60 protein-coding genes, 1 tRNA gene and 1 rRNA gene are annotated in these 51107 nt (G+C 51.1%); 15 read left to right on the forward strand and 47 right to left on the reverse strand.

Annotated elements, in window-relative coordinates; translation table 11 throughout:
- Window positions 1-283: 283 nt before the first annotated feature.
- Window positions 284-1093: a hypothetical protein gene (locus tag J6J28_RS12385; RefSeq protein ID WP_301722162.1), complete on the forward strand. Its 810-nt coding sequence runs from the start codon at window positions 284-286 to the stop codon at window positions 1091-1093.
- Window positions 1094-1169: 76 nt separating this feature from the next.
- On the opposite strand, the gene rplQ is transcribed toward J6J28_RS12385, so the two are convergent.
- The 17 genes from rplQ to rplN all read right to left on the reverse strand — a co-directional run bounded on the left by rplQ (window position 1170) and on the right by rplN (window position 9686).
- Complete coding sequence (gene rplQ / locus J6J28_RS12390; RefSeq protein ID WP_301722163.1) at window positions 1170-1571, reverse strand: 50S ribosomal protein L17; 402 nt, start codon at window positions 1569-1571, stop codon at window positions 1170-1172.
- A gap of 38 nt (window positions 1572-1609) precedes the next feature.
- A complete protein-coding gene (locus J6J28_RS12395; RefSeq protein WP_301722164.1) occupies window positions 1610-2599 on the reverse strand; it encodes a DNA-directed RNA polymerase subunit alpha in 990 nt (329 codons plus the stop codon).
- A 25-nt stretch (window positions 2600-2624) separates the two neighbouring features.
- Entirely contained in the window at window positions 2625-3245 is a 621-nt protein-coding gene (gene rpsD, locus J6J28_RS12400) for a 30S ribosomal protein S4 (RefSeq protein WP_301722165.1), read from the reverse strand.
- Window positions 3246-3275: 30 nt separating this feature from the next.
- Window positions 3276-3665: a 30S ribosomal protein S11 gene (rpsK, locus tag J6J28_RS12405; protein WP_034734070.1), complete on the reverse strand. Its 390-nt coding sequence runs from the start codon at window positions 3663-3665 to the stop codon at window positions 3276-3278.
- A gap of 11 nt (window positions 3666-3676) precedes the next feature.
- Window positions 3677-4033: a 30S ribosomal protein S13 gene (rpsM, locus tag J6J28_RS12410; protein WP_173921348.1), complete on the reverse strand. Its 357-nt coding sequence runs from the start codon at window positions 4031-4033 to the stop codon at window positions 3677-3679.
- Window positions 4034-4167: 134 nt separating this feature from the next.
- A complete protein-coding gene (gene rpmJ, locus J6J28_RS12415; protein WP_055439830.1) occupies window positions 4168-4281 on the reverse strand; it encodes a 50S ribosomal protein L36 in 114 nt (37 codons plus the stop codon).
- A gap of 25 nt (window positions 4282-4306) precedes the next feature.
- The gene (secY, locus tag J6J28_RS12420; RefSeq protein WP_301722166.1) at window positions 4307-5635 is read right to left on the reverse strand and encodes a preprotein translocase subunit SecY; all 1329 of its coding nucleotides are present in this window, start codon (window positions 5633-5635) and stop codon (window positions 4307-4309) included.
- A gap of 5 nt (window positions 5636-5640) precedes the next feature.
- Entirely contained in the window at window positions 5641-6075 is a 435-nt protein-coding gene (gene rplO, locus J6J28_RS12425; protein WP_301722167.1) for a 50S ribosomal protein L15, read from the reverse strand.
- A 4-nt stretch (window positions 6076-6079) separates the two neighbouring features.
- On the reverse strand, window positions 6080-6262 hold the full coding sequence (rpmD, locus tag J6J28_RS12430; protein WP_126755500.1) for a 50S ribosomal protein L30: 183 nt from the start codon (window positions 6260-6262) through the stop codon (window positions 6080-6082).
- 6 nt (window positions 6263-6268) lie between these two features.
- Complete coding sequence (gene rpsE, locus J6J28_RS12435) at window positions 6269-6775, reverse strand: 30S ribosomal protein S5 (protein ID WP_301722168.1); 507 nt, start codon at window positions 6773-6775, stop codon at window positions 6269-6271.
- 9 nt (window positions 6776-6784) lie between these two features.
- Window positions 6785-7138, reverse strand: coding sequence for a 50S ribosomal protein L18 (gene rplR, locus J6J28_RS12440; protein ID WP_301722169.1), 354 nt, complete (start codon window positions 7136-7138; stop codon window positions 6785-6787).
- 9 nt (window positions 7139-7147) lie between these two features.
- Window positions 7148-7681, reverse strand: coding sequence for a 50S ribosomal protein L6 (gene rplF / locus J6J28_RS12445; RefSeq protein ID WP_301722170.1), 534 nt, complete (start codon window positions 7679-7681; stop codon window positions 7148-7150).
- A 14-nt stretch (window positions 7682-7695) separates the two neighbouring features.
- On the reverse strand, window positions 7696-8088 hold the full coding sequence (rpsH, locus tag J6J28_RS12450; protein ID WP_301722171.1) for a 30S ribosomal protein S8: 393 nt from the start codon (window positions 8086-8088) through the stop codon (window positions 7696-7698).
- A gap of 26 nt (window positions 8089-8114) precedes the next feature.
- On the reverse strand, window positions 8115-8420 hold the full coding sequence (rpsN, locus tag J6J28_RS12455; protein WP_301722172.1) for a 30S ribosomal protein S14: 306 nt from the start codon (window positions 8418-8420) through the stop codon (window positions 8115-8117).
- Window positions 8421-8431: 11 nt separating this feature from the next.
- Window positions 8432-8971: a 50S ribosomal protein L5 gene (gene rplE / locus J6J28_RS12460; protein ID WP_126764558.1), complete on the reverse strand. Its 540-nt coding sequence runs from the start codon at window positions 8969-8971 to the stop codon at window positions 8432-8434.
- 21 nt (window positions 8972-8992) lie between these two features.
- Complete coding sequence (gene rplX, locus J6J28_RS12465) at window positions 8993-9307, reverse strand: 50S ribosomal protein L24 (RefSeq protein ID WP_301722173.1); 315 nt, start codon at window positions 9305-9307, stop codon at window positions 8993-8995.
- Window positions 9308-9317: 10 nt separating this feature from the next.
- Entirely contained in the window at window positions 9318-9686 is a 369-nt protein-coding gene (gene rplN / locus J6J28_RS12470; protein WP_126764556.1) for a 50S ribosomal protein L14, read from the reverse strand.
- Window positions 9687-10125: 439 nt separating this feature from the next.
- Between rplN and J6J28_RS12475 the strand changes: the two genes are divergently transcribed.
- The 6 genes from J6J28_RS12475 to J6J28_RS12500 are packed head-to-tail and all read left to right on the forward strand — an operon-like array spanning window position 10126 to window position 15896.
- The gene (locus J6J28_RS12475) at window positions 10126-12915 is read left to right on the forward strand and encodes a monovalent cation/H+ antiporter subunit A (protein WP_301722174.1); all 2790 of its coding nucleotides are present in this window, start codon (window positions 10126-10128) and stop codon (window positions 12913-12915) included.
- Window positions 12915-13259, forward strand: a complete 345-nt coding sequence (locus J6J28_RS12480) for a Na+/H+ antiporter subunit C (protein ID WP_301722175.1) — start codon at window positions 12915-12917, stop codon at window positions 13257-13259. The genes J6J28_RS12475 and J6J28_RS12480 overlap by 1 nt, the downstream gene beginning before the upstream one ends.
- Window positions 13259-14776 (forward strand): monovalent cation/H+ antiporter subunit D, encoded by a 1518-nt coding sequence (locus J6J28_RS12485; protein WP_301722176.1) that lies wholly within the window; start codon window positions 13259-13261, stop codon window positions 14774-14776. The genes J6J28_RS12480 and J6J28_RS12485 overlap by 1 nt, the downstream gene beginning before the upstream one ends.
- A complete protein-coding gene (locus tag J6J28_RS12490) occupies window positions 14769-15257 on the forward strand; it encodes a Na+/H+ antiporter subunit E (protein ID WP_301722177.1) in 489 nt (162 codons plus the stop codon). Before J6J28_RS12485 ends, J6J28_RS12490 begins: the two co-directional genes overlap by 8 nt.
- Window positions 15251-15520: a K+/H+ antiporter subunit F gene (locus tag J6J28_RS12495; RefSeq protein WP_301722178.1), complete on the forward strand. Its 270-nt coding sequence runs from the start codon at window positions 15251-15253 to the stop codon at window positions 15518-15520. Before J6J28_RS12490 ends, J6J28_RS12495 begins: the two co-directional genes overlap by 7 nt.
- A gap of 13 nt (window positions 15521-15533) precedes the next feature.
- The gene (locus tag J6J28_RS12500; RefSeq protein ID WP_301722179.1) at window positions 15534-15896 is read left to right on the forward strand and encodes a Na+/H+ antiporter subunit G; all 363 of its coding nucleotides are present in this window, start codon (window positions 15534-15536) and stop codon (window positions 15894-15896) included.
- On the opposite strand, the gene J6J28_RS12505 is transcribed toward J6J28_RS12500, so the two are convergent.
- The 13 genes from J6J28_RS12505 to queE all read right to left on the reverse strand — a co-directional run bounded on the left by J6J28_RS12505 (window position 15893) and on the right by queE (window position 25687).
- The gene (locus J6J28_RS12505; RefSeq protein WP_301722180.1) at window positions 15893-16636 is read right to left on the reverse strand and encodes a hypothetical protein; all 744 of its coding nucleotides are present in this window, start codon (window positions 16634-16636) and stop codon (window positions 15893-15895) included. The genes J6J28_RS12500 and J6J28_RS12505 overlap by 4 nt on opposite strands.
- Window positions 16633-17115: a hypothetical protein gene (locus J6J28_RS12510; RefSeq protein WP_301722181.1), complete on the reverse strand. Its 483-nt coding sequence runs from the start codon at window positions 17113-17115 to the stop codon at window positions 16633-16635. Before J6J28_RS12510 ends, J6J28_RS12505 begins: the two co-directional genes overlap by 4 nt.
- Complete coding sequence (locus J6J28_RS12515) at window positions 17102-17476, reverse strand: DUF192 domain-containing protein (RefSeq protein ID WP_301722182.1); 375 nt, start codon at window positions 17474-17476, stop codon at window positions 17102-17104. The genes J6J28_RS12510 and J6J28_RS12515 overlap by 14 nt, the downstream gene beginning before the upstream one ends.
- A gap of 9 nt (window positions 17477-17485) precedes the next feature.
- Window positions 17486-18277, reverse strand: coding sequence for a type II secretion system F family protein (locus tag J6J28_RS12520; RefSeq protein WP_301722183.1), 792 nt, complete (start codon window positions 18275-18277; stop codon window positions 17486-17488).
- Window positions 18264-19127, reverse strand: coding sequence for a type II secretion system F family protein (locus J6J28_RS12525; RefSeq protein ID WP_301722184.1), 864 nt, complete (start codon window positions 19125-19127; stop codon window positions 18264-18266). The genes J6J28_RS12520 and J6J28_RS12525 overlap by 14 nt, the downstream gene beginning before the upstream one ends.
- Window positions 19117-20304: a TadA family conjugal transfer-associated ATPase gene (locus J6J28_RS12530; protein WP_301722185.1), complete on the reverse strand. Its 1188-nt coding sequence runs from the start codon at window positions 20302-20304 to the stop codon at window positions 19117-19119. The genes J6J28_RS12525 and J6J28_RS12530 overlap by 11 nt, the downstream gene beginning before the upstream one ends.
- Window positions 20297-21511: a type II and III secretion system protein family protein gene (locus J6J28_RS12535; protein WP_301722186.1), complete on the reverse strand. Its 1215-nt coding sequence runs from the start codon at window positions 21509-21511 to the stop codon at window positions 20297-20299. Before J6J28_RS12535 ends, J6J28_RS12530 begins: the two co-directional genes overlap by 8 nt.
- Window positions 21508-22245: a CpaB family protein gene (locus J6J28_RS12540; RefSeq protein ID WP_301722187.1), complete on the reverse strand. Its 738-nt coding sequence runs from the start codon at window positions 22243-22245 to the stop codon at window positions 21508-21510. Before J6J28_RS12540 ends, J6J28_RS12535 begins: the two co-directional genes overlap by 4 nt.
- A gap of 163 nt (window positions 22246-22408) precedes the next feature.
- Window positions 22409-22930, reverse strand: coding sequence for a hypothetical protein (locus J6J28_RS12545; RefSeq protein WP_301722188.1), 522 nt, complete (start codon window positions 22928-22930; stop codon window positions 22409-22411).
- Window positions 22903-23439 carry a hypothetical protein gene (locus tag J6J28_RS12550; protein ID WP_301722189.1) on the reverse strand — a complete coding sequence of 179 codons (537 nt, stop codon included), beginning with the start codon at window positions 23437-23439 and terminating at the stop codon, window positions 22903-22905. Before J6J28_RS12550 ends, J6J28_RS12545 begins: the two co-directional genes overlap by 28 nt.
- Entirely contained in the window at window positions 23429-24628 is a 1200-nt protein-coding gene (locus J6J28_RS12555) for a hypothetical protein (RefSeq protein ID WP_301722190.1), read from the reverse strand. The genes J6J28_RS12550 and J6J28_RS12555 overlap by 11 nt, the downstream gene beginning before the upstream one ends.
- Window positions 24628-24906, reverse strand: a complete 279-nt coding sequence (locus tag J6J28_RS12560; protein ID WP_301722191.1) for a Flp family type IVb pilin — start codon at window positions 24904-24906, stop codon at window positions 24628-24630. Before J6J28_RS12560 ends, J6J28_RS12555 begins: the two co-directional genes overlap by 1 nt.
- Window positions 24907-25000: 94 nt before the next feature.
- Window positions 25001-25687, reverse strand: a complete 687-nt coding sequence (queE, locus tag J6J28_RS12565) for a 7-carboxy-7-deazaguanine synthase QueE (protein WP_301722192.1) — start codon at window positions 25685-25687, stop codon at window positions 25001-25003.
- Window positions 25688-25764: 77 nt separating this feature from the next.
- Here queE and queC point away from each other — a divergent pair, with 77 nt between their 5' ends.
- A complete protein-coding gene (gene queC / locus J6J28_RS12570; RefSeq protein WP_301722193.1) occupies window positions 25765-26424 on the forward strand; it encodes a 7-cyano-7-deazaguanine synthase QueC in 660 nt (219 codons plus the stop codon).
- On the opposite strand, the gene nagZ is transcribed toward queC, so the two are convergent.
- Window positions 26421-27443, reverse strand: coding sequence for a beta-N-acetylhexosaminidase (nagZ, locus tag J6J28_RS12575; protein WP_301722194.1), 1023 nt, complete (start codon window positions 27441-27443; stop codon window positions 26421-26423). The two genes, queC and nagZ, sit on opposite strands and share 4 nt — an antisense overlap.
- Before the next feature lie 191 nt (window positions 27444-27634).
- Between nagZ and J6J28_RS12580 the strand changes: the two genes are divergently transcribed.
- Window positions 27635-28918, forward strand: a complete 1284-nt coding sequence (locus J6J28_RS12580) for a S41 family peptidase (protein WP_301722195.1) — start codon at window positions 27635-27637, stop codon at window positions 28916-28918.
- Between the two features lie 36 nt (window positions 28919-28954).
- Here J6J28_RS12580 and J6J28_RS12585 read toward each other — a convergent pair whose 3' ends face one another.
- From J6J28_RS12585 to serB, 5 genes are read right to left on the reverse strand one after another with little or no spacing between them, the layout of a single operon-like run.
- Window positions 28955-29695, reverse strand: coding sequence for an ABC transporter ATP-binding protein (locus J6J28_RS12585; RefSeq protein ID WP_301722196.1), 741 nt, complete (start codon window positions 29693-29695; stop codon window positions 28955-28957).
- Window positions 29692-30645, reverse strand: a complete 954-nt coding sequence (locus J6J28_RS12590) for a FecCD family ABC transporter permease (protein ID WP_301722197.1) — start codon at window positions 30643-30645, stop codon at window positions 29692-29694. Before J6J28_RS12590 ends, J6J28_RS12585 begins: the two co-directional genes overlap by 4 nt.
- The gene (locus tag J6J28_RS12595) at window positions 30632-31414 is read right to left on the reverse strand and encodes a substrate-binding domain-containing protein (RefSeq protein WP_301722198.1); all 783 of its coding nucleotides are present in this window, start codon (window positions 31412-31414) and stop codon (window positions 30632-30634) included. The genes J6J28_RS12590 and J6J28_RS12595 overlap by 14 nt, the downstream gene beginning before the upstream one ends.
- A complete protein-coding gene (gene radA / locus J6J28_RS12600; protein WP_301722199.1) occupies window positions 31414-32775 on the reverse strand; it encodes a DNA repair protein RadA in 1362 nt (453 codons plus the stop codon). Before radA ends, J6J28_RS12595 begins: the two co-directional genes overlap by 1 nt.
- A 1-nt stretch (window position 32776) precedes the next feature.
- The gene (serB, locus tag J6J28_RS12605) at window positions 32777-33448 is read right to left on the reverse strand and encodes a phosphoserine phosphatase SerB (protein ID WP_301722200.1); all 672 of its coding nucleotides are present in this window, start codon (window positions 33446-33448) and stop codon (window positions 32777-32779) included.
- A 41-nt stretch (window positions 33449-33489) separates the two neighbouring features.
- Here serB and J6J28_RS12610 point away from each other — a divergent pair, with 41 nt between their 5' ends.
- Complete coding sequence (locus tag J6J28_RS12610; protein ID WP_301722201.1) at window positions 33490-34065, forward strand: hypothetical protein; 576 nt, start codon at window positions 33490-33492, stop codon at window positions 34063-34065.
- Here J6J28_RS12610 and J6J28_RS12615 read toward each other — a convergent pair.
- Window positions 34025-34822 (reverse strand): TatD family hydrolase, encoded by a 798-nt coding sequence (locus tag J6J28_RS12615; protein ID WP_301722202.1) that lies wholly within the window; start codon window positions 34820-34822, stop codon window positions 34025-34027. The two genes, J6J28_RS12610 and J6J28_RS12615, sit on opposite strands and share 41 nt — an antisense overlap.
- A 15-nt stretch (window positions 34823-34837) precedes the next feature.
- Entirely contained in the window at window positions 34838-36427 is a 1590-nt protein-coding gene (gene prfC / locus J6J28_RS12620; RefSeq protein ID WP_301722203.1) for a peptide chain release factor 3, read from the reverse strand.
- Window positions 36428-36598: 171 nt separating this feature from the next.
- Here prfC and J6J28_RS12625 point away from each other — a divergent pair, with 171 nt between their 5' ends.
- Window positions 36599-39061 (forward strand): S8 family serine peptidase, encoded by a 2463-nt coding sequence (locus J6J28_RS12625; RefSeq protein WP_301722204.1) that lies wholly within the window; start codon window positions 36599-36601, stop codon window positions 39059-39061.
- 20 nt (window positions 39062-39081) lie between these two features.
- Here J6J28_RS12625 and deoD read toward each other — a convergent pair whose 3' ends face one another.
- Genes deoD through J6J28_RS12650 form a run of 5 tightly spaced genes read right to left on the reverse strand, consistent with a single transcriptional unit; the run spans window position 39082 to window position 43578 of the window.
- Window positions 39082-39789 carry a purine-nucleoside phosphorylase gene (gene deoD / locus J6J28_RS12630; RefSeq protein ID WP_301722205.1) on the reverse strand — a complete coding sequence of 236 codons (708 nt, stop codon included), beginning with the start codon at window positions 39787-39789 and terminating at the stop codon, window positions 39082-39084.
- A gap of 16 nt (window positions 39790-39805) precedes the next feature.
- A complete protein-coding gene (locus J6J28_RS12635) occupies window positions 39806-41032 on the reverse strand; it encodes a phosphopentomutase (RefSeq protein ID WP_301722206.1) in 1227 nt (408 codons plus the stop codon).
- 1 nt (window position 41033) lies between these two features.
- Complete coding sequence (gene deoA, locus J6J28_RS12640) at window positions 41034-42374, reverse strand: thymidine phosphorylase (RefSeq protein ID WP_301722207.1); 1341 nt, start codon at window positions 42372-42374, stop codon at window positions 41034-41036.
- Window positions 42374-43150 carry a deoxyribose-phosphate aldolase gene (gene deoC / locus J6J28_RS12645; RefSeq protein WP_301722208.1) on the reverse strand — a complete coding sequence of 259 codons (777 nt, stop codon included), beginning with the start codon at window positions 43148-43150 and terminating at the stop codon, window positions 42374-42376. Before deoC ends, deoA begins: the two co-directional genes overlap by 1 nt.
- Window positions 43150-43578 carry a cytidine deaminase gene (locus J6J28_RS12650; protein WP_301722210.1) on the reverse strand — a complete coding sequence of 143 codons (429 nt, stop codon included), beginning with the start codon at window positions 43576-43578 and terminating at the stop codon, window positions 43150-43152. The genes deoC and J6J28_RS12650 overlap by 1 nt, the downstream gene beginning before the upstream one ends.
- 179 nt (window positions 43579-43757) lie before the next feature.
- On the opposite strand from J6J28_RS12650, the gene J6J28_RS12655 reads away from it, so the two are divergent.
- Window positions 43758-43967: a YgaP family membrane protein gene (locus J6J28_RS12655; protein ID WP_301722211.1), complete on the forward strand. Its 210-nt coding sequence runs from the start codon at window positions 43758-43760 to the stop codon at window positions 43965-43967.
- A gap of 16 nt (window positions 43968-43983) precedes the next feature.
- The gene (locus tag J6J28_RS12660; RefSeq protein ID WP_301722212.1) at window positions 43984-44295 is read left to right on the forward strand and encodes an ArsR/SmtB family transcription factor; all 312 of its coding nucleotides are present in this window, start codon (window positions 43984-43986) and stop codon (window positions 44293-44295) included.
- A gap of 6 nt (window positions 44296-44301) precedes the next feature.
- On the opposite strand, the gene rimI is transcribed toward J6J28_RS12660, so the two are convergent.
- The 3 genes from rimI to J6J28_RS12675 all read right to left on the reverse strand — a co-directional run bounded on the left by rimI (window position 44302) and on the right by J6J28_RS12675 (window position 45238).
- Window positions 44302-44739: a ribosomal protein S18-alanine N-acetyltransferase gene (rimI, locus tag J6J28_RS12665; protein ID WP_301722213.1), complete on the reverse strand. Its 438-nt coding sequence runs from the start codon at window positions 44737-44739 to the stop codon at window positions 44302-44304.
- Window positions 44732-45124, reverse strand: a complete 393-nt coding sequence (locus tag J6J28_RS12670; RefSeq protein WP_301722214.1) for a hypothetical protein — start codon at window positions 45122-45124, stop codon at window positions 44732-44734. The genes rimI and J6J28_RS12670 overlap by 8 nt, the downstream gene beginning before the upstream one ends.
- Window positions 45125-45161: 37 nt before the next feature.
- Window positions 45162-45238: transfer RNA gene (locus J6J28_RS12675), tRNA-Trp, on the reverse strand.
- 156 nt (window positions 45239-45394) lie between these two features.
- Between J6J28_RS12675 and J6J28_RS12680 the strand changes: the two genes are divergently transcribed.
- Entirely contained in the window at window positions 45395-47170 is a 1776-nt protein-coding gene (locus J6J28_RS12680; protein WP_301722215.1) for an autotransporter assembly complex protein TamA, read from the forward strand.
- Window positions 47167-50661: a translocation/assembly module TamB domain-containing protein gene (locus J6J28_RS12685; RefSeq protein ID WP_301722216.1), complete on the forward strand. Its 3495-nt coding sequence runs from the start codon at window positions 47167-47169 to the stop codon at window positions 50659-50661. Before J6J28_RS12680 ends, J6J28_RS12685 begins: the two co-directional genes overlap by 4 nt.
- Window positions 50662-50788: 127 nt before the next feature.
- Here J6J28_RS12685 and rrf read toward each other — a convergent pair.
- A 5S ribosomal RNA gene (rrf, locus tag J6J28_RS12690) occupies window positions 50789-50903 on the reverse strand.
- Window positions 50904-51107: the final 204 nt, after the last annotated feature.

Genomic DNA, 51107 nt, shown 5'->3' on the forward strand with positions numbered 1-51107 from the left:
AGATCCTTTCGGATCTTTTTTTTGCAAGCGCTTCGCGCTGCTGGCTCGTGTCACTGCGGCTTATGCCTCGGTGACAACGGCGGCGAATTATAAGGATCATCGCCGCCCGTGCAAGATCTTTTTTCAATTTATTGTTCAATTGCTTTTTTTTTAATCAGATTGAACATTCTTTAACTATCTATTGTCTATAAACATTGCTAATGTTCTAACGCTAGCCGTTTGCAAGAACAACTATAAACATCGGCAATTAGCTAAAATAAATAATTGAAAAGGTGCGCAACAGATGAGAACCACTACAGCGTTTATTCTCGCTACCAGCTTTATGCTCCCATTTAGCGCTTCAGCTTTGGACTTCGGTGATGGTATTACCCCAACTGAACCTGTTGGATATACGATGACAGAAGACAATAAGCGATTGGTAAATACTTATCTACGAATGTTTCGTTATTACACGAAACGCAACTTCTCGGTCACTCGTACTGTTCGGGTCCTGATGAGTAATTACCCCCAGCATGTTGAACCTATCTTGCACGCCGCCTTTGAACGCTACCCGAAGAAATACGAACACATTATAAAAGCAGCTATTAATGCGGAACCCGGTTTTACCCAGGATATCCTGTCAGTAGCCATGCATTTGAAAATCGCCCCACCAACGGAGCTGGTCCGCATCGCCGTCGAAGCAGAACCTGCTTACGCCGATGAGATCGTTGCTGAAGCAAGCCGTGTCGATCCTACTAATGTAGAAGAACTCGTACGCGTCGCCGTACGGGTTGAACCAGAGATGGCCGATAGCATTATGCAATCAGCCAGTGCGTCGCAACCCGAGCAGGTTGAAGGCATCGTCCATGCAACCCTGAGTGTGCTCCCCGCTTTAGGGGATTATCTGTTGACATCGTTAGACGATCTTATCTCACTGATGCGCGATTCAGATCCTGAAGTCACACCGGTAAAGACCAAGGGTGAAGCAATGTCTGTTATCAAAGGCGCTTACCGCGCCGGCATGAATTATGAAGAGCTGCAAACGCTAGCAGCGACTCACGGTATCAATGATGATGAGTTTGCCGCAGCAATTAAAAAAGCCCCACAAAACTAGATCAGCTATCGAACTTAAAATCGAGACAAAAAAAAGCCGCTCAATTGAGCGGCTTTTTTGATCTCACTAGGAGAACTTACTCTTCTACTGCAACTTCTTCAGCTTCAGTAGCTTCAACTTCTGGACGGTCAACTAGCTCAACATAAGCCATTGGCGCGTTGTCACCGGCGCGGAAGCCACACTTCATGATGCGAGTGTAACCACCTGCGCGTTCTTGATAACGCGGGCCCAATTCATTGAACAATTTACCAACCACATCTTTATCACGAGTGCGCGCGAACGCCAAACGACGGTTCGAAACGCTGTCTTGTTTCGCTAAAGTGATTAGTGGTTCAATCACACGACGAAGTTCTTTTGCTTTCGGAAGTGTCGTTTTGATCACTTCGTGACGGACAAGTGAGCTTGCCATGTTGCTGAACATCGCTTTGCGATGACTGCTGTTGCGGTTGAGTTGACGACCACTCTTACGATGGCGCATACCTATACCCTTCTCAGTAAATCTCTGTAAAAGATGTCTTAGTCGCGATCAGCAAGACTTGCTGGTGGCCAGTTTTCCAGGCGCATGCCCAGAGACAACCCACGTGATGCAAGTACGTCTTTGATCTCGGTCAGCGATTTCTTACCAAGGTTTGGAGTCTTCAATAACTCAACCTCGGTGCGCTGTACTAAGTCACCAATGTACTGAATAGCTTCTGCTTTCAAACAGTTCGCAGAACGCACAGTTAATTCCAAATCGTCTACCGGACGTAATAAAATCGGATCGAATTCCGGTTTCTCTTCTTTCTCTTCCGGTTCGCTCATGTCACGCAATTCAACAAAGGCTTCTAACTGCTCTGCCATAATTGTAGCTGCGCGGCGAATAGCTTCCTCTGGATCCAGAGTACCATTCGTTTCCATGTCGATAACCAGTTTGTCCAGGTCGGTACGTTGCTCAACACGAGCTGAGTCAACGTTGTACGCAATGCGCTCAACCGGACTGAAAGAAGCGTCAACAAGTAGAAGACCGATCGGACGCTCTTCATCGTCAGCAGACTGACGTGCCGAAGCTGGAACATAACCACGACCACGCTCTACTTTGATTGACATCTCAATCTCAGTGTCACCTGTTAAAGTACAGATGAGGTGATCAGAGTTAATGATTTCGATATCCCCATCATGGGTAATATCGCCAGCCTTGACAGGGCCCGCTCCAGATTTTTTCAAGGTCAGAATCGCTTCATCTTTACCTTCCATGGTAACTGCCAGACCTTTGAGGTTCAGCAGGATTTCGATGACATCTTCCTGAACACCCTCTTTGCTGCTGTACTCGTGCTGCACACCTTCGATTTTAACTTCCGTCACTGCCACTCCTGGCATAGAAGAAAGCAAAATACGGCGCAGCGCGTTGCCCAGCGTGTGACCAAAGCCACGCTCAAGAGGCTCCAACGTCACTTTTGCGTGAGTCGGGCTGATTTGTTCAATGTCGACTAGCCTTGGCTTAAGGAATTCGGTAACAGAACCCTGCATTGTGTCCTCTCTTTATGCTTAAGCTTTACTTAGAGTAAAGCTCTACGATCAACTGTTCGTTAATTTCAGCAGACAAGTCTGAACGCTCTGGAAGACGTTTAAATTGTCCTTCCAGTTTGTTCCCGTCTACTTCTACCCACACTGGCTTCTCACGCTGATCTGCGAGATCCAATGCAGCAGCGATGCGCGCCTGCTTTTTCGCTTTTTCGCGAACGGACACAACATCTTCCGGACGAACTTTGAACGACGGAATGTTGACTACCTGGCCATTCACTACCACTGCTTTGTGGCTGACCAACTGACGGGCTTCAGCTCGCGTTGACGCGAATCCCATGCGGTAAACAACGTTATCTAGACGTTGCTCGAGCAATTGCAGCAGGTTCTCACCAGTGTTGCCCTTAATACGGGCAGCTTCTTTGTAATAGTTACGGAATTGCTTTTCTAATACACCGTACATACGACGTACTTTTTGCTTTTCACGTAACTGTAAACCGTAATCAGACAAGCGGCCACGACGTGCACCGTGCTGACCCGGAGCGCTCTCGAGTTTACATTTCGTATCGATCGCGCGTACGCCGCTTTTCAGGAACAAATCAGTTCCTTCGCGACGACTCAGTTTGAGTTTTGGACCCAAATATCTAGCCATGATCTTTCTCCAACTATCGTTTGGCGCCTATTAAACGCGACGTTTCTTAGGCGGACGACAACCGTTGTGAGGAATAGGTGTCACATCAGTAATGTTAGTGATGCGATAACCTACAGCGTTCAATGCACGAATCGATGATTCGCGACCAGGACCGGGGCCCTTAACGAACACTTCTAGGTTTTTCAACCCATATTCCTTCGCCATTTCTCCTGCGCGTTCAGCAGCAACCTGTGCAGCAAACGGAGTTGATTTACGTGAACCACGGAAACCAGAACCACCTGCGGTTGCCCATGCTAACGCATTACCTTGACGGTCAGTAATGGTCACAATGGTGTTATTGAAAGATGCATGGATGTGAGCCATGCCATCTGCGACTTGTTTTTTAACGCGCTTACGAGTACGAGTTGGTTGTTTAGCCATTTCTCAACTCCCTACTTCTTAATTGGTTTACGCGGACCTTTACGGGTGCGCGCATTGGTTTTAGTGCGCTGTCCACGTAGAGGCAAGCCACGACGATGACGAAGGCCACGGAAACATCCGAGATCCATCAAGCGTTTAATATTCATCGATACTTCACGACGAAGGTCGCCTTCAACAGCGAACTTCCCTACTGCTTCGCGAAGTAGATCCAGTTTTTCTTCTGACAAAGAGCCGATTGTAGTATTTTCTTCGATACCAACCGCAGCAAGAATATGCTGTGAACGGGTACGACCAATACCATAGATCGCAGTCAAGGCAATGACTGCATGCTTATTGTCAGGAACGTTAATGCCAGCGATACGGGCCACTAACACGTCTCCTTTAGTTTATGGGTGACCGGATTTGAAAAGCCCGTTAGGATACTCAACCGGTCGCCAGATTGCAAATATATCAAAGCCGCAGCCGAGAATAATTCTTCCAGGCCGCGGACTTCTTCATCGAATTAACCTTGCCGTTGCTTGTGCTTAGGGTCACTGCAAATTACACGCACAACACCGTTGCGCTTAATAACTTTGCAGTTACGGCAGATTTTCTTCACGGAAGCACGAACTTTCATTGCTACACTCCGTAATTATCCAACCTTAACGGCCGAAGCCTTTAAGGTTAGCTTTTTTCAGGACCGAATCATACTGATGAGACATCAGATGGGTCTGGACCTGCGCCATAAAATCCATGATAACAACAACGATAATCAATAGTGATGTACCGCCAAAGTAGAACTGAACGTTCCATGCAATCATCATGAACTCAGGAACCAAACAGACAAAGGTAATGTATAACGCGCCTGCAAGAGTCAAACGGGTCATTACCTTATCGATGTAACGCGAGGTTTGCTCACCTGGACGAATTCCAGGGATAAACGCTCCCGACTTCTTCAAGTTATCAGCTGTCTCGCGTGGGTTAAATACCAACGCAGTATAGAAGAAACAGAAGAAGATAATTGCCGCAGCATAAAGCATTACGTACAAGGGTTGTCCCGGTGACAGCGTCAACGAAACCTCTTGTAAGAAGTTTGCTACCATACCTTCGCCCTGGCCAAACCAGGTTGCAATGGTGCTTGGGAACAAAATAATACTCGATGCAAAAATCGGTGGAATAACACCGGCCATATTAACTTTCAATGGCAAGTGAGTACTCTGCGCTGCAAAAACCTTACGGCCTTGCTGACGTTTTGCGTAGTTTACCACAATGCGGCGTTGGCCGCGCTCGACAAATACAACAAAATACGTCACTGCGAATACGATGACACCGATTAGCAATAACAACAATAAGTGCAAATCACCCTGACGTGCTTGCTCTGCCGTCTGACCAATAGCCGACGGGAGGCCCGCAACAATACCGGTGAAGATAAGAATAGAGATACCGTTACCAATCCCACGCTCAGTGATTTGTTCACCTAGCCACATCAGGAACATGGTTCCTGTGACCAAACTCACAACCGCTGTAAAGTAGAATCCAAAGCTTGGATCGATAACCAATCCAGGCATCAGACTTGGTAAGCCAGTAGCTATACCAATCGATTGGAACGTCGCAAGTACCAAAGTACCCCAACGCGTGTATTGGCTAATCTTACGACGACCAGCTTCACCCTCTTTCTTAAGCTCGGCCAAACGTGGATGAACCACGGAAGCCAGCTGCATAATAATCGAGGCGGTGATGTACGGCATGATACCCAAAGCGAATACCGATGCGCGTTCAAGAGCACCACCGCTGAACATGTTAAACATGGCAACGATGGTATCTTTTTGCTGATCAAACAACTGAGCCAATACAGCGGCATCAATACCAGGAATAGGCACGAAGGAGCCCGCACGGAACACGATTAACGCGCCGAGTACAAAAAGCAAGCGTCGTTTAAGTTCCGAGGTGCCGCCTTGAGCTCTGTTAGATTCCAATCCTGGTTTAGCCATTTGCTCTATCCTTCGATTTTGCCGCCAGCAGCTTCAATAGCTTCGCGGGCGCCTTTGGTGACCTTAATGCCTTGTACTGAAACGGCACGACTGATTTCGCCTGATTTGATCACTTTAACATGCAAGATGTCATTGCGAATCAAGCCAGCTTCTTTCAGGCTCGCCATGTTTACAGTATCGCCAGCAACTTTCGCTATCTCAGCCAGGTTCACTTCTGCAGTCACGAATGACTTACGTGAAGTAAAACCGAACTTCGGCAAGCGACGCTGAATTGGCATTTGACCGCCTTCGAAACCTGGTTTCACTGAGCCGCCTGAACGCGACTTCTGGCCTTTATGACCACGTCCACCAGTTTTTCCTAAGCCTGAGCCAATACCACGTCCAACACGTTTTTTGCTGGTTTTAGCACCAGGTGCAGGGGAGATTGAGTTCAAGAACATCGTATTAGTCCTCCACCTTTACCATGTAAGTGACTTGGTTCACCATGCCGCGGACGGCTGGAGTATCTTCCAGCTCGACCGTGTGACCAATGCGGCGTAGACCAAGACCACGTAGAGTAGCTTTATGCTTCGGTAAACGACCGATTGAGCTACGCGTCTGTGTTACTTTGATTGTCTTATTCGCCATTGTTCACTACCCCAGAATTTCTTCAACGCGCAATCCACGCTTAGCCGCGACTTGCTCAGGCGACTTCATGTCGTGAAGTGCCTTGATTGTGGCACGTACAACGTTGATTGGGTTGGTTGAACCATATGCTTTTGACAGCACGTTGTGCACGCCTGCTACTTCTAGTACTGCACGCATCGCACCACCGGCGATGATACCTGTACCTTCAGAGGCTGGCTGCATGAATACCTGTGAACCTGAGTGACGGCCTTTAACAGGGTGCTGTAAGGTATCGCCTTTCAGCTGCACGGTTACCATGTTGCGACGTGCTTTTTCCATTGCCTTTTGAATAGCAGCTGGAACTTCACGTGCTTTACCATAACCGAAACCCACTTTACCCTGACCATCACCAACCACAGTCAGTGCAGTGAAGCTAAAGATGCGACCACCTTTAACAACCTTCGCTACACGATTTACTGTGATCAGCTTTTCTTGCAGGTCACTTTGTTGAGCTTCTACATTTGCATTTGCCATGTTCGTCTCCTAGAACTGAAGTCCAGCTTCACGAGCTGCATCGGCCAAAGCGGCGACACGTCCGTGATAACGGAAACCACTGCGATCGAAAGCGACGGTTTTCACGCCTTTTTCAATCGCTCGTTCAGCGATCAGCTTACCAACTGTTTTTGCTGCATCGACGTTGCCGGTTGCTTTAACCGCATCGCGAACAGATTTTTCAACAGTTGATGCTGTTGCCAGTACTTCAGAACCGTTCGGTGCAATGAGCTGTGCGTAAATATGCCGTGGTGTACGGTGAACGACCAGGCGGTTTGCACCCAACTCAAGCATTTTCTTACGTGCGCGAGTAGCGCGGCGTAAGCGAGCTGTTTTCTTGTCCATCGTCTTACCTTACTTTTTCTTGGCTTCTTTACGGCGTACTTGCTCATCGGCGTAACGTACACCCTTACCTTTGTAAGGTTCAGGCTTACGGTACGCGCGAATGTTAGCGGCAACTTGACCCACTAACTGCTTGTCTACACCCTTAACGACTACTTCAGTTTGTGCTGGGACTTCGATCGTAATTCCTTCCGGAATATCGAAGACAACAGGATGAGAGAAGCCCAGTGTTAAGTTGAGTTTAGAACCGGCAGTATTTGCACGGTAACCAACACCAACCAACTGCAGCTTGCGCTCATAACCTTGCGCAACACCAACCACCATGTTTTGTAGTAACGCACGTGCGGTACCGGCTTGGGCGTTGGAATTTGCAACACCTTCGCGAGCGACTGTACGTAAAACGCCGTCTTCTTGAACTAATTCAACAGCGTCGTTAACTACACGGCTCAATGAGCCTTTCGCACCTTTAATTGTCACTTCCTGGCCATTTAGCGTAACTTCAACGCCAGCAGGAATGGCAATCGGTGCTTTAGCAACTCGTGACATTTCCTAACTCCTCGTTACGCTACGTAACCGATAACTTCCCCGCCAAGACCCGCATTGCGAGCGGCACGGTCGGTCATCAGGCCTTTAGAAGTTGAGACGACAGCCACACCTAAACCACCCATTACTTTAGGTAGTTCGTTGCGTTTCTTATAGATACGCAGACCAGGGCGACTTACGCGCTCAATTGATTCGATAACAGGCTTGCCTTCAAAGTATTTCAACGTTACTTCAAGCTCAGCTTTCACTTCGCCAGATACGCCGAAATCCGTGATATAACCTTCTTCTTTAAGAACTTGGGCAATCGCCACTTTCTGTTTAGAAGCAGGCATGCGCACGGCAACTTTGTTAGCACCCTGAGCGTTGCGGATGCGAGTGAACATATCCGCAATTGGATCTTGCATGCTCATATTTGCTTTCTCCCGTGACTCGTGGCTTACCAGCTAGCTTTTTTCAAGCCAGGAATTTCACCGCGCATAGCTTTCTCACGTACTTTAATACGGCTCATGCCGAATTTACGTAAGAAACCGTGTGGGCGGCCCGTAACGCGGCAGCGGTTACGCTGACGGCTTGGGCTCGAATCACGAGGAAGACTTTGCAATTTCAGCACGGCTTCCCAACGCTCTTCGTCCGAAGTACTCGGATCGCTGATCACATTTTTAAGTGCGATGCGTTTCTCTGCGTATTTAGCTGCAAGCTTTTGACGCTTGAGCTCACGCATTTTCATTGCTTCTTTAGCCATAACTCTACACCTTACTTCTTGAACGGGAAGCTAAAGGCAGACAGCAAAGCGTGAGCTTCGTCGTCGGTGCCAGCAGTTGTAGTGATAGTGATATCTAAACCACGTACCCGATCGACTTTGTCATAGTCAATTTCAGGGAAAATGATTTGCTCACGCACACCCATACTATAGTTTCCACGTCCGTCGAATGATTTCGGGTTCAAACCACGGAAGTCACGAACACGCGGGATAGCAATCGTAATTAAACGTTGCAAAAAGTCCCACATACGCTCGCCACGCAGAGTCACTTTACAGCCAATTGGGTAGCCTTCACGGATTTTGAAGCCAGCGACAGATTTACGAGCTACAGTTTTAATCGGACGTTGACCAGAAATTGCTTCCAGGTCTGCCGCTGCGTTGTCGAGAATCTTTTTGTCAGCCAGAGCTTCACCAACACCCATGTTAAGGGTGATTTTTTCAATCCGAGGGACTTGCATGACGCTGTTGTAGCCGAACTGTTTAACCAGTTCAGGAACTACTGATTCTTTGTAAAAATCATGCAGTTTCGCCATCGTAAAACTCCAAATTAAAAATTAAATGATTGCGTTGTTTGATTTGAAGAAACGAACTTTTTTGCCGTCTTCAAATTTGAAACCAACACGATCTGCTTTACCAGTCTCTGGGTTATAAACCGCTACGTTAGAAACGTCGATTGAAGCTTCTTGCTCAATCACACCACCAGCAACGCCTAAAGCCGGATTTGGCTTCTGGTGTTTCTTAACGATGTTTACGCCTTCAACGAAAACACGACTTTTAGCGGTGTCGACTTTCAGCACTTTACCACGCTTGCCTTTGTCTTTACCTGCCAGGACTACTACTTCGTCATCACGTTTTATTTTTGCCGCCATAACTGACTCCTTACAGTACTTCTGGTGCCAGAGAAACAATCTTCATAAATTGCTCAGAGCGCAATTCACGAGTCACTGGTCCAAAGATACGAGTGCCAATAGGCTGTTGGTTGTTATTCAACAATACAGCCGCGTTGCGGTCAAAACGGATGACTGACCCGTCTTGACGACGGACGCCTTTTCTGGTGCGAACGACCACCGCGTTAACAACATCACCTTTCTTCACTTTACCGCGAGGAATTGCTTCTTTAACAGAAACTTTAATGATGTCGCCGATATTCGCGTAACGGCGGTGCGAGCCACCCAGAACCTTAATACATTGTACGCTGCGAGCGCCCGAGTTATCGGCCACGTCCAGTGTAGTTTGCATTTGGATCATTGCAGTGCTCCGCTTGATTAATTAAACAGACCCTCTCGGGTCGTTGTCCGTCCTTTTATTCGCGACAATTTGCCGAACAAATCATAGAGAATAAAAGATTTTCCCTTATAAAAAGGGCGGCGAATTGTAACAGATAAAAAATGCAGATGATAGTACTAAGTAGGATTTTCTTGTGGGATGTTTCGGGGCCAAAATTTATTGTGGATCAGTCCTGTCCCGAGACGTTGCTACTCTATCAAATAAAGGCATGCACAGCTATTAAATTTTTATCGATTCGCCCTACTTATTTATGAGTTCGAAAAACGCGACCGGCGGGTTGGAAGTACCGTAGGCTGCGACCGATTCAGTTGGCAAGCAGCTGATCGAAGTGGTAAATTCAATCTTATCTGAACGGTCTCAGTGGTAACGATAACCCCCATTTAGAAGGTAACGAGGTGAAATGAATCTAGCAGCGATCGTTTTCTTGCCATTTATTGGTGCAGTTATTCCACTGCTTTTGGCGGGGCGTGCTCGACTCCATATCACACTGGCTACCGCCGCCGTAACCGCGCTTAGTCTGGCGTTACTGGTGGTAGAGGCGCCGGTGGCCCTGGCTGGCGATACCACACTCTATTTTGCCGAGTGGCTACCAACCCTTGGACTGCATATAGCTTTTCGACTGGACGGGCTGGCGTTATTGTTTGCGGGTTTGATTCTCATTATCGGTCTACTCGTCATTATCTATGCGCATTACTATTTAAGCCAAAAAGACAGCGCACCACGATTTTTCTCGTGTTTACTGTTATTTATGGGCTCTATGCTTGGCATAGTTACCGCCGATAACCTCATCCTGATGTGGTTCTTCTGGGAATTAACCAGCGTCTCGTCATTTTTATTGATCGGCTACTGGTTCCATCAAAGCACAGCGCGCCGCGGTGCTCGCATGGCATTAGCAATCACCGGCGCCGGCGGTCTCGCACTTTTGGCAGGGATCCTGTTAATTGGCAGTATCGTGGGCAGTTACCAGCTTGATGCTGTGTTTGCCGCCGCCGACACCATCCGTGAGCATGAGCTTTACTTACCTATATTGATTCTCGTGTTACTCGGTGCATTTACCAAGTCGGCACAGTTTCCGTTTCAATTCTGGCTGCCCCATGCGATGGCGGCACCTACGCCGGTAAGTGCGTACTTACACTCCGCGACCATGGTCAAGGCCGGCATCTTCTTAATGGCTCGCCTGTTACCGGTGCTTGGCGGTACTCCTGAGTGGTTTACTATTGTCACCTTAACCGGTCTGGCTACCCTGCTTTTCGGCGCTTATTTCGCCCTGCTGAAGACCGACTTAAAAGGCTTATTGGCGTTCTCGACCATTAGTCACCTTGGCCTGATCACCATGTTACTTGGTCTGGGCAGCGCCGGCGCAGTCGTCGCTGCGTTATTCCATATTATCAACCACGCGACCTTCAAAGCAGGTCTGTTTATGATTGCCGGTATCATTGACCATGAAACCGGTAGTCGTGATATGCGCAAATTAAGTGGCCTCAGAAAAGCGATGCCGTTCACTATGGTTCTGGCCGTCATTACCTCGGCTGCCATGGCAGGAATTCCATTCTTTAACGGCTTCCTCTCTAAAGAAATGTTTTTTGCCGAAGCCTATCAGCAAGATCTGTTTGGCGCTTTATCCTGGTTCGTCCCGGTGCTCGCGACGCTGGGCGCCATGCTCTCCGTTGCCTACTCGGTTCGCTTTGTGCACGACGTATTTTTCCAGGAGCCGCCACATGATTTACCGAAGAAGCCGCATGAGCCACCACTGATGATGCGCTTCCCCGTCATCGTCTTTGCCGTGCTTTGTATCGGCGTAGGTGTTGCACCAATGCTGCTTGCCGCTGATATCCTCACGCCAGCAGTAAGTGCTGTGACGCTGTCTGAAACCACGCTCGATATCGCAATCTGGCATGGCTTTAATATGCCTCTGTTAATGAGTGCGCTGGCCCTGATTGGCGGTATAGTTATCTATGTCGGACGCTCAGAGTTGCTGACCTTTAGTCGGCAGTTTGACCCGCACGACGCAAAAGAGATTTTTGCCAAAATTCTCAGCGCTACCACGCGGTTTTGTGATGACATGATGCAGCGCATCGAAAATGGCTCTTTGCAACGCTACATTGCCCTGTTACTCGTCTTTACGCTGGTGCTGGTGGTGCCTGAACTTGCCGCTGTACGCCAGCTGACAGGCGACCGGCCACAGCTCCCCATAGACGCCATTAGCCTGGTCGGTGCTGTTATATTAATGCTCGCGGCTCTGGCTACGGCAATGCTACACAGGCAACGGCTGACCTCCCTCATGATGCTATCGGTGGTGGGGCTGGTCGTTTCGCTGAGCTTTATTCACTTTTCCGCACCGGATTTAGCCATGACCCAGTTAGTGGTCGAGGTGGTCAGTATTATTCTGATGATTCTGGCGCTTTTCTTCATGCCACAGCGAATCCCCCGCGCTTCAAGTGGCCGCCGGGTCGCTCGCGACGTACTTCTGGCAGGTTCCATTGGCGGTATCGTGGGCACCCTCAACTACGCACTCATAACCCGGCCGTTTGAGAGTATCTCCGACTTCTTTTTGGCAAACTCAGTGCCAGGCGGTGGCGGTACCAATGTGGTAAACGTCATTCTTGTCGACTTCCGTGGCTTTGATACCCTGGGCGAGATCACTGTGTTAGCGATCGCTGCAGCGGGTATCCACAAGCTACTCAATAATCTGCGGCCCTTTATGCCATCAAGCGATGTTGATGGTCGACCCTGGCATCGTGTCAAGCACCCGCTGATGGTGCAAACCGTTGCCCAGGCGATTTTGCCGTTGGCGCTGATGGTCTCGGTGTACATCTTCCTGCGGGGTCACAACTTACCAGGCGGTGGTTTCATTGCCGGCCTGGTGACGGCAGCCGCAATGATCCTGCAATACATCGCCAACGGCGTCGACTGGGTGAAATCACGCTTTGATTATAACTATCAGACGCTGACCTCAGTGGGGGTAATGATTGCACTCTTTACTGGCGTGGGAAGCTGGTTCTTTGACCATAACTTCCTAACTTCAAGTTTCACCTACGTGCATTGGCCACTGGTTGGGAAGTTTGAACTTGCAACTGCGATTTTATTTGACCTGGGCGTGTACCTTACCGTTATTGGTGCGACCCTAATGATACTGGCCAACTTCGGACAGATGACCACGCGCCATCGTCCGCGTCAGGAGGGCTATTAATGGAAACTTTGTATGCAATTACTGTCGGCACTTTGACTGCGTGTAGTGTGTTTTTGATCTTGCGCGGCCGCTCGTTTCCAATTGTCATCGGGATAACGATGCTGTCCTACGCAGTCAATTTATTTTTGTTTTCCACCGGACGTCTGACCGTAAATGAATTACCTCTTGTGGGCTTAAGCGAGAGTAGCAGCGACCCGCTTCCGCAGGCACTGGTGCTAACAGCGATTGTTATCGGCTTTGCGATGACCGCTTACTCGATTATTTTGGCCGTCCGCGTACGTGGCGAAATAGGTTCAGACGAAGTGAATGACTCTAATTATGCTGAGCAAGAAGGACAGCGTTAATGCTTGCAAACCATCTGGTAATTTTACCTATTCTTATACCTTTGTTTGCTGCGCTATTGCAGTTATTGCCGTGGGGCGATAATCCACAACGGTATCGGCGAATCATCGGCATCACAGCTTCTTCGCTGACGCTGATTACCGCCATCTGGCTGGTAGGCAGTGTTCAGGATGAAGTTTTGGTTTATGCGTTAGGTAGCTGGCAAGCACCTTTTGGTATCGTTCTGGTGGCCGATAAACTAGCCGCATTAATGGTAGCTCTTACCGCTGTTCTTGCGCTGCCTGTACTGATTTTTGCCTGCCATGGAGAGGATAATCTCGGCTCGCATTTTCAGGCCTTATACCAGTTTCAGATCCTGGGTATTATGGGTGCCTTTTTAACCGGCGACCTTTTCAACCTCTTCGTCTTTTTTGAAATTCTGCTCATTTCCAGCTACGCCTTGTTGATGCACGGTGGAGGCAAGCTAAAGTTACGCGCAACATTGCATTATGTGGTGCTTAACCTGACGGGTTCAGCATTATTCCTCATCAGCCTTGGTGTCCTTTACGGGATTACCGGAACGCTAAATATGGCCGATATGGCGGGTAAAGTCGCAGTACTAGAAGGCGACGACGCCGCGCTGGCTCGCGCCGGTGGCATGCTACTCTTTGTTGTATTTGGCTTAAAAGCAGCACTGTTGCCACTCTACTTTTGGCTACCGCAGGCTTACGCAAATACCACAGGGACCGTTGCCGCGCTTTTCGCCATCATGACCAAAGTGGGTATTTACGCCATTATTCGAGTCTTCACGATGATTTTTGGTGCCGACGCTGGCGAGTCTTCAAATCTGGCGCAGGACTGGTTATGGTGGCTGGGCTTATTTACCATCTTCATCGGTGCTTTGGGTGTGCTTGGCAGCCGCGATCTCAGGCTCGTTGTTGCCTATCTGGTGCTGGTCTCTGTTGGTACCATGTTGACCACACTAAGTCTGGGGCACACCGATGCCATCGGTGCACTGCTTTTCTATCTCGTGCATTCCACGTTGGTCACAGCTGCCTTATTCCTGCTGGCTGACTTAATTGCCGAACAAAGAGGCAAAACAGCATCCCGGATTGTCAAAGGCCGTAAGATGGCACAGCACAATCTGCTGGGGGGCCTGTTCTTCCTGGCCGCCATAACCGTTATTGGCATGCCCCCTCTTTCTGGCTTCGTCAGTAAATTATTTATTCTGGAAGCAGCGCGCACAGGCGCTCAGGTAGTATTCCTTTGGCCGCTTATTCTCGGTGCGACTTTCCTGATGATGATCGCTCTCTCTCGCGCTGGCAGTCGCATGTTCTGGCATACCTTTGAAGGTAAGCCCAATGAAACCACACATCCTAAATGGCAACACGCATCGGTAGTTATGCTTTTGCTTAGCGCTGTCGCGTTAACCGTGTTTGCTCAACCTATCTCAAAATACACCGATGCTATTGCGATTCAGTTGACCACGCCGTTTGAATACATTTCTTCGGTTTTACCAACTGGAGGTCCTGATGAGTAAGCTAATTCCTGCTCCATGGTGGAGCCTCTTTTTATTACTGTTCTGGCTGTTGCTGCAGAATACCGTTTCGTTTGGCGTGACCTTGCTGGGGTTAATCCTGGCAGTAATTATTCCTCTGTATACGATGCGAGCGCGTGAGTACCCTACCACCTTGCATCGACCTTTACTGGCGGTGCAATATTTTCTGATTCTGCTGGTCGATATAATTCTGTCAAACTTTAATATCGCAGCTATCATTCTGATGCCAAAGAAACGTATTCAACCTGCGCTTATCGAGTTTCCTCTTGATGTGACAGGCTCTGTACCAATTACGATCTTAGCCAGTACCATCAGTCTGACACCTGGAACAATTTCTGCCGAACTTGCCCGCGATGGCCGTAGCTTGCTTATCCACGCACTAAATGTGCAGGACGCAGATGCTACTGTGCAACAAATTAAACAGCGCTATGAACGCCGGCTGAAGGAGATCTTCCAATGTTAGTCTACGCTCTGCAGTTTGCCTTCGGACTTTTTGGGCTATCACTGTTAATGAACTTCATACGCCTTATTCGCGGGCCAAACCTTCCCGACCGTATTCTGGCCCTCGACACGATTTATATTAATTCGTTGGCATTACTTATATTGTTGGGGGTCTGGCACAATACCGCCTTCTATTTTGAGGCAGCACTTTTGATCGCAATGCTGGGCTTTATCGGCACCGTTGCAGCGGCAAAATTTCTTTTACGTGGCGATATCATCGAGTAAGGAAGGAGCTAACATGACAGACTTACCACAATGGGCTGATTTACTCATATCCTTCTTTTTGGTGCTGGGGTCCAGCTTTGCCTTTATTGGTTCGCTAGGGCTGCTTCGGCTACCTGACTTTATGGCTCGTCTGCACGCGCCTACCAAAAACACCACGCTTGGTGTTGGCAGTGTGATTATTGCGTCGATGCTGTATTTCTCTGTAACTGATTCACTCAGCCTGCACGAACTGCTCATCGCAATCTTTCTCTTTTTGACAGCTCCCATTAGTGCACATTTGCTGGCCAAGGCCGGTCTTCATCTGGAGTTGGAGATGACTGAAAATACGCGCGACCTACGAAAAAAACCAGAGCAGTACAGCGATAAAGACCACTAATTCAAGCAGCCCCCAGTTGGAGCCAGGCAGGATCGCATGGCCTGCTCCAATTGCTCGAATTGCATCAGGGCGCTACCAAAGTCATGGCCAGCCACAAGTGCGCCGCTGGTCTGAATATCCTGAATCAAGACTGTCTCGGCTGTGAGCTCGTTGATAGAGCTTAAGTGCGTCAGGCTCAGCTGTCCAAGTACGCTGTCACCGTTAAGCCTAAAGGCCCGGGTTATCCCCTGCTGGTCTAACTCAAGGTCGCTGGCAAATCTGTCTGCATAAACCCTGGCGACCCGGGGCAGTAATCGTTCAGAAAAAAGCCAATCGTCGATGTACAGGACAGGTATATTTAACCGATCGATGGCATCGACACTCACATAAGGTGAATACTCTTCATTGAGTTTCGCCAGCAGTTCGGCAGGCAAGTTGTGTATTCTCAAATTAAAGCTACCGCTTAGTAATCCGAGTCCGTCCACACTAAAATCCCGATCGCCGCCGCTTTCAGTACTTACCGGCAACTCCAGATCATAGGTATTGGCTAAAATAAAAGCGCTAAGAGGAACCCGATCATATTCGAACGAATAGGCCAGTACTGCTTTTTGCCAAAACAGAATCTCATCCTGATAGCGCTGCATTAACCGCTGATCATCCGTTAGTGGATCTACAGGGGTCGAAGTATGGGCCCAGATCAACGCCATGAAAGTGAGCAGTAGTACGATAATTGGCAGCACAAAGCCGTTGGGCCTATTCATAAAACACTGGCCTCCGCAGTTGCGATGCGCTGCAAGCGCAACAGCGCTTGCAGCAGCTCATTATAATTACGCTCAAGCCCAGCAGGTTTGCCACTGGCATCGAGCCGGGCATAACTCTTCCCGGTCAGTAAGAGCTCTGAGGCTAAGCGTAAATGGATTGCCGCGGAATTAAACCAAATTTCAAGTTGTTCCGGTTGCTGCTCCCGACAGCTCTCAAAGCTGTTCAACGCCGCATGATACTCGTGTTGGCGAAAGTAAATAGCCCCGAGAAAGCAAGGTGCCTGAGGGTCAGCAACGGGATGGGCAGCCAACTTTTGCAGTAACCCCTGGGCAAGATGATAATCCCCCTGACGATAAGCCTGCATCGCAACCTGGCGCTGCTGTTCTAAGTTAGAGTCGAATTGCTGCGCCGCCTTGGGAGTACTCTGGCAGCCAGCCAGCAACAGGACAATCGTTAGCCAAAGCTTACTCCACGGCATAGTCCACCTCATGCTCTTCAAAATGCAGCTGGCGTCCACACCATTGCTCCAGAGGATAAGGAAAACCTGATTCACATTCGATAATCGAGCGCGTTCCTCGTAAACGAATCATCACGCCAGGCTGAACGTTGCGGCGTACCGCAACAATTCGTTGCTGAGCATCAAGTCCGACAATGTCCATGGCAAACTGCATGCCCCAACTATGCACAGCAGTGCAACTCGGAAACCAATAGGCTTGGCCCCGGGGCAGTCCACCTTGCATCAGCATACCGACTAAGCGCTGCGGGAAACTGTTCATCACTTTCACTTCTTGCCACACGCAGAAGCGTTCCGGCTCTAATATAAAACGTCCTTGTTTCATGTTTTATCCTTACTGAGGTTGTAAAAAACCAATAAAAATAGGGCCTAAAATAAGTAAAAAAGTGACCGGAAAAAAGCACGTCACCAGGGGCAACAATAGTTTTACGCCAACCTCCTGTGCCAACCGCTCTGCTTCCAACTGCTGCTCTTTGCGCAACTGCTCCGCCTGCGCAATCAAAGTGTCCGCCAGTGCTCCACCGGTAAACCGTGACTGCAGTACCGCAGCGACAAAAGTGTTGCATGCAGGGTGAGGGATGCGCAGCTTAAATTCCACCAGCGCTTCATCCAGACTAACGCCAGCAAGCAACTGCTGATGGAGTACACGCAGTTGCACCAAAGCCGGTGAACCCCCACTTAATCCCGCAAGTGCATGCAGCGCTGCACGAAACGATAAGCCGGCCTGCAGCAGCATCGCCAACATATCCAGACAGGCAGGCCATTGCCGGCTGAAACGTCCGATTCGGGCGCGGTTCCGGGCGCGAGCTTGCAGATATACGCAAATCGCGCCCAGCAAAATCATCAAGCGAATCTGTTGTGGCAGAGGAAGCAGCAAACAAAAAACCACAACCAGCATTTCCAGCAACTGTCGCAACAAAACCTCTGCGGGCTCATTTAAAGGATCCTGTGACTTGGCATAAGCGGTCAGCCTGCGCTGCCAGGTCGGCGAACATCGGTTTAATAGTCGCTGCAACAGAACAGGCCCCTGACTCCAACAAAGGCGATAAAGTGCCAGGATGCTCACTCCGGCAATAAGCGCGATGAGCCCTAATGCGCTGGCAAAAAGCCAGTCAGGCGTCGTCATTGAAACGCCCCATAATTCTGCGCGTCAAAGCTATACCAATAAGCATCAGGCAGCCGCATAGCAGCAGTAAAACTCGCCCCTCCTGTGTCGTCAGCAGCAGCGCTTTGGACTGCTCTTGCACCTCTCCTATCGCAAAGAATAAGGCGAACGGTAAAACGAACATAACCTTGCCTTGCAATCTCGCCTGAGCTGAAAGACTTAACATCCGCTCCCTGGCATACTGTTGTTGCTGAATGGCGCAAGCCATGCGTGACAGCATCTGCGCTTGCTGCCCGCCATAACGGTGCCCCGTATCAATAGCGAAGGTAAAAAAGCGGACCATCGTCGAAGGCGAACGCCGGTAAAAGTCTTCCAGCGCCAGCATCAAGCTGTCTCCCGTCCGTTGCCGCTGCACCAGTAACCGAAATTCCATTTGCAAAGGTCGTGGCAACTGTTTCGCTACCAGTTCTATCGCCGGCGTAAGACTCAGACCCGCCTGCAGACTACTCGCAAGCAGCTGCAGAGCATTCGGCAGCTGCTTTTCAATTTTCTGCCGGCGGCGCTTAAGTAACGTCGTCCTTAACCATGGGAGCCCGGCGAAACAAAGCAGACATGCAAGAACTGACCAGACACCATTCGCCACCATCAGGCTCATAAAGATGACGACCGGCAGCACTAACACACTTAAGATCAACCAGAATAAACGCGCTGGAATGAAAATTAAGAATGCCGCTAATGAGAGCTCCGCATCACGCTCGAGACGTTGTTTTATTTCCCGTAATGGCTGTTGCGCCAGCAACAGTATTAAGCCAATGGCAGCTAGCACTGCCAGGCTGCCAAGCAGCGCCACCTGCCATAGCTCAATGACCATTATGCTGCCCCCATTCAGAGCCCATGCCAGTGCAACAAAGTTGACTATCGCGCCATTCGAACAGCGGCGTAATCTGGTAAGCGATGGATTCCAGTCCTACGACTTCACTGATCGCCGTAATGACACGGCGGCCATCGCTCAAGCGAGCAATTTGCACGATAACCTGAATAGCGCTGGCGATCTGTTGGCGTACGGCTGTCAGGGGCAGCTCAAAGCCCGCGAGCATCACCATCACCTCCAGCCGTTGTAGTGCTTCTCTGGGGCTATTCGCATGCAAGGTGCTCAGAGAACCTTCATGACCGGTGTTCATAGCTTGCAACATATCCAGAGCTTCAGCACCGCGACACTCTCCAACAACGATGCGATCTGGACGCATCCGCAGGGCATTGATTAATAGTTCTCTGATCGTTACCTGACCCCTTCCCTCAGCATTTGCCGGTCTGGCCTCTAAGGCAATCAGATTGACATGGCGCAACTTCAGTTCCGCAGCGTCTTCGATAGTAATGATGCGCTGATTTTCTGGCACCTCGCTGGCCAGTAAATTCAACAGCGTTGTTTTCCCGGTGCCTGTACCACCGACAATGAGGATATTTTTCCTTATTCGAACCATCTCCTGCAAATACGCTTTGGCGCTGTCAGTAATGGCGTTTAACCGAGTTAAGTCATCAAAATCTATGGTTTTCCTGGCAAATTTGCGGATGGTCAGGCAGGCCCCACGCAAAGCTAAAGGAGCGATGACGGCATTGACCCGAGAGCCGTCAGGCAAACGCGCATCCACCATTGGTTGGGCACTATCAATGCGTCGCCCGAGTGGCAGAACAATGCGTTCGATAACCTGCAACAGCTCTTCTTCACTGCGAAAGCGTATGTCCGTAGGCAATAGCTTACCCTGGCGTTCGATAAAAATAGAGTTGTAGTGATTCACCATGATCTCACTTATGCCCTCATCAGCGATGAGCGCACTGAGCGGCCCCAGCCCCATGCAGCTTTCGACCACTTCATCAATCAACTGCAGCTGCACTGCTGTTACAGCTGTCCCCTGATGCTGGAACAAATGAGCCTTGAGCAGGTCTTCCGCGAACTTGCGCAAATTAGCGGAACTGCCAAGATCGCGGTGCAAGGTGGCGCGTTGAATTTGCGACTTCAACACCTGGGTTAACTCCTCACGCTCAGTCATAACTTGTCCCCCCGAAAATAAAAGGTTCAAGTAAGCCCGTACAGCCTGCCGCCCGACGAAAATCTTTAATTTGCTGATTTGCAACTGCGCCACGCGATTGGCGTTCGACACTTGCACTGGCAAGCTTTGGCGTGACCATAATGACCAGATCGGTTTCTGCTGTGCGAAACTGCTTGGAGCCGAACAGGGCACCGAGAATGGGAAGCTTATGTAACGCGGGAAAACGATCTGCTTGCTCAGATTGCTCGTGCTGCAGTAATCCCGAGAGAATCATTGTTTCGCCCGCAGGGATGACAAGAGTGGAGGCGACCTTTCGAGTCAGCAAGCCGGGAATACCATTGACCGCTGTCGCCGGATCGATAGAACTCATTTCAGCAACCAGCTGAGTCTGGACTTTGCCGCTTTCGAGCAATTGTGGAGCAATAGTCAACTGGATCCCATAAGGGCGAAAGCTGACATCCTGTAGTCCTTGCACCAGCACCTGCGGCACCGGAAACTCACCGCCCACCAGAAACTCAGCAGTCCCGCCGCTGACAGCCGTCAATGTGGGTGTTGCCAAAAGTCTTGCCTGGCCCTGTCGCTCCATGACATCAATGGTCGACTGCGCGCTGATGGGTAAATGCAGCCATTGTCCCGCATTCTCGACCAAGGGGCCGTTGATGTGCGCTGGCCAGCGTACGCCAAGGTGGCGCGCGAAAGAGCGCTTCACTTCGGCAATCCTGACTTCGATAACTAGCATCGGGGTGCTATCCTGCTGCACAAATTCGACTTGCGACACCAGCTTGCTATGCCGTTCAACGAGTCTTTCTATAGTCTTCTGATCGCCGAGATCCAATTGCCCGGAAATACTTATGAGCTCGTCATGATGATGGACCTGTAGCTGCGGGAACTGCCGCTGTAAAGCAAGCAGCTCAAGTTTGAGCCGTTGATCCAGTGCCGCTTTGACCTCAACAACATGGCGGGCTGACAATTGCGTGTCGGTGAACATAAGCAGCTCCGTCGTACCCGCCTGCTTACCGGTGACGACCAGCACACCACTGTCGAGATGTTGGAAATTCACCACCTGATCGTTGGTGATGACGACTTCATCGACCCCCTCTAACGGGATAATGATCGACTCATCGGCTCTGACTTCAAAAACTTTGGGTTGCGCTTGTACGCTCAGACAGAACAACAACCCAATCACCGCATGTAGATGCTTTGTCATTCGCCAAAACCTCCGTTGTTCATGGTGTATATCTTTATCACCGGCTCAGCTTTTAAGGGTGCATAGTCTGGCTCAGGGTTTTGCAACCAGATCGCATAACCACTTCTGCGAATTTGTTCAAAAGCCGCGGCCTGGGCAGCTGTAAAGCGGAAGGTAAGAGTGCTCGCCAGGCCCTGCTGCCAGTCCGCCTCTGTGACATTATCGATAGCCAGGATTTCAACATTTGCGATACTCATGAGCGTGTTCTCAGAAGCTTCCCCGAAGCTGTCACGCTGCGCCACCAGACTGACTCTGTTGCCGATTGCTAAAAGACCATGATGAACCTGTTCGATGCTGATGGTCGCGGTCACCGCGTACTCATTGTGCGCAAGCACATCGCTGAACGAGGCGCGCCGCGCTTGCTGCAGAACAGCCAGCATCACAGGCTCGCCACGACTGACAAAGTGCTGCGTCAAGTTGCCAACAATGGCCATCGCATCCTGTGGTCGCAACCAGTCTTCGCTGATGTAGCCTGGTGGGTACTTGCGCTGCTGCAAATCATCAAGAGTCACCATATGGCCTTCCTCTAAGTCCCTTTTGAACACCAACACCCACTCCATGGCTGCATTACGCTGTTGTTCGATCGCTTGTGATTGTTGTTCTACATAGGTTCTCATCAGCTGATAACTGGCAATGACGAGCGCCAGTACGAGCAACACCAACAAGGTCAGTTTCCATTTCAAATTGACCTGCATCAGCTAGCTCGCCCATGGATGCAATAAAAACTGCTGCCACAGGGCGCTATACATCATCATCCAACTCATCACCACGAACTCGAGCCAGACCAATAGTGTCTGTTCGTTCACCGTCACCGGGACAATCACGATAAGTAATAGCGCCAGACTAACGATGATGACTTCAAAACTTGCCTGCCCCGACTGTCCCCGCGGAGACCACCAGGGTTTGTGAGCCCTGCTGGTATAAAAACAGGTCTTCTGTCGGCAATTGCAATGATAAATAAAACCTTCCATGGCTTAACTCCAAAAGCCGTGGTTTACGGCTCTGATAGCGAAACTGTGCAAACTGGAACAACTGCTGTGGATGCTGCTTGCTTAAATGAATCGTAATCTGCTGACCTTCACTGGCCAGCTCTTGCAAAGGCAGTCCTCGCCAGTCCGATGGCGAGGGCTGCGTCTTCGCACGAACTAAACGGGTGAGCCAGTACTGTCCCTGATGCTGTTGTAGCAACCACATCGCCCCCCGGTGCTCACACCAAAAACCCAGGTTGGTGAGCTCAGTCACCTGGCAACCGATAAGGTGCAACTGCGGCGTGTCCGGAGATATTATCCGCCAGGTCTGATGACTGCTTTGCTCGACCAGTAACTCACCCTGCCAATCCAGCGGCAAATCCATCAGCGGCATTCCCGTTTTTGCGCGCACTCCAGCTCCAACGGCGTGGCGTCCGGGTTAACATAGCCCCAGCGCAGCTGACCAGGGGCGAACTCCTCGGTGAAATGCAGCCAACTAAGTAAGCGCTGGATTTGCGGCAGACCCAACTCATTTAAACGCGCCGCGGGCGTTAACAGCGCAGGCGTTGCACTTAGCGCCCCCGGCTCACCGGCTTGCCAGGCATCCAGAATACGAGCCATGGCCACCTGCTCTTCGTTTTTTGTTAGCAAGCGCAGATTATCGCTTGCTAACTTCAGGCCGGTAAGTTGCGCAACAGGCCCTAGTACCTTTTGAGTCTGTCGGGCAAAAGCATAATCCCCAGTTTCGCTGGCCTGAGCTGGTAAACCGAACCGCCAGATTTCGGCACGACTCCTGTCAATGCGCTGCTGCTGTTGAATATTCTGGGGTTGTATCACGTCTTTGATAAGCGTCAGCAGCAGCGCCAACAGCAGGAGTATCCAAACACTCTCAATGATCGCCTGTCCGCTTTCAGTTTTCATTTTCTTGGCCTCCCGAGTACAAGCTCGCCAGCAATCCTTTCTCAGCGAGGGTGAGCGATAGCAACTGCGGCTGCCACAAGGAGTTAAATAAGTTTGCCTGCTCACTCGCGGCGTCTATACGGGGAAACAAGCTTTGCGGTCGGGAAAAAAATACACCTGCCTTAGCGGTCACATCGTTGAGTACAACAATGACCTGGGGCCAGTCATCGGGCTCTAGATCCCTGCGGTTAAAGTAGTTAAACCGCCTTGCCGTATCTGTCAGGCTGTGTTGCATGGCTTGCGCCCAGGCAGAAGTTCGCGGGTTGATAGTGGGTGAATTGCCAAAGTCATTCGGGCCATATTGACTGACTTTGTGCCCGAGATAACTTAATCCGTCGCCCCAAGGGATTTCCTCGGAATCAAGCAGCCCCGTAATGTGGATCGCGACGGTATCCATGGATTGCCAGCTCCAGTGTCCGCGAGTGTCACTCTGTAAACGCGCTGCGCCGGCTTTTTTGACGCTCACCTGAAGTGCACTGAACCATTTGTAGCTGCGCTCTCTGGTAAAACCATCCATGCTCGCCAGCATAAGTCGGTGGGCCAGTCCGCTATCATTTCCTGAGTGCTGGGCAGGAACATAACTCCACCACAACCACGGCAACTGAATCAGCCCGGGGGCGTGGAGAACCTGCCAGCTAGGCTGCTCAACATCATGGTGCGCCAGCACCTCAGCCAGAGTTCTTGGAATTTCCAAGCTAAACGTTAAACGTGCAAACCACTGCGTCGCGCGTAGCGCCGTGGTTATTAAATGTTGGAAATAGAGAGTACTTCGAATAATGGCGGTCAGGGGTCGCTCAGCGTGACCAACAGCTACGGCAATCTGCCGCGTTACGGAATTGAGATAGGGGATCCAAGTTGACACAGCGGCATTGCGATCGACGACGTCACGCATCATCTGAAACCAGCTATAAAGCCCCGCCAGCTGCGCCAGCGTAAGCTCATTAGCCAGCAACGCACGATTGATTAGCGACAGCAGATTCAACTCTCTTGCCAATAAAGTCGCAGCAGAGCTTGCCATATTGTCAGCGACATTCTGTTGATACCAGACGCTGCGAATGTTCTGACTGCCCCGCATCACAGCAAGAGTCAGTACCAACAGGGCAGCCAGAATCGGTAACAGCCAGATGCTGGTGAAACCACGGCTGCGCATTAGTTTTCACCCGACTCGGTCGCTTCGTCATAGTTGCCGAGATTGACATCCTGTCGTGCCACAGTGCCTGACCGGCGCGCAGCGGAACGGGCTTGGTTGAGTTGCTGCGAAGAGTTCTGACCACTTACTTCGTGCGCAATACCCGAAACCTGGTTGCGCACGGTTTTGCCGAGCAGTGAGTAAACCCCAATTGCAGCTACGGCAATGAGGGCAACAATGATGATGTACTCGGTCATTCCTTGACCGCGGCTTTTGAAAAGAAAACTTCCCTGTTGCATAACGCCTCCATGCGAAAAAGTAGTAGCAAGCTGATGACTCAGCTCTGAAACTATAACGCAGGGACGCTTAGTGCTTTGGCAGCGAGGAGATGACTTACTCGATATTCAGATACTTGTGCAACTGCACCGACAGACGCCAGTTACGCTTAATACAGGTTGTTATTGCCAGTTGTGTCGCACGGGGACGCTGGGAAATTGGCTGCAACGCGATAATTGCATCGGAGCGCGGTGGACAGCGCTGTAGGAGATTATCCAGCGCATCAATATGCTTTTGCATAGCGACGGGATGTTTGATTTCGTTCGCTCTTTGCATACAGTCCGGCCGTACCAGATAGCCTCCGGGCATATCCAGCTTTGGCGAAACCGTCACCCAGGTGTCCGCAGTCACCTGCAGGGCGAAAGTGCCACTGGTTTCAATTTGCAACTGATAGCCGGCCTTTTCTAAGGTCTCACCCAACTCCTGCAAATCAAACATTGCTGGCTCGCCACCGGTAATGACCACATGCCTGGCACTAAAACCTTGCTCGGTAAAAAGAGCTAACAGCTGAAGTGCAGTTAGCTCTGCCCACTCAGCTGTTGCTGACGTCTTGGTGAGCATCGTTTGCGCGTCAACTTGCTTGTCCGCTGATTTTTCCCACGTGTGCTGGGTATCGCACCAGGGACAGCCTACCGGGCAACCTTGCAGGCGCAGAAAAATGGCCGGCGTGCCAGTGAATACGCCTTCACCCTGAATGGTTTCAAATAATTCATTGACTGGATAAAGAGTAGTAATGGGTTTCATCCTGTTTTACGTTAAACTATAGCCACTATTGTACCGTAAGTCGGTCGTTAAAAAAGCAGTAATCATGGAGCTCGGGTATGGCAAAGGTTGTAGTAATTTATTCTGGCGGAATGGACTCGTTCACGGTGCTCAATCGCGCCATTCGTGACGGTCATGAGGTTTACGCTCTGTCATTTAATTACGGTCAGCGCCATGTCAAAGAACTGGAGGTGGCAGCACAAGCTGCTGCAAAACTGGGGGTGCCGCATAAAGTTGTTGATATCACCGCCGTTAATTCACTGTTAGGTGGCAGCTCACTCACCTCTGCCGATGACGCCATACCTGAAGGCCACTATGCCGAAGATTCAATGAAATCAACAGTGGTCCCCAACCGCAATATGATCTTATTATCGCTGGCTATTGGCTATGCCGTATCGCTGGATGCCAGTGCGGTCTATTACGGAGCGCACTCAGGGGATCATGCAATTTATCCGGACTGCCGCCCGGAGTTTGTGAAGCGCATGAATGATGTCAGTTTGATTGCTAACTACGAGCCGATAAGTATTGAAGTTCCCTACCTTGATAACAATAAAGCCGAGATCCTTGCCGATGGCTTAGCTATGGGGCTCGACTATGCCGACACCTGGACCTGTTACAACGGTCGCGAGCTGGCCTGTGGGAAATGCGGAGCTTGTGTCGAGCGGCTCGAAGCTTTTGCTGAAAACAAGGTCACGGATCCGCTTAGTTACGAAAGTTAAGACCCGTCGGCAAAACGCTCCAGCAGCAGCTGAGCCTGATGCCAGCGCGGATGGTTACGTAGCGTCTGCCAGCCCAGGCCAGCGCATTTAGCAAGGTGTTCGTAACAACGATTGGCGCCTTTATGCGCTTCAGTAAAGCGTGGCTCAAGCGCTTCAAGCACTGCTTTGGCTCCAGCTCGATCATTACAGGCCAACACCATATCGCAACCTGCGTCTAATGCGGCTATTGCACGTTCCGGCATAGTTCCAGCGGCAGTGGCCGCCGCCATGGCAAGATCATCACTAAAAATCACGCCCTTAAAACCTAGTTGCGCGCGCAAGACGTGCTGTAACCAACGCGCAGAGAAGCCAGCTGGTTTGTCATCCACTGCCGGATAAATAACATGCGCAGGCATTACCGCATCCATACAGTTGGCCAGTTCGATAAAAGGCGGCAAGTCAGTCCGCAGGATCTCCTCCCAGGACCGCTCATCGACAGGCATCGCAATATGGGAATCAGCCTTCACCGACCCATGCCCGGGAAAATGTTTACCGGTCGCTTTCATGCCGGCCTGATGCATGCCTTTAATGAAGCTGCGTGCTAGCAAAGTTACGTGCTCAGCATCCTTGGCAAAAGCGCGCTCGCCGATGACTTCACTCACACCGTTCATGTCCATAACTGGCGCGAAACTAATATCGATATCCATCGCCAGCACTTCACTGGCCATTAGCCAGCCCAACTCCTGTGCACAATGCTGGGCATCTTCGCGGCTGTTCGCATGCGTAAGGATTGCGGCCATCGCCGGAATTTTCGAAAAACCTTCGCGAAAACGCTGAACCCGACCGCCCTCATGGTCAACCGCCAGGATCAGTGGATTTCTGGCCGCTGCACGTGTTTGACGCACCAATTCATGTAACTGATCAATATCGGTAAAATTACGGGAAAAGTAGATGACTCCCCCCACCGCTGGATGCGCTAATAACTCGCGCTCTTCGCTGGTGATTTCAGTTCCCTGCAAATCGATCATTACTGCCGTCATAAATGCTACTCACGCTACCTGGCTAAAACAAAGATCGCAGTTTGCCAAAAATAACCGGGCGCGTCACTAAGCAATTTTGCCGAACTGGACATCTCTCAAGCGAGCGAATATAACAGTATTTCAGGTCCTATTATTGAGGTTGAAGTATGCGCTCCAGGTCCATAATCCCAGGTTACAGGAATCTATGCTTAGTGTTGTCGACAACATTGTTACTCAGCTGCGGTGGTGGCGGTAGCAGTTCTCCTGCAACCGGTGGTAGTGACGACGGCAGTTTAAGCTGCACTGTTGCGGGACAAAACCGCTACTTCCTCGATTACATGCGCGAAAATTATTTTTGGTACGAAGATATACCGACAACGGTCGACCCTGCAGAATATGCGTCCGTATACGACTTATTAGACGCAATTCGCAGTGATAACGACCGGTTCAGTTACATACTGACAGAACAGGAATATCAGGACCGCTTTGTCAACGCTGAATACATTGGCTTTGGTTTCTCCACACGGTTCAACGGTGACCGGGTGTTTATCAACTATGTTTTCGATGAGTCTCCCGCAGCTCAGGCTGGTCTTCGCCGTGCTGATGAAATCCTGGCAATTGACGGTGTCCCTGTTGGTGATCTTATCGCCAGCGGTGGCTACAACGAAGCCCTTGGTCCGCGTGAGGTCGGCGTAACTGTAACCCTCGACTGGCAGCGTCCTGACGGCACTCTCTTTAATGACATCCTGACCAAAGAACAAGTCGAAACCAATACAGTGCTCGCCACCAAGCGTCAACAGCTTGGCGGCCGCGAAGTTGGCTACTATGTCCTGAATAGCTTTATCGACCGCACCGGTGCAGACTTGAATGAGGCGTATAATGCGCTGGTTGGCGTGGATGATCTGGTCATCGATTTGCGCTACAACGGCGGGGGGCTGATCCGTTATGCAAACCAGGCCGCAACCCAGGCGGCGGGTAACAACGTCATTGGTAATACCTTTGTTTCCCTGCGTTTTAATGACAAAAACAGCGACAACAATGCTACCTCGCTGTTTGAGTTAATTGAGGGCGTTCAGCAACTGGATTTAAACCGGGTATTTGTGCTGACAACCGCCTCAAGCTGTTCCTCATCAGAGCTTATCATCAATGGCTTACAACCGTTTATTGATGTGGTGGTGATTGGCCAGCGCACCTGCGGTAAACCCGTCGGCCAGTCGCCGGACCCCTTCTGTGACAAACGCAGCTTTGTGATTAACTTTGAAACGGTCAATGCCAACGGTGACGGGCGCTATTTTGATGGGATTCCCGTGCACTGCTCAGCCGACGACCGACTGGTAGGTGACTGGGGTACCAGTGGTGATCCTCTTTTAGATGAGGCCAAACACTATATCGTTAACGGCAGTTGCAGTAGCTCAGGGACCGCTAGTTTAGCCACCGCCGCACAGCTTACAGCGGATGAGCATCCGCTTTTGCAACAATGGCGCAATGAGTTTTAATACCTAAAGTTAGCAGCGTCGATACAGCCGGCCCACCTAAGATAATAAACTGGGTAGCAGCGTCACGCCCTCGTCCGTACATAGCCAGCGCGCTTTAATCTTATAGGCTTGCGCCAGGTTTGCGTCGGTCAAGACCGCGGCCGGTGCTCCCTCAGCTAGAAGGCGCCCCTTATCAATTAACACCAACCGGTCACAATACCGAGCCGCAAGACCTAGATCATGGAGAGCCAATGTCACCAATTTGCCACGGTCGGCTTGCGCACGCAGTACCGCCATAACTTGGAGTTGATAATAGAGATCCAGACTGGTCGTAGGTTCATCACAAAGCAGCCAGTTATGATCACCTAATAAAGCCCGCGCAATATGCACCCGACGCTGCTCTCCGCCCGAGAGTTTATCCAGGGTGCGCTCCAGCAATGCATGAATCTGCAAAGTCTCAACGACACGATTCAGCTCTTTGCCAGGACAGCTTAAATGCAAATTCACCAGACCGGCCTGCAGGAAGTGGTCCACTCGTATTCCACCCTCAGCAACCGGTGTCTGGGGTAAATAGCCAAGTAGTTGGCGGCGCTCATAAGCACTGATTTGGGTGAGATCACGTTGCTGGTACGTCAGTTGTCCTGCGTCTGGCTCAAGCACACCGCAAAGTAACTGCAACAAGGTGCTTTTTCCGGCGCCATTGGCGCCCAGGATACCGACAAGCTCACCCGGCTGCGCAGCAAAGCTTACCTCCTGCAGCCGGGTTGAATGGCCTAGACGTTCCACTTTCAAAGTCATGCGCGCGCCTGCCTCATCAACAGATACACTAGCCAGGGAGCGCCAATAAAGGCGGCAACAACACCTAACTGTAACTCTACGGTGGTGGGAACCAGCTTCACCACAGCGTCAATAAGAAGTAATAGAGCACCGCCGCCCAGCCCACTCAACACCATGAGCTGCGGCGGCCTGTTCTCACCGAGCAGGCGAGCAAGATGTGGTGCCAGTAACCCGACAAAGCTGATCACCCCCGCAGTAACAACGGAAGCAGAAATTAATAAGGTTACGCTGGCTAACACCCACCAGGCCGACCAGTTTTGTCGGAAGCCCAGGCTCGCCAACGTCTGCTGGTCGAAGATGTGGGCATTAATAAAGTTGCGTTGCCAGTACAACAACCCAAAAGCAAGCACCATACTTGGTACCAGCAAATATATTTGCTCCCAGCCACGATTTGCAACTGAGCCCAGCAACCACAGGCTCCACTCCAGATAGGCGAAAGGATTGGGGGCAAGATTCAATACCAGCGCCAGCAGCGCTCCACAAAATGATGCTACCGCTACCCCGGCCAGAATTAAGCGCAAACCGCTGGTATGGCCGCCAGCGATCAGCCACAAGGCGATCAAGCTGAGCAAGCCGCCCAGCATGCCAACCACCGGCAGTAATCCGCTCAGCGGCAAGGTCAAGCCCGAGTACAATACCACGACAATGGCCAGTGCACTGCCACCTGCGATCCCGGTAATACCGGGTTCCGCCAGAGGATTTCGAAACATGACCTGAAGCACCGCGCCTGCGGTGCCTAAGGCGATTCCGTTGAGCAGCGCCAGTAGCGCGCGCGGTAAGCGGATATCGAATAAGATTGTCGACGCTGCAGCACCGAGGTAATCGTAGCCCCAGCCACTGCTCCCCATCATCATATGCAGCCCTAACAAGGCAACACAGACCATCGCCAATAACAGGCTAACGCGCAGCATCTGGTAGTCCCTCTGCAGGAGCTGGGTTCGCGTCCTGTTGCCGGCTTAACTGTTGCAAATAATCGAGCGCCCGGGTGGCTGCACAACTTGCAACCTGGCCGTCGACCTCAATGACCCGACGCTGAATCAGCCAGTCTTGTAGCCCGTCGTGCCAGAGCCAATCCTGAGCGCGGGCATACTCCGTTGAAAAGCCCTCGAGAATCACAGTGTCAGGCTCACTTTGCAGCACCTGTTCAAGGTTTAAACGCACTAAATCACCGGAGCCTGAAAGCGGCGATAATTGCAGCTGGTGCTGCTGCAGCAGCTGATAAATCCAGCTTTGTCCGCCCCAGGTAAAACCATTGGGCATCAGGATCAACGTGTTTCCCAAACTACGTAAGTCATAGCTTGCCAATGCTGCTTCCTGGCGTGCAAGCCACTGCTCGGCCTGATACTTCTGCTCCAGCTCTAACCCCAGCTGCAGCACTGCCTCACGCCAGGCGGACCAGTCGGCGACGTAGGGCACGGTCGTCAGCTGCACCCGCTCCTGTAACGCCAGCCGCAGTTGCCGTCCGACAAAGCTGCCGGCAACAACATAATCGGGTTTCAGCGCCACGATCTGCTCCAGCCGGTTGCCATGTTCCGTCGATGGGACCACCTGCCATGCCGGCGCCAGCCACTGCGGCAACCAGTCATCAAAGCATGGGTTAATACTCACCACGCGTTGCCCGGCGTGCGCCGAGCCGAACCACATGACTGTAACCGCAAATGTTGCCAGCAAAGTTCGCATTAGATGGCTTCTAATGCTTGCTGTAAGTTTTTAACTGCAGTCACCTGCATGCCCGCAATCGCCTCTTTGGGTTTGTTACCAATAGGCACGATGGCACGGGTAAACCCATGCTTGGCGGCTTCGTTGAGTCGCGCCTGGCCATTTTGCACCGGCCGTATTTCTCCAGCCAGCCCCACTTCACCAAAGACAATCAGTTCCCGCGGCAAAGGCTGCTCGCGAAAGCTGGAGACAATAGCAAGAAGCAGCGCTAAATCAGCGCCCGTTTCTGTGACCCGCACGCCACCAACGACGTTGACGAAGACGTCCTGATCGGACATGTGCAGGCCACCATGGCGATGCAGTACCGCCAGCAACATCGCTAACCGGGTGGCTTCAGTACCTACCGCAACGCGCCGTGGATTCGCCAGCTGGCTGGCATCAACAAGAGCTTGCAGCTCAACCAGTAGCGGTCGTGTTCCTTCCCAAATCACCATCACCACGGAGCCGTTGCCATGCTCCTCACCGCGTTGCAAAAAGATCGCGGACGGGTTGCTAACCTCTTTTAGCCCCTGACCCGTCATGGCAAAGACGCCCAGTTCATTGGCCGGACCAAAGCGATTTTTATTGCCGCGTAGGGTTCGAAAGCGTGAGTCGGCAGTTCCTTCAAGTAGAATCGAGGCATCGATACAGTGCTCAAGCACTTTAGGACCGGCCAGAGAGCCGTCTTTGGTCACATGTCCCACCATAATGATGGCAACACCTTTTTGTTTGGCATACCGCGTCAGGTAGGCAGCCGATTCCCGCACCTGTGCGACGCTGCCAGGAGCTGACTGAATATCGGCAAGATGCATCACCTGAATAGAGTCGATGACCATGACTCTGGGCTGTTCCTTGTCAGCCAGATCACAAATGGTCTCCACCGAAGTTTCTGCAAGCATTCGCAAGCGATCGGTCGGCAACCCTAAGCGCTGAGCCCGCAATGCGACTTGCTGCAATGATTCCTCACCGGTGACGTACAGAGTTTGCATCTGCGCCGCCAGCTGGCACATCGTCTGCAACAACAGCGTACTCTTACCGGCACCAGGCGAGCCGCCAATTAAGATCGCCGAACCTGGCACAATACCACCGCCCAGAACCCGGTCAAATTCTTTGTAGGTGCTGCTAAAGCGTGGTAAATCCTGTAAATCGACTTCACCTAAGGTTTGCACTTGCGCCTGCGTTGAACCGGCAAAGCCACGACGCTCGACGCTCACCGTCTTAGCACTGGCTAAGCGAACTTCAGTCAGTGAATTCCATGCTTTACATTCTGTGCATTGGCCCAGCCAACGCACGAAATCCGCGCCACATTCATTGCATACGTATGCTGTTTTTGCCTTTGCCATTCTAATGGGTCTCGCTCGTACGTGATTTCATTGTTTCCAGATAGTTCGCCAGCTGCATCAGGTCAGGCTCCTGGATGCACCAGTCGGCCACCTCTTGCAAGGCTGGCTTTGCGCAATAAGCTATGCCGAGGCCAGCAGCCTGCAACATGGCTTTATCGTTCGCACCGTCGCCAACAGCAATGGTATTACTCATAGGCAGCTGCCAGCGTTGCGCCAGCGTATGCAAATAATCGGCTTTACTCTGACCATCGACAATCGGCTCAGCCACAGTACCAGTCAGACAGTGTTGCTGCCATTGCAGCTGATTCGCTTTATGAGCATCAAGCTTGAGCGCTTCAGCCACTTGTCCGCTGAACCAGGTGAAGCCGCCAGAAACCAGTGCAGTGCGCCAGCCTCGCTGCTGGAACCAGGCAATTAAAGCTTGCGCGCCGACGGAAAACGGAATCGGCTCAAGTAATTGCTGTAACTGCCGCTCATGCACCCCTGCCAGTAACTTCACCCGGGCCCGCAAGCTTTCGGCAAAATCAAGCTCACCCCGCATCGCAGCTTCAGTCACTGCACTGACCTGCTGTTTTTTTCCCACTAATGCGGCAAGTTCATCGATACACTCAATCGTGATGAGTGTAGAATCCATATCAAATAAAACGATGCCGGGGGCGTCAATGTCGACCATTTTTGTTGCTCTTCCAGGGTTGCTCAGCGTATAGTTTTGTTATGACAACAGCACAACATGTTATCAATATCATCAAGCTTGTCTATCGTCGCGGCCGCCGCCTGCTTGCCGCAGTGCTGCTCATTGTCTTGATCGAGAACCTCTGGGGGACGATGCAAGAAACGAGTTTGGCGGAGTTGCAGTCACATAGCCAGCAACTTATCGAGCTTACTGCAACTCAAGCTGCAAATGAGGCGCGTTACTGGCTCATCGAAAATGATCAGACCAAGCTACAAAATCTGGTCGACAACCTGACCCGGCATCCGTTGATTGATTACAGCGCTGTTTATGATAGCTATGGCCGGCCTATGGTGCGGGCAGAAGCAAGCAGTGTCCCGCAACCCGAGTCGACACACAATGCCTTTGTGCTGGTTGAAGAAGTCCGCGAAGAAAAGCTTGTTCATGGCTATCTGCACATTGGCATCAATCAACCGATGCTGCTCGCTGAACCGCTGTCGGTTCATCAATACCTCAGCTATTACGGTCAGTTCCTGCTGCTGTTTGCGGTCCTGGCCGGTGTACTTATCACACTCACCTTCAACAAGTGGCGTTATCGTCGTCTGCGTCTAAAGGAATAAGCTCACAGCTTGTTTGCCAAAGCTGTCGCGCAATAACATCTTTATCCTCATCGCGCAGCTCAGCCAGTGACGCTATCACGTCAGCAACATGGCAGGGCTCGTTGCGCTCCCCCTGATAACCGCAGACAGGCATATCCGGAGCGTCGGTTTCAAGCACCAGCGCATCCAGCGGACTGTCTTTTAACGCGGCTCGGGTTTTCTTCGCTCGCGAGTAGGTGATGGTGCCGCCAACACCTAATTTAAAGCCTTTACTAATCCAATCCTGGGCTTGCTCAGGGCTGCCGCTGAACGCGTGCAAAATACCTTTTTGATCCGGTAAGTCATCCAGATAGGGCTTTAAATAGTGCAGTAAATCACTTTGTGACTTACGGTGGTGGAGGATCACGGGGCGCTGGTACTTAACGGCCAGCTCGACCTGCTGCACGAACAGGTCGCACTGCTGGTCCCAGTCGGGACAGGTTCGATCCAGACCAATTTCACCGACCCAATACCCAGCGTGTTCCTGCAACTGCTGCTCGACCCAGTCGAGATCTTCGTTGTTGTGGTCAGCGATAAAGTAGGGATGTAAACCGACGGCATAGAAGAGCTGGACACCGGCCATCGTCTGCGGTCGAACGCGTGGCGTGTCGCGGCAAGTGCCGGGGATAAATATTGAGCGTACGCCCTGCTCATAGGCGCGTTTGACAACCTCTTCGCGGTCTTCGTCAAAGACCTCAAAATCTAAATGACAGTGCGTGTCGAAGAGGTTGTACGCCATAATGTCCTTCGCTGGTTAATGTTCCCGCGTATGGTGGAAGTCGATATCCGGGTAACGTTCCGTTGCCAAGTTTAAATTTACCATGGTCGGTGCGATGTAGGTCAGATTATCCCCGCCATCCAGCGCCAGATTAGCCTCAGCCTTACGCCGGAATTCGTCGAGTTTGCGTTCGCTGTCAGACGTTACCCAGCGTGCCGTTGCCACATTAATATTTTCATACACTGCATCAACGTTGTATTCAGATCTGAGGCGGTGCACAACCACATCGAACTGCAGTACACCTACAGCACCGACGATCAAATCGTTGTTCGACAAAGGTCGGAAAACCTGCACCGCGCCTTCTTCAGAAAGCTGCACTAAGCCTTTCAGGAGCTGTTTCTGTTTCAGCGGATCTTTTAAGCGGATGCGGCGGAACAGTTCCGGCGCAAAGTTTGGAATTCCGCTGAACTTAAATTTCTCGCCGCCGGTAAAGGTGTCGCCGATTTGAATCGTACCGTGGTTATGTAAGCCAATGATATCCCCCGGATAAGCCTCTTCAACATGCTCCCGATCTCCGGCAAGAAAGGTTAGAGCATCAGCAATGCGCACATCTTTGCCAAGTCGTACCTGATGCATTTTCATGCCCTTCTCGTACTTGCCTGAGACGATCCGCATAAAGGCCACACGGTCACGGTGACGTGGGTCCATGTTCGCCTGGATCTTAAAGACAAAACCGGAAAACTCCGGACGTGCCGCAGGAACAGCCTCGCCGGTATCGGTTTCCCGCGCCAGCGGCTTCGGCGCCCACTGCACCAGGCCATCAAGCATGTGATCGACACCAAAATTACCTAAGGCTGTACCAAAATAGACAGGCGTCAACTCACCGGCTAAAAACATTTCCAGATCAAAATCATTTGAAGCGCCCTGTACCAGCTCAATTTGCTCACGCAACTCGGCAGCGTATTCGCCGAGGCGTTTATCCAATTCCGGGTTATCCAGACCTTTTATGACTTCTCGTTCCTGGATGCGGTGTCCCTGCCCGGTTTTGTACAAAATGACTTCGTCATCGAGTAAGTGATAGACACCCTTGAAGCCTTTGCCTGAGCCAATCGGCCAGGTGATCGGCGCGCACATGATATTCAGTACGCTTTCAACTTCATCGAGCAGCTCAAGGGGATCGCGAATATCGCGGTCCAGTTTATTCATAAAGGTAATGATGGGCGTATCGCGCAAACGGGTGACTTCCATCAGCTTAATGGTGCGATCCTCGACACCTTTGGCGCCATCAATCACCATCAGACACGAATCCACCGCCGTTAGAGTACGGTAGGTATCCTCGGAAAAGTCTTCGTGACCTGGGGTATCCAGCAGGTTCACCAACGCCTCACGGTAAGGAAACTGCATGACAGAGGTCGTCACGGAGATTCCCCGCTCTTTTTCCATTTCCATCCAATCCGATTTGGCGTGCTGGCCTGATTTCTTGCCCTTTACGGTACCTGCCTTCTGCAGGCGTTGTCCGTGTAGTAAGACTTTTTCGGTAATGGTAGTTTTACCCGCATCCGGATGCGAGATAATGGCAAAGGTTCGGCGTTTAGCCACTTCTTTTGCGATTGCAGATTGCGACATCAATTCTATCCTTCTGAGCTAACCCGCGCATTGTCGCTGATCCAACCCTAAAACTCCAGTCACCACCTTCGTTAACACTTAAAAATGGGGGGATTACCCCTATATTCTTATGCCACTCGAGCATGCCAGTCTGAAGGAGCAAATTTAATCAACCACTACAGGACTATAACCATGCTAAATAAAACTAAACTTTCTAGTCTTACTCTGGCGCTTGCCGTGTCGCTATCGACCAGCGCTGGCATCGCAAAAACCTTCGATCCTGATTTGCGCACTATCATTAATCAGGCGGATGACGCCACTTTACACGCGGTCATTGTTACCTTTGAACAATCCGAAGCCCCCTCAGCAAGTCAGGTTGCGTTTCTCGAGCAACTTGGTCTGAACGGTGTGGTACTCAAAGAGTTACCCATGGCAGGCGTGTTAGCCACTCGTGCGCAAATTGAGACCATCTACCAACGTGAAGATGTTCGTTCGGTCTGGCACAACGACCCGCTTTCACTTGAAAACGGCGATGCAACAGCTATCACCGGCGTGCAGAATCTTCGTGCCGACACAAGTTTACGCAACAACGGCATTCCATTTTCTGGGCGCGGCATTGGTGTCGTCATTAACGATTCTGGCGTAGACGGTACGCACGGTGATTTGATGTACCCACAGCACGTTGTTCAGAATGTCCTTGCGCAGGTTAACCTGAACAGCTTAAGCGGAATGCTACCCATCACCTATCAGGAAAACGTCGCCAATACCGACATCCTTGGCGGTCATGGAACTCATGTCGCCGGCACCGTTGGCGGCAGTGGTAGTATGAGCAACGGCGAGCATACCGGTGTTGCGCCAGGCGCTTCACTGATTGGCTACGGCTCTGGTGCAGGACTATTCATTCTAGATACCCTTGGTGGCTTTGACTACGCCCTGCATAATCAGTTTACCTACAATATCCGCGTGATTTCGAACTCCTTTGGCAACACGGGCGATGTCGGCACTGACTTTAATCCTGACGATCCAACCAATGTCGCCACCAAGAAGCTCGCCGATAATGGTGTCATCACCGTATTTTCTGCTGGTAACTCCGGTCCTGGTGAGTCAACCATCACTGGTAACTTCAAAAAAGCACCTTGGGTCATTACCGTCGCTGCCGGCGACAAAAGCGGTAAACTTGCGGACTTTAGTTCGCGCGGTGTCGATGGCAAATCCGGACAAGTGGAAGTAGATGGGGAAACCTATACCTGGGAAGACCGTCCTACCATTACTGCACCTGGCGTTGATATCATCTCCGCGCGCGCATCACTGTCGAGCTTAGGCGGCTTAAGTGCGCAGCAAGACGCTGAAGAGATTCCACCAGAGCAGTTGGCGTACTATACCATTTCAAGTGGTACCTCCATGGCTGCACCTCATGTTTCTGGTGTTGTTGCATTAATACTCGAAGCGAATCCGAACCTGCAATGGCAGCAGGTGAAAAGTATTATTCAGGATACCGCCACAGTCATGCCAGGCCGCGATTCGTGGGAAGCTGGAGCAGGTTATATCAATGCTCATGCCGCGGTAAAAGCAGCAGTCGCCGGATCTGAAAGTTTCGGTGATACCGTCAAACAAAATCGTTCGTTCAATGCCAATACTGAACTCTCCGAAGGCGATAGTTTCACGCGTACTGTCGAGTACTTTCCAGTCGGTACCACCGCTTCAGAAACCTTCGTTGTCGATGAAAAAGCTACGCTGGTACTTGCCAGTGCGCAAATTGAATCGGGCACCGCCTTTGTGCTTGAAGACCCGCAAGGTAATCAATACGGTTCAGGCATCGGACTTCCTGTGCTTGGTTCCTCAGTAGGTGTATCGGCACCAGCTATGGCGGGTACCTGGAAGGTTTACGCGCGCGGTATTGGTTCAGTCAGCGGTTTATCACTCGATCCATTAGGCGTGACCAACGGTATTGGTCTGCCGGTACCCACCGAAGTTTCCATCCGCACCGTTGAATCAGCAGGTATTGAAGGTATCGATGACACATTTAATCATCCTGCCCGCGCGTTTATCGAATTGGCGATCAATGAGCGTCTGATGGACGCTCGTTCAGGCGGTTTCTCTCCTGATGCGCCGCTGAGCAAGCTTGAGTTTGCTGATGCGTTGTCGCTAAGCGGTCTGCTGCGACAGTCGCAGCAAGGCGCAACGCAACACTATGTTGACACCTTCGGCACCAGTGCAGCCTTTGCCAACGCCGCCAGTGCAACCAATGCAGCTTTACTCGGCGGAGCAGATTCCACAGCAGCACTGGTTGAGGCCAACTCAGCACAATGGTTTGGTGCCGGAGACAACGTCTCACGCGTCGAGGTGGCTTTCGCGCTGGTACAAGCATTAGGCCTGGAAGAACTTGCTGCAAGCTTTGATCCGGAGCAACCGATTCAGGTCACTCGCTTCGACCAAATTATCGAGCTTGAAGATAGCTTCACAATCCCTGCCGACAAGCGCGGACATGTTCAACTTGCACTCAATTTAGGCCTCGCCCAAGTCGAGTTAGATGTCGAACAAGGCGCCTTTGATCTGACGCCACAACTAAGCGCGTCGTTTGGTCCACAACAGGTGGTTACGCGTGCGGAGCTGGCTCGTGATTTAAGTCAGTTGTTACAACGTATCGGTAACTAAGACGATGCAGCGCTGGTGGGTCAGCCCACCAGCGCATTTAAAGTAATTTCAATCATTGTCGAGAAACCAGCCTCACGTTCTTGTGGCGTGAGCTGGGTCTGATGGATGAGGTTATCCGAGACAGTCAGTACGGTTAACGCCTGAGCCCGATGACGAGCTGCCGCAGCATATAATCCCGCTGACTCCATCTCAACAGCAAGAATTCCCATCTGCTGCAGCGTCTTTAGTTGCTCAGGTGCAGAGCCATAAAAATGGTCCGTCGAAAAAACTGAGCCTACCGCAACAGGTAATGCCTGAGTATCGACATAGTTAAGGAGCTTTTGCAGTAACCTTGGTGACGCTGCCGAGCTGTAGTCCATTCCGGCAAACTGCCTGCGATTCATGTTTGAGTCGGTACTGGCACTATGGGCGACAATGACATCATTCAGTTTCAACGACTCATGAATCGCGCCACAACTACCGACCCGAACCAGCCGCTTCACCCCGAAAGACTCCATCAACTCAGTACTGTATAGCACACAAGATGGCATCCCCATGCCGGTACCCATAACTGAAATGGGCTGTCCCTTATAGTGTCCGGTAAACCCTAACATATTCCTGACGCTGGTAACGCAGGTGACGTCTTCAAGAAAGGTTTCGGCGATGAACTTGGCCCGTAAAGGATCGCCAGGTAATAGACAGGTCGCAGCAAAAGCATCGCTCGGGGCACTGATATGAGGGGTTGTCAAAATGTTCGTCCTTGCCTCAGAATTTATGGGGAAGCATAGAAGTACCATAATCCATAGCGTCAAGCTCGAGCAGCTCAGCAATACTTTGACCTATGTCAGCAAAGGTTTCTCGTTTGCCTAAATTAACAGCAGGTAAGTTCTTACCGTAGATGAGCACCGGAACAAACTCACGGGTATGCTCGGTTCCGTGCCAGGTTGGGTCACAACCATGGTCCGCAGTCAGGATCAGCACATCATCTTCGTCCAGTGCCGCCAGAATCTTCGGCAACAGTGCATCAAAGGTCTCCAGGGCCCGGGCGTAGCCAGCGACATCACGGCGATGGCCATAAAGGGTGTCAAAGTCGACCAGGTTAGTGAAAATAAGGCTACGTTGCGGCGCGCTGCCGAGTACTTCAATGGTCTTGGCAACCAGCGCTTCTAAACCATCAGCTTTGTGTGCTTCAGTGATGCCCTGCTGCGCGAAAATATCCGCTATTTTGCCAATACTGATCACCTGTCCGCCCGCATCTTTTAGCTTGTCGAGAACCGTCGGTGCAGGCGGCGGAACGGCATAATCACGGCGATTCGCTGTGCGGAAGAAGCCTTGCTCAGCATTACCGGCAAAGGGGCGAGCGATGACCCGGCCAATGTTATAGGGTTCGAGTAACTCGCGCACACACTCACACAAGCGGTACAGTCGCTCTAAGCCAAAGGTCTCTTCATGACAGGCGATCTGAAATACGGAGTCCGCTGAGGTATAGACGATAGGTTTGCCAGAAACGCAATGTTCAGCACCCAACTCTTTAATAATTTCCGTTCCTGAGGCATGACAGTTACCAAGATAACCGGGTAACTCCATGTTGCTGACCATACGCTGAAGCAGATCTTGCGGGAATGAGTCCTGTTTTTCGACAAAGTAGCCCCAGTCAAACAGCACTGGAACGCCGGCCATCTCCCAATGCCCTGATGGTGTATCTTTGCCAGACGAGAGCTCCTGTGCCCAGCCGTGGCGGCCCAGGCAATTAGCATCGGGCTCGATGCCATCCGGGTAGCGCCCGGTTGCTCCGTGACTAACTTCGGCCAGTCCCAGGCGAACTAAATTGGGAACGTGGAGAGGCCCACTGCGTCCTTCTTCAGCAGCACCTGCTGCACAAAGCTCAGCGATGTGACCAAAGGTGTCGGCACCTTCATCGTTAAATTTCTCTGCATCATCTGCCGCGCCGACACCAAACGAATCAAGAACCATCACCACTGCACGCGTCATCTCACGAGTCTCCTATGCGTTCATATACTGCTGGCGGCAACTGCTTAACTTTATCTGCAAAAGTGAAGGCCTCACGGACGGTCTCTGCAGCCTCTTCCCAGCTATTCTGGTCAGCTGCGTAAATTCTTGCCAACGGGGTCTGCTCATCGATCTCTGTCCCGAGTCCAATAACCTCATCCAGGCCCACACTATAATCGAGCTCATCTTCGCTGCGACGGCGTCCACCACCGAGTGCGACGACCGCCATACCGACCTGACGAGTATCAATATGGCTGACAATATTGCCCGCAGCACGTTGTTCAGGGGTCGCATAGACCGGCGCTGATACTGCCGCTAAAGGCAAATGCGTCTGGTAATTTTCAAGCATGTCATGCGGCCCGCCCAATGCAGACACCATTTGCGCAAATTTCTCTGCGGCAGCGCCATTGGCGAGTACCGTCTCGACTTTTTTTTCTGCAGCCACTGTGGTTTGTGCAAGGCCACCTAATAGAAGCATTTCAGCGGCAAGAGCAACCGTCACCTGGTGCAGCTGGGGCGCACGTAGATCGCCTGTTAAGTAGCGAATGGCTTCCCGTACTTCAACAGCATTACCTGCTGAGTGAGACAGTACCTGATTCATATCGGTGATCAGGGCACTGGTGGCCAGGCCCGCGCCCTGCGACACTTGCACCAAACTGTTTGCCAGCTCCTGCGCCGCACTTACGGTGGGCATAATTGCACCGTTGCCAGCTTTGACATCGAGCACCAGTCCATCAAGCCCGGCGGCAAGTTTTTTCGACAAAATAGAGGCCGTGATCAAAGGTATCGACTCTACAGTGGCTGTGACATCACGGGTCGCATAAAAGCGCTTATCCGCTGGAGCCAGGCTACCGGTCTGGCCAATGATCGCCACGCCCACCTCTTGCACCACCTCCCGGAATTTTTGATCACTTGGCAATGCCTGGTAATTTGGGATCGCACTCATTTTATCCAAAGTACCGCCAGTGTGCCCCAGGCCGCGACCTGAGATCATTGGCACATAACCACCGCATGCGGCGATAATAGGTCCCAGCATCAAACTGACGACATCGCCGACACCGCCAGTAGAATGCTTGTCCAGTACCGGTCCGTTAAGGCCTGCGTCCTGCCATTGCAGAACCTGACCGGAGTCGCGCATCGCGGTGGTTAAGAACACCCGCTCTGCCATGCTCATGCCCTGAAAAAAAACCGCCATGGCAAACGCCGAGATTTGGCTTTCGGAAATCGACAGGTCGGTTAAGCCACGTACGAAAAACTCAATTTCCGCCTGACTAAGGGCAATGCCATCGCGCTTCTTGCGAATAATTTCTTGCGGTAAAAACATTAATAACTCGTCCCTGATTGATTGCTCGACGTCGTACCATCAAGCATAGACTGCAGGTTCACCAGTAGTCCACTGGCACCAAATCTGAAGGTGGCAGGCGCGAGGAAATCACGCCCGACAATGTCCTCTGCGAGCTGCAAATAACTTTGCGCGTCGGCCGCGGTGCGCACCCCTCCTGCGGCTTTAAATCCGCAATGCCCACCGGTGTCGGCGATGGCCGTTAACATTTCACGCGCAGCTTCCAGAGTGGCGTTGACGACAACTTTGCCAGTGGACGTTTTTATAAAATCAGCGCCGGCTTCGATGGCCAGCAGACTGGCCGAGCGAATGACACTGGGTTGCTGCAACACACCGGTTTCAAGGATCACCTTTAAAGTAGCCCGCTGGCCACAGCGCGCTTTACAGCTCTGGATTAACTCGCGGGCAAGCTTTTCGTTACCCGCAAGATACTGCTGATAAGGAAACACCACATCGACTTCGTCAGCACCGGCAAACACAGCTCGCTCGGTCTCATCCGCGGCTCGTTCGGCTGCATCATACCCCCCGGGGAAATTGGTCACTGTAGCAATTTTTACGGTCTTTAAGCCTAGCTGCTGACACTGATACCTGGCCCAGACCACGTGTTCTGGATAAACGCAAAGTGCGGCCGGACTTCCATAAGGCGTCTTTGCGCTTTCGCAAAGCTTACGAATATCCTCAGGGGTGTCCTGAAGATTTAAAGAGGTTAAATCCATGAGTTGGATTGCCATTTTGGCTGCTGTTGTTAAATCAATCATCAAACTTTGTTCCGATAAGCACCACTGTCAAATTCAAACGCCTCTGGCAGCAGATCAGCAACGCGCCACTGCCGGAATTGCCGTTCACTTGTCGAGGAGACCTGCGTGTCGCCACTCAGGAACTCTGCTAGCACCTGGCGACAGGCTCCACAAGGCGCATAAGCTTTCTCGCCAGGAGTGTAGATCACCACAGTTTCCATGTCGGAGGCTTGATAACCCTGAGCAAGGGCACTGAAGATCGCTGTACGCTCAGCACAGTTGGATAAACCATAGGAGACGTTCTCTACATTACAGCCGCGGATGACATCACCATTACGCATCATAATAGCAGCGCCCACGGGAAAGTTACTGTAAGGAGCGTAAGCCTTTTCACTGGCTTGCTTTGCATGTTGTCGAAGTACTTCGACCTGTTCCGTTTGCTTAGTCATACTGTTGCATTCTTGTTCTATGGCAGGATAGCTTACTCTTTTGCCCCCTTTAAGCCAAGTCGAGACGCCACCAGCAGAGGAGTGTAATCTGCCATAGCGCACAGAAAAGTGGACAAATCGTAGCGGCCGATATATATTTTAGATAACTCTAAATTAGATTGCTCTTAAAAGGATTCCCTATGAGCGTTGAACGTGCATTAACAGCTTTCGCCGGCTTTATGATACTCTTATCGGTCGCTTTAACTGTATGGGTTCACCCAAATTTTGTTTGGTTGACCGTATTTATCGGCGCTAACCTGTTTCAACAATCATTTACAGGTTTTTGCCCTGCAAGTATTGCTTTACGTAAGCTTTTTGATTTAAAAACTGAGCGAGAGCTAGCGAAATAGGAAACAGGACGCATTAATGACAACGCAAACCATTGAAGAAATGCAACAAGATGAAGCGCAAAATGCCGCTACCTTTTTACGTTCCATTGCCAATGAACACCGACTTCAAATTCTTTGCCACCTTGCCAGTGGCGAGCAAAGTGTTGGTGAGCTCAACCGTCATTTCCCGTTAAGTGCGTCGGCGTTTTCCCAACACCTGGCTGTGTTGCGTCAGCAAGAACTGGTTAAGTTTCGTAAAGAGGCGCAAACCATTTATTACTCTATAAAAGACCAGGACACATTGAAATTCATGCAATTACTTAAGACCAAGTTCTGTCCGGATTACTAACGGCGGTCACGCTCCAGATTGCCAGTTCATAAGAATGGCATCCTCGCGACCACCGTTAAGTGGGTAGTAATTTTTTCGCCTTCCTGCAATGGTGAATCCGCTTCGTGCATACAACCCCAGCGCGGTTTGATTCGACGCACGAACCTCTAACCAGAGTATTGCCTGTCTATTGGATGCTAGCGTCTGCAGATGCTGAATCAGCCGGCCACCAATGCCCTGTCCCTGAGCATCAGGATGCACCGCGATGTCCATCAAGGTGATTTCGTCATGAACCCTCTGCAGAATATAAAAGCCTCTTAAGCATTCTTCCCCATCGAACCACCCATAAACCTCATAATTTTCAGTGAAGCTATCGCGCAGCATAGACTCTGTCCAGGGATGCACGTGACTTAGCTGCTCGATTGTGAAGAGTTCAGGTTGATAGCAAGTGAGCGGTTTAATCATGAAGGGCCGAAATACGGGTCCATAAGTCACGCTTTTGGGTGGCGCTTAATTCCGCATTCAGGGTCTCTGGAAGATTCAGCTGCAACAGATCCGCACTATGCTCGACTGTCGATGCCGAGACTTCTGTTGGGCGTTGTTCAACAGTGGGTGCGAGCGTCCGGAAAACGTCCTGCAGCCAAGTAGGAAGCTGCACGGGAAGAGGCTCGGTTGATATCAGTAACCAGTTTTTGAGCTTATAGAAATAGGAAGAACTGTTCTTATCTGCAACAGCCGGTGCTGCTTTGGGCTGCCAAACAGGAATATTTAATGCCGCCAGAGCTTCACACTGAGCTTTTGTCCAGAGTGGAAAATCTGCTTCTGATGATGATGTGGATGCTTCGTTCATGAAGACCAGCTTAATCAATTTCGGACAAACTTGGAAGTGGCAGGGGTGGAGGGATTCGAACCCCCAACCGTCGGTTTTGGAGACCGCTGTTCTACCAATTGGAACTACACCCCTGCAATACAGACCCCGAATTATACTGTCCACTTGCAGGCTGGCAAGTCTTTTATCTAACTTTACTAACCGCTTGCGGTTTTTTTCACCGATTTATCTGGATTGCTTTGATATACTCGAACTAATATTAGTTTTAAACATGGATTAAGGTGGGAAAGGATGACGATAGGCCGATTGGGCTGGCTGCTGGTTGTATTGGCCAGTTGCTGGGTCTGGCAACCTTTAGCCGCTCAGCAGTCACAACGAGACTCAACGACTTTAAAGGTGACCTTTGAAGGCGTTGAGGGAGAGCTTGCGAACAACGTTCGCAGCTATCTCGAGTTGCTTCAGTTTAACGGTAAGCAAACACCGGCATCATTCCGGTTGCGTTACCTTGCCCGCCGCGGCGATACCTCTATCCGTCAAGCTTTAGAGCCCTTCGGTTATTATCACTCTGAGGTCAACCACGACATCACCACCGGGCCAGAACAAACTTATGTACGTTATTCTATTGTACTAGGGCCCCCCACGGTGATCGGTGAGATTGATTTCGAGCTCAGCGGCGCCGCAGCGCAAGACCCCGCTTTTCGACGTGTTCGCAATGAGCTCCCGATTACCGAAGGTGAGGTGTTGCAGCACAGCCAGTACGAGCGCAGTAAAAGTTTATTACGCAGCGCCGCCGCCGAACGTGGTTATTATGACGCACGCTTTACCGAGCAAACCCTAAAGGTCGAGCTTAACGAGAAAAGCGCAATCATCACCTTACATTTTGACAGCGGCCCACGTTATCGTTTTGGCGATGTGTCCATTTGCTGTAACCATCTCAACAGCGATTTCTTAATGCGCTACTTTCAGTTTTCCGAAGGCGATAGCTTCCATACTCGTGATTTACTGGATCTGCAGGTTGCTCTGGCCGGCTCTGATTATTTTGAGAATGTTGAAGTCGCCCCGCTCTGGAACGAAGCTACCGACGAGCAGGTCCCGATTTCGGTCAGGGTTACCCCGAATAAGCGTGATCAATATCAAATAGGGCCCGGTTACGGTACCGACACGGGCGCGCGGCTCACACTTGGCTTCAACCGACGTTGGGTGAATGACCGGGGCCACCGCTTGAATAGCATTGTTCGACTCTCGGAAGTACAGAATACCGGCTTCGTGGATTACATTATTCCCGGTGAGAATCCGGCCCGCGATCAGTACAGTATTACCGGTGAGATTCTTGATAGAAGGTACGAAGATATCGACTCCACACTTTACCGCGCGAGTGTCCGTGATAACCGTCACTACGACAATTGGCAACGTACCTTCGAGCTTGGCTATCAACGGGAAGATTTCCGCTTTGGTACTGGTGAACGGCAAACTTCAAACTTTTTAGTTCCCAGCGCTGAGTTCAGCCTGGTTTCCTCTGAAACCGATGCCGAAAATCGCAATCTGGTGGATCAAGGCTATCGCGTCAGCGCTCGGCTCCAGGGAGCCAGTAACGCTGTACTTTCAGATGCAACCTTCCTCTCCCTGACACTTAGTGGAAAAGCGGTGTACTCCTTTAATGAGAAATGGCGATTTTTAGCTCGCGGAGAAGTTGGGGCCATTGCAACATCGGACTTCGAGCGACTGTCACCCTCATTACGGTTCTTTGCCGGCGGCGATCATAGCGTCCGTGGCTACGCCTATCAGCAATTAGGGCCGGCCAATGCTGAGGGCGTTATCACCGGGGGCCAGTATCTTGGCGTGGCCAGCGCAGAAGTGGACTACCTGGTTGCACCTAAGTGGAGAATCGCACTGTTTTCCGACTTTGGTAATACGGGCATGGAATGGTCGATGCCCTGGCGTCAGACCATCGGCATTGGCGGCCGCTGGCTATCACCTATTGGTCCGGTTCGCCTGGATATCGCACAAGCGATAGACGAACCGGGGCGCCCCTGGCGTTTGCATTTAACCATAGGACCTGATTTATGAAGTGGCTGAAAGGTCTGGCAATTACCATTGTTGCACTGTTTGTTATTGTGCCGGCTGGCGTGCTTATTCTTGTAGGCACCACACCCGGCTCGCAGTGGACCACCAAACTAGCTCTTAATTACGTGTTTGGAGAAACCACTACCGAGGTAAGCTACGAACAATTTGAAGGTCGCCTGCTTGATAATTTAACGCTCCGGGGCGTCCGTCTTGAGAACGACGGCATGCTTCTGGAAGTAGAATCCATCGGTGTAAGCTGGACGCCACTGTCCTTGCTTGATCAACAGCTTATCATCGATGAGTTGCAGCTAGGTGAACTCCGCATCAGCCAAAAGCCCTCGGCAGCAACAGCTACTTCTGCACCGCTTGTATTACCCGATTTACGCTTCCCTATTAGCGTCAAAGTCAACCGGTTAGCTCTGGATAAAGCCTGGCTAATTGCTGCCAACGCCAACGCGCCGCAACTGTTAGTCAGCCAAATCAACGCCCAAGTGCGCTGGTTGAGCGGCGAGCTGACTATCCGAGAGCTAGAGATTGCCCGGGGCGAATCTTTTGTGCGTGGCTCAGCCGCATTAACTACCGCAGAGGATTATCCCCTTTCTATCGATGCCGGGTACCAGTGGAAGTTTAAGCAGGATACTTTTGCCGGCGAGAAGCTTGCTATCGACAGTATTTCCGGCTCGCTAAACGTCAAGGGTGCACTTGACGGTGAACCGCTACAAATTGTGAGTCAGTTTCAGGCTGAAAACACCCCAACTCAGCATCTCAGTGCGACAGTATCTGAGCCTCTTACGGATTTGAATTGGTCCGCCCAGCTGCGCCTGAATAAGCTTCCCATACGAGTAGTCGGTGGCCTGATCGAGGATGCTTCGCCCCAGCTGCATCAGTTTATTAATCCGGGTAGCCAACTGTCGAGTAAGCTTGACATCAGCACTAGCACCATCGAGGTGGATAACCTTAGACTTACGGATATAGGCCCTGATAGCGGCGAGTTAACTCTAAACGGCCAATGGCAACACAATAACTTTTCCCGCGATTATATAAAGAGTGTGTTTAACGTGGACCTGAGCTATCAGGCCCTTTCTTTACAACCACTGCTTAGTAATCTCGAGCAAAATGTACTCACCATTACCAATGGGAATTTGAGCGTCAAGGGCTCTCCGGTTGATTATGAATTTTCTGCCACCAACCAGCTTCTCTATCGTATTCAGGAAGCAGAGCAGCCTGTGCGCCAATTCAGTAGCGAGTTAACGACCATTGGCTCAGGTAGTCTTGAGCATCTCGCGATAGAAACCATGAAGGTATCCGGCGATGATCTTAACCTGACTGCCGCAGCAGAAGTCCGGTGGAAACCTGAGTTAGCCGTTCGCGTTGACATCGCTGAGGGAGTTGCAACGCTAAGGAACGAAGCACAATCTACTGCCATCGACCTGTCAGGCGGATTGCGGCTAACCAACGATGTGATAAGCGCTGAGCAACTGGTACTGCAACTTGGTGAGTCGCGATTGCAGCTCAACGGTACGACTGCCGGCCCCAATCAAGTGTCAGGTGAGCTGAGTCTAAATTCTTTACAGCAGCTTCCTGGCATGCCAGCGGCAAGCCAGGAATTAAGAGGGCTTGAACTGGAGTTTGCACTGGCTGCTAACGACCAGCTAAATGAATTCGACCTCTTGGTTAAGCAACTATCCGTCGATACCGAAAGCACCAGTAGCTGGTCAACCAATGCGTCATCCAGCTTTCAGCTTAGCCAACAAGACGGGCTTTGGATGTTAGAGTCAGAATCGCTTTGCCTTCAGCATGATAAGGGGGATTTAGGGACTATCTGCAGCGAATTAGGCTCAGCACCGGACAGCTTTTCCGTTCAGGTTACTGGCGATCAGCTATCCTTACGGCTTATTAATCGGCTTCGTGATCAGGACGTCGCACAAAGGGTTGCGGGGCATGTTGCCCTTAACGCACAAGCTGAATTAGCGCGTGAGAACTTTAAGCTGATCAGTATCAATGCTTCACTGATAAGCAAAGACACGGTGTTCTTCGCATTAGATCAGGAAACAAGTACTGCACTCGAGAGTTGGGAGATTGATGCCGGCGGTGATGCTGACGCTATCGAGGCAAACCTGACAGGTACCTTGAGTGATGAGCAAGGCGGCTTAATCGGCGACTTCATGATTTCTGATCTTTATAATGAACAGAACGTGGAAGGCTCTTTATTATTCCAGTTAGATGACTTGGCCATGCTTGACTGGGTTATTCCTGGCCTACGCTATGAGGGAGGCAAGGCCACGGCATCCTTATCGCTTGGCGGCACACTGACAAGGCCACAGCTTCAGGGAGACATGGAGGTCTACGCGGAAACTGTTGGTTTTGCGCAGACCAATCTGGTCTTCAATCAGGTACGCCTCGCTTTAATCGATAATCCAGAGACTCAGGGTGAACTTGAAATATTAGGTCAGGCGAAGTCGGGTTCTGAAGGCTGGATCTTGCTGGAAGGTGTTGCCATTCCACTGGAGCAAGAGGCTTATTTAGCCATTGAGGGGCGAAACTTTAGAGCCCTGCAATTGCCGACAGCAACTGTCGATATCAGCCCTGATCTTAGAATCCATTTTAAAGACCAGTTGATTGATATCACTGGTACGGTGGATGTGCCCTATGCGCAAATTACCGCGCCCGAATTTGATAACGCGGTAGGCCGCTCTGCTGATGTAGTCGTCACCCGAAGTGGTGAACGCGTTTCTACTGCAGCGAGTAATAACGGTGGAATTCGAGTGCAAGCTGCGGTGCGAGTAAACCTTAGCGACAAGGTCAGCGTTAATGCCTATGGTTTCGAAGGCAAACTTGCGGGCAGCCTGGAACTCATGGAGCAACCGCAGCGTCCAATTACTGCGGTGGGCAGTATCAACGTGACCGAGGGTATTTATACTTTATATGGTCAGGAGCTCGTCATCGATCGAGGTTCCTTCATCTATAATGGTGGGGATATCAGCAATCCCGGTCTGAACCTCCGGGTGAAACGGGATATTAATAGTGGTGCGACAGCACGAAACGTAAGCGTCGGAGCGCAGGTCGGAGGCACGCTGGTGCAGCCTGATTTCCGTTTATTTTCAACTCCGGCAATGCCTGACACCGAGATCCTATCCTACCTCCTGGTCGGGAGAAGTATGCAGTCGGCGACAGCCAGAACAAGCTCAAGCGATTTGGAACTTCAGGCGTTGCTGATGTTGGGAGCCAAAGGTACCGAGGCGCTAGGCAAGTCCGTGCAGGAAACCTTTGGTTTTGATGAGTTCGGCCTGGACTCTGATTCAGCGACACGCGAAACTTCTTTCTATATCGGCAAATACCTTTCGCCTAAATTGTACGTAAAATATGGCATCGGTTTACTGGATACTACCAATACCTTTCTTATCCGCTACCAGCTTACAGAACGGCTGCTCATCGAGAGCATGACCAGTGCCAGCGCCCAAGGTGGTGACATCTTTTACACCCTTGAGAAATAACCACTAAGTCGTCGAGATGAGATCAAACTCTTGTCTGATACGAGGGCATGATTAGCATTATTAGCTACCAAATGACAGGCATAAAAAAAGCCCCCAGCGTTAGCTGAGGGCTTTCTTCTTAATTAAAGCCTGGCGGTGTCCTACTCTCACATGGGGAAGCCCCACACTACCATCGGCGCTGAAGCGTTTCACTACTGAGTTCGGAATGGATCAGGTGGCTCCACTTCGCTATTGCCGCCAGGCATAAACTGTTAAACAACATGAACTTGGCTGATTGTACTAGAGCTTTGCTGCCACTCTGCTTATCGCACGTTGCACCTGGCAACGTGTCACTATTTCGGTAAAGGTTTTCGAACTTATGCAGTTCAAGACAACCCTAAACACCTTCGGTGTTGTATGGTTAAGCCTCACGGGCAATTAGTACGGGTTAGCTCAACGCATTACTA

The organism is Pseudidiomarina terrestris (genome assembly GCF_030466375.1).
GTDB classification, from domain to species: Bacteria; Pseudomonadota; Gammaproteobacteria; order Enterobacterales; family Alteromonadaceae; genus Pseudidiomarina; species Pseudidiomarina terrestris.

Excerpts from the sequence above, each read along its gene's own strand:
- J6J28_RS12635 (WP_301722206.1), bottom strand. The coding sequence starts at position 41,032 with ATGACGCGTGCAGTGGTGATGGTTCTTGATTCGTTTGGTGTCGGCGCG.
- rplQ (WP_301722163.1), bottom strand. The coding sequence starts at position 1,571 with ATGCGCCATCGTAAGAGTGGTCGTCAACTCAACCGCAACAGCAGTCAT.
- rpsK (WP_034734070.1), bottom strand. The coding sequence starts at position 3,665 with ATGGCTAAACAACCAACTCGTACTCGTAAGCGCGTTAAAAAACAAGTC.
- rpsE (WP_301722168.1), bottom strand. The coding sequence starts at position 6,775 with ATGGCAAATGCAAATGTAGAAGCTCAACAAAGTGACCTGCAAGAAAAG.
- J6J28_RS12615 (WP_301722202.1), bottom strand. The coding sequence starts at position 34,822 with ATGGCGTACAACCTCTTCGACACGCACTGTCATTTAGATTTTGAGGTC.
- rpsH (WP_301722171.1), bottom strand. The coding sequence starts at position 8,088 with ATGAGCATGCAAGATCCAATTGCGGATATGTTCACTCGCATCCGCAAC.
- rplF (WP_301722170.1), bottom strand. The coding sequence starts at position 7,681 with ATGTCACGAGTTGCTAAAGCACCGATTGCCATTCCTGCTGGCGTTGAA.
- J6J28_RS12540 (WP_301722187.1), bottom strand. The coding sequence starts at position 22,245 with ATGCAGGTCAATTTGAAATGGAAACTGACCTTGTTGGTGTTGCTCGTA.
- J6J28_RS12510 (WP_301722181.1), bottom strand. The coding sequence starts at position 17,115 with ATGCCGTGGAGTAAGCTTTGGCTAACGATTGTCCTGTTGCTGGCTGGC.
- deoA (WP_301722207.1), bottom strand. The coding sequence starts at position 42,374 with ATGTTTTTACCGCAAGAAATTATTCGCAAGAAGCGCGATGGCATTGCC.
- J6J28_RS12660 (WP_301722212.1), top strand. The coding sequence starts at position 43,984 with ATGACAACGCAAACCATTGAAGAAATGCAACAAGATGAAGCGCAAAAT.
- J6J28_RS12550 (WP_301722189.1), bottom strand. The coding sequence starts at position 23,439 with ATGAAAACTGAAAGCGGACAGGCGATCATTGAGAGTGTTTGGATACTC.
- J6J28_RS12475 (WP_301722174.1), top strand. The coding sequence starts at position 10,126 with ATGAATCTAGCAGCGATCGTTTTCTTGCCATTTATTGGTGCAGTTATT.
- J6J28_RS12385 (WP_301722162.1), top strand. The coding sequence starts at position 284 with ATGAGAACCACTACAGCGTTTATTCTCGCTACCAGCTTTATGCTCCCA.
- rplE (WP_126764558.1), bottom strand. The coding sequence starts at position 8,971 with ATGGCGAAACTGCATGATTTTTACAAAGAATCAGTAGTTCCTGAACTG.
- rplX (WP_301722173.1), bottom strand. The coding sequence starts at position 9,307 with ATGGCGGCAAAAATAAAACGTGATGACGAAGTAGTAGTCCTGGCAGGT.
- rpmD (WP_126755500.1), bottom strand. The coding sequence starts at position 6,262 with ATGGCGAATAAGACAATCAAAGTAACACAGACGCGTAGCTCAATCGGT.
- J6J28_RS12670 (WP_301722214.1), bottom strand. The coding sequence starts at position 45,124 with ATGAACGAAGCATCCACATCATCATCAGAAGCAGATTTTCCACTCTGG.
- J6J28_RS12625 (WP_301722204.1), top strand. The coding sequence starts at position 36,599 with ATGCTAAATAAAACTAAACTTTCTAGTCTTACTCTGGCGCTTGCCGTG.
- J6J28_RS12500 (WP_301722179.1), top strand. The coding sequence starts at position 15,534 with ATGACAGACTTACCACAATGGGCTGATTTACTCATATCCTTCTTTTTG.
- rpsD (WP_301722165.1), bottom strand. The coding sequence starts at position 3,245 with ATGGCTAGATATTTGGGTCCAAAACTCAAACTGAGTCGTCGCGAAGGA.
- rplR (WP_301722169.1), bottom strand. The coding sequence starts at position 7,138 with ATGGACAAGAAAACAGCTCGCTTACGCCGCGCTACTCGCGCACGTAAG.
- rplN (WP_126764556.1), bottom strand. The coding sequence starts at position 9,686 with ATGATCCAAATGCAAACTACACTGGACGTGGCCGATAACTCGGGCGCT.
- J6J28_RS12485 (WP_301722176.1), top strand. The coding sequence starts at position 13,259 with ATGCTTGCAAACCATCTGGTAATTTTACCTATTCTTATACCTTTGTTT.
- J6J28_RS12535 (WP_301722186.1), bottom strand. The coding sequence starts at position 21,511 with ATGACAAAGCATCTACATGCGGTGATTGGGTTGTTGTTCTGTCTGAGC.
- J6J28_RS12480 (WP_301722175.1), top strand. The coding sequence starts at position 12,915 with ATGGAAACTTTGTATGCAATTACTGTCGGCACTTTGACTGCGTGTAGT.
- J6J28_RS12530 (WP_301722185.1), bottom strand. The coding sequence starts at position 20,304 with ATGACTGAGCGTGAGGAGTTAACCCAGGTGTTGAAGTCGCAAATTCAA.
- J6J28_RS12655 (WP_301722211.1), top strand. The coding sequence starts at position 43,758 with ATGAGCGTTGAACGTGCATTAACAGCTTTCGCCGGCTTTATGATACTC.
- prfC (WP_301722203.1), bottom strand. The coding sequence starts at position 36,427 with ATGTCGCAATCTGCAATCGCAAAAGAAGTGGCTAAACGCCGAACCTTT.
- J6J28_RS12685 (WP_301722216.1), top strand. The coding sequence starts at position 47,167 with ATGAAGTGGCTGAAAGGTCTGGCAATTACCATTGTTGCACTGTTTGTT.
- J6J28_RS12610 (WP_301722201.1), top strand. The coding sequence starts at position 33,490 with ATGACAACAGCACAACATGTTATCAATATCATCAAGCTTGTCTATCGT.
- J6J28_RS12515 (WP_301722182.1), bottom strand. The coding sequence starts at position 17,476 with ATGAAACAAGGACGTTTTATATTAGAGCCGGAACGCTTCTGCGTGTGG.
- rimI (WP_301722213.1), bottom strand. The coding sequence starts at position 44,739 with ATGATTAAACCGCTCACTTGCTATCAACCTGAACTCTTCACAATCGAG.
- nagZ (WP_301722194.1), bottom strand. The coding sequence starts at position 27,443 with ATGACGGCAGTAATGATCGATTTGCAGGGAACTGAAATCACCAGCGAA.
- secY (WP_301722166.1), bottom strand. The coding sequence starts at position 5,635 with ATGGCTAAACCAGGATTGGAATCTAACAGAGCTCAAGGCGGCACCTCG.
- J6J28_RS12585 (WP_301722196.1), bottom strand. The coding sequence starts at position 29,695 with ATGACTTTGAAAGTGGAACGTCTAGGCCATTCAACCCGGCTGCAGGAG.
- radA (WP_301722199.1), bottom strand. The coding sequence starts at position 32,775 with ATGGCAAAGGCAAAAACAGCATACGTATGCAATGAATGTGGCGCGGAT.
- queC (WP_301722193.1), top strand. The coding sequence starts at position 25,765 with ATGGCAAAGGTTGTAGTAATTTATTCTGGCGGAATGGACTCGTTCACG.
- J6J28_RS12560 (WP_301722191.1), bottom strand. The coding sequence starts at position 24,906 with ATGCAACAGGGAAGTTTTCTTTTCAAAAGCCGCGGTCAAGGAATGACC.
- J6J28_RS12395 (WP_301722164.1), bottom strand. The coding sequence starts at position 2,599 with ATGCAGGGTTCTGTTACCGAATTCCTTAAGCCAAGGCTAGTCGACATT.
- J6J28_RS12595 (WP_301722198.1), bottom strand. The coding sequence starts at position 31,414 with ATGCGAACTTTGCTGGCAACATTTGCGGTTACAGTCATGTGGTTCGGC.
- J6J28_RS12505 (WP_301722180.1), bottom strand. The coding sequence starts at position 16,636 with ATGAATAGGCCCAACGGCTTTGTGCTGCCAATTATCGTACTACTGCTC.
- J6J28_RS12680 (WP_301722215.1), top strand. The coding sequence starts at position 45,395 with ATGACGATAGGCCGATTGGGCTGGCTGCTGGTTGTATTGGCCAGTTGC.
- J6J28_RS12555 (WP_301722190.1), bottom strand. The coding sequence starts at position 24,628 with ATGCGCAGCCGTGGTTTCACCAGCATCTGGCTGTTACCGATTCTGGCT.
- J6J28_RS12590 (WP_301722197.1), bottom strand. The coding sequence starts at position 30,645 with ATGCTGCGCGTTAGCCTGTTATTGGCGATGGTCTGTGTTGCCTTGTTA.
- J6J28_RS12520 (WP_301722183.1), bottom strand. The coding sequence starts at position 18,277 with ATGACGACGCCTGACTGGCTTTTTGCCAGCGCATTAGGGCTCATCGCG.
- rpmJ (WP_055439830.1), bottom strand. The coding sequence starts at position 4,281 with ATGAAAGTTCGTGCTTCCGTGAAGAAAATCTGCCGTAACTGCAAAGTT.
- deoC (WP_301722208.1), bottom strand. The coding sequence starts at position 43,150 with ATGATTGATTTAACAACAGCAGCCAAAATGGCAATCCAACTCATGGAT.
- J6J28_RS12490 (WP_301722177.1), top strand. The coding sequence starts at position 14,769 with ATGAGTAAGCTAATTCCTGCTCCATGGTGGAGCCTCTTTTTATTACTG.
- J6J28_RS12525 (WP_301722184.1), bottom strand. The coding sequence starts at position 19,127 with ATGGTCATTGAGCTATGGCAGGTGGCGCTGCTTGGCAGCCTGGCAGTG.
- queE (WP_301722192.1), bottom strand. The coding sequence starts at position 25,687 with ATGAAACCCATTACTACTCTTTATCCAGTCAATGAATTATTTGAAACC.
- serB (WP_301722200.1), bottom strand. The coding sequence starts at position 33,448 with ATGGTCGACATTGACGCCCCCGGCATCGTTTTATTTGATATGGATTCT.
- J6J28_RS12650 (WP_301722210.1), bottom strand. The coding sequence starts at position 43,578 with ATGACTAAGCAAACGGAACAGGTCGAAGTACTTCGACAACATGCAAAG.
- J6J28_RS12495 (WP_301722178.1), top strand. The coding sequence starts at position 15,251 with ATGTTAGTCTACGCTCTGCAGTTTGCCTTCGGACTTTTTGGGCTATCA.
- rpsN (WP_301722172.1), bottom strand. The coding sequence starts at position 8,420 with ATGGCTAAAGAAGCAATGAAAATGCGTGAGCTCAAGCGTCAAAAGCTT.
- rplO (WP_301722167.1), bottom strand. The coding sequence starts at position 6,075 with ATGTTCTTGAACTCAATCTCCCCTGCACCTGGTGCTAAAACCAGCAAA.